Genomic DNA, 57671 nt, shown 5'->3' with positions numbered 1-57671 from the left:
CTGGTGTGAGTGATTCAACCGGAATTAAGGTGCTTGGCAGTTTATTTGTTGGTATTGCTATCCTGATCGTTTCAGTTTCTCAACTTAATTACAAAAACTTAGGAGGTTGTTCTTATGAAGACAACAAAGCTTATCTCTCTTACTACATTGGCAAGTGTCGCATTACTTGCTATCGCTCCAGCCGCAGGCGTTCACGCTGCTACAGCCGCTGATGGCAAGTCTGTGACATTGGATCAACAAGGTGTTTCTGGTATCTATGATTCAGGCAAAGGTGCTCAAGCTAATAAAAATGCCAATACAGCAGTAGCAACAGAAAGTTCATCAGCTGTTTCTGATGTATGGGCACATGTAACAAGTGGGTACTTAACACTTGATGCTGTTCCTGACTTATACTTCGGTACTGTCACTGCGGGTCTGCCTGCTGGTCTTTACAGCAACGATACCGTTCGGGACAACGATGGTAATCAAAAGGGTGTCTTACAGGTTACAGATTCACGTAGTCTTAGTGGGCAACAGGGCTTAGGCTACCTGTTGACTGCACAATTAGGTGCCTTCCATCAATATGCAACAAAGGAAGCAGCAGAAACTGGTACTGACTCAGCTGATAATTTAGCTAAAGGGACATGGGAATTGGATCTTAAGGGTGGCGTTAAGATGAACGACACAACTGGGAATCCATCCGATGTCGCTCTTAACAATGTTGATATCATTGCTGGGACCAACGCTGCTGGACAAACAGCTGGACAAGCTGGTGCTGCAGGTCAAGTTATCAAGGCAACTGCTGGCACAGGCTTTGGGACTGTTCAACACATCTATTCTGATCAAAAGGATGCTACTTTACATGTTCCTGAAGAAGCAACAGAAGGATACTATGTTGCACCTTTGACATGGACCCTTAAGGCGAGCGCTGATGCTACCGTTAACGATCCAGCACCAACAACACCACAACCATAAAATAATACACTGGCGAATCGCAAGATTTGAAAGCCGGGCGGTCGAATGCCCGGCTTTTTTAAGGATGAGGAATTGTGAAGCTACAAAATTTTAATTGGGTTAACGTTATTTCTAGGTAGCTGTTTTGGTCTTCAAGCTACTGGTTCCACAGTATATGCCGCTGATGGGCCGGACTACGTATTGTCTCCCGTCTCTGCCAATAAAGCTCAGAGTGTTGGTAATGGATATTATGTCATCCGTACGGAAAATGACCGTGTCCAGCAAATCAAGGTTAATATATTAAATAAGCGTTCCACGACTTTGAAGCTCTCATTGTCTGTCAATACGGGCTATACACAAGATAGTGGTGTTTATGCTTGGGATTCAGCAAAGATTCCTAATGATAGTTCATTAAAGTATAAGCTGCGTGATTATGTTCAGCCCAAGACAATGACCGTTTCAATTCCACCAAAGTCTACTAAAGAGGTGGGCTTTACGCTAAACGCGCCGGCTAGTTATTCCGGTGTTCTTATGGGCGGGATTACATCTGTTCCCGATGGTGGTAAAGAAACTGGTGTGAATGGGAATACAGCCCTCAAGATCAAATACGCGTATGGATTGCCTATCTTTTTAAAGATGGATAATGTCCGGGCTGTGCCCAATATGTCTGCCAATTCGGCTCGTGGTGGCTTGTATGCAAGCAAAACAGCGGTGTTAGCAAACATTGAAAACAACAAGCCAGCTTTACTGGCGAATGCGACTATGAAATTGTCTGTGACACGGCGTGGTGAAAAAACGTCTTGCATACGGCAAACGCTACTGGTCTGATGATTGCTCCCAACTCGAACTTCACTTATCCTATCAGCTGGGGTGGTCAAAGATTAGAGGCCGGTGACTATACCTTACACGGGACTGGATCGACTGGTGGTCAAAGTTGGAAATTCACACGTAACTTCACGATTAGTGCCGCTGAGGCGGACCAATTGAACCAGGAAGCTGGATTCAAACCTGATTACACTTGGTTATGGATTACCATCGCTATCCTTGTTCTCATCATACTCGGGCTCCTGATTTACTGGTTAGGGCGCCGGAGCAACAAAAAGAAAAATAGTGCCAATGAAGAGGAGGAGTAAGATTATGAAGACAAAAGTTTTATTAGCTAGTGTCGCTGTTTTAGCAGGTATTGGTGGTTTGGGTGCTGCGCAGGTTAATGCGGCGGATGATCCAATGACTAATCAAGTTGATGCAACGCCAGGTACAATTACAGAAACTCAGCCTACTGGGACTGGGACTTCAAACGCAACAATTACATTTGATGCCGGCTCGTTGAAATTGGTAGATGTGCCAAGTTTTGATTACGGACACCATGCACTGAAAACAGCAGAAACGTTTGATGCCTTTCCAGCTGAAGAGGATGGTGGCAATCGCACTATGACTCCTATCAGCGCTAATGCTTATTACGATGGTGCGGTGACTCCGGCTCCAGCAACGCCTGCTGCTAATAAGTTGGATCGTGCCACCACTTCTTTCTTGCATGTACAAGATCGTAGTGGCGCTAATGCTGGTTGGAATGTCACTGTTCAAGGTACTGTGCCTGTGAACGGGGCTACACAGCTCACAGACGCAACAATCACCTTCGCGCATAGTAACATTGCTAACTATTGGGTCGCACCTGGTAGCGCTGATGGTAAGTTGACTGCAACTGACGATGTTACCACGGCAGATAGTAAAGTTTTACTTCAAGGCACGGATGTATCGAAGAGCACTGCGGTGCCCGTGGCTTCACTGGACCCTTCAAAGGCTTCTGCTGCAGCTGGTGGGGATTTCTACACCGATTTCAGTAAAACAGGCAGTTCACAGATGTATGTACCTGCTAAAGTTCAGAAGAGCGGCACGTTTACTTCCACATTGCTTTGGACTTTGACTGCGGGCGTCAAGTAATCACAGTTTAATTTACAGGTGACTGGGGGTGAGCAATATTCGCAGGAAACTTTTACTTCTAACTGCAACTTTGGGGCTATTGTTCACAATCAGCCTACAGAGTAATCATGTACTTGCTGATGACACTTCAACATTTCAAGCGACTACAGGTGTGAATGTTGACGAGGGACAACCTGCTCAAAGTAATGCAAATCTCACGCTAGTTGATGGTGGCCTTCAGGTCACGGCGTCAAAAAACTTTAATTTTGCACCGCGCCCAATGAATTCTGCTCCATTCATGGTTTTTAGCGATGCGCTAAGTTTACAACCATCTTATGCTGATGCAGCCAGTGCGCCTGATCGTATGGTTACGGTCACCAATCGGACGACGAGCAGCGGTTGGACGTTATCGGCCCAGCTCTCTCAGTTCGAGTACCGTCCAGATGCCGATAGCAGTTGGAAGGCATTCAATGGGATTGATAGTTTGGATTTGAAGCAGGCCACAGTTTATCAAGGTGGGTTAGTTAATGTTAATTCAAATGGATCTCCCGGGGAATTTATTCCGATGAGTCAGGATTTGACGAATGGGCCTAATTCTCTCACCGCTGCATCGCTGGTTCCTGCGAAGGAAGGGAATCCACCGACGCAGCCAAGTGATTCTACTGAAACTGATTATCAGCCAACCTTTGGCCAAGAAACAAAAATTTGGCAGGCCGATCCTGGCAAGGGAGACAACGCTTGGTCCCTTGTATTTGATACGAATGATGCTATGCGGCTCGAATTCCCCACGGCTAATCAGCAGGTCGGTGATTACCATGCGCTGATTCGTTGGATTGCAACAGTTGGTGTTGATTAATAAATAAAAGACTTCCTATCTGTTTAAGGTGGGAAGTCTTTTTGGTTCTTTGTCAAACTCTGTTGGAAAACCTTTCTATTCATGATGCACTTTCCGTTCTGGAAACTGCTTTTTATGCGGTCAGTTGATGGATTCATTTGAGTGTGGGTCAGTCATGGCGATAAGACACCTCGTATGTGTTTCTTGATGGGGGAGATTGCTTGATTCAATGGTGTGCCGCCGCCCATGGTACGGCCGTAAAAGCGGATTTCGAGTTGCTCAGGGCTTCGATTCATGCATGAATGCGTGATGGCGTGATATATAGGTTTCATATGCCGTCTTGAGTTGTTCACTGGTTGTTTGCTGGGTGATGTATTTCATTCAACCCTCGCATATAGTGCGTTTAATCGCATCTGAGTTGGTTATATGAAACAGCCGTCAATTGTCTTCGTTACTTCCATATCTGTGTCTGGTATACCAGAAGAGATAGGTTAAGATTTAAATTGGACATTGAACTCTTGCCTTGCTTCTTGGGTTTAGACACTAAGTGGCACTGACTGGGAAGTCTTTTATCCCACAAGCAAAGCCCCGACAACCTTCAAGATTGTCGGGGGCTTTAATTTGTTATGCCGGTGTTGCTGAGAGTGTCCATGTGATGCCTGCCGTGTATTCCTCAGGTAGCACACGATCTGTTTGATTGAGCGAGAAGGTTGTCGCATCTGGGTCAAACGTGATTTGATTGACACCCTGACCAGTGGCTTTAATGGTTGTGCCTTTTGCTCTGGTATCCCAGAATGGCACGGTACTACCGGTATCCAGAGAAAAGATGCGCTGTTGAGAGTCATCGGTGAGCGGACCAGGCGTGAGTGGATTGCCGAAATCATGCTGCTTGTCGATAGGCAGCCAGGCGAGATGTAATGTTCCCGAGATGGGTTGGCCGCCTTCTGCTGTGGTCGTGAGGGTGCTGAGGGATGCGGATAGCAACCATCCGCTACCCGATCCGGTGTAATCTGTCACCGTGAGATCAGGATTAGTGATGGTGTCAATCGATGCAGTGAGATCATCGTTCATGAGGGCACCGGCGGATTGAGTTTTGAATGCGAAGACTGGATTGGCCGAGACAATCGGTTCTGCGTCACCATCAACAACCATGGCGAAGTCAGAAGGCTCATCGATGACGGCCGCATCCGCCGCTTCGACAGCCAATTTTGGCAGTGCAATGATACCGAGCGATAATGCCGTCGTGATAGTCAGTAATTTGAGCGAGAACATGAGAGAGCTCCTTTCGTGAAGTCGGTTAAGGGGCAACGGTTAAGGACCAAACGGCTGTTGATTGATAAGTACCGCGCTGGACTAGTGGCATTTTATCGTCAAAATGGAGAATCGCAAGGACTGAGCCCGCCCCAACATCGAACCCAGCTTTTGGCGTGGTGTTGGAGCTGATCAACTTCGCAGAGTCAGAGTTCATAATATCGGTACTCTGGTTGTTATCTGCCACACTTACCGGTGCTGTGTTGCTTGGCCAATATGAGACGGGTGAGTTATCTGCCGACGCACCAGTCGTGTTGAAAACGCGATATGGGCATGACTCGAGAAGGGGCCGGCGTCACTTGTGAATGGCGAGACCGAGACGGCGAGGCGCCACTTGCTGGTGGCTGAACTGTCAACGGTCAACTTAGCCTGTTCATTATCGGGCGATTGCATGGCTACCAGTTGGTCATCGACCGTTGCAAGGCCAGTTGTCGGGTCATTGAGATCATTAACATTTTGGAATTCAGGAAGATCTGTACTAGTGAACTTGCCCGTGCTGAGTTCAATCACAGATGGATTGGCACTGCCGCCACTGATCAGACTATGGAGATTGATGAATGCGAGCGAGGGCACCTGTGATAGGGTTGGTGAGGCGGGGACATAGGTTAATCCGGTATTAAATAAGGTGTAGCCAACACTGAATGGATCGGTCGCAGTTGTATCTGTGTTTTGCAAGTGAATCTGCGCGTTATCTCCAATAATGATTCCGGCATCATCACTGTAGGTGCGGCTCTGTGTGATTGGAAGATCAGTCTTATCAATTGGACCGACATTCATCGGAATCACAAATTTGATTGACCCCGACGTTCCTTTGGTAAAGCCTTTAATGCCGGACAAGATGATTGTCGCTGGGTCTTTGCGCGACGTTGCCAGGGTTGCGGTGCCAGTTGAGCCATCGCCATAGGTCACAGTGATATGGGTTGAAGTGGGGAGGAAATATTTGTTCTTGGTGAGTTTGATACTGAGCGATTGCCCATTTGCTGATGGCCAGTTGGCACTGCTACTGTTATCATAGGTGACATTATAGTTGTAGGCGAGTTGATCACTCGGACGCAATTGCGTGCTCGCTGTGACCGCAGTGGTGCCCTTGGTGAGTTTGACCGTGCCACTGGCATTGACTGTGCCTGGAATCGAGTGGAATGAGACAATCGCATCCTCATTCGCGGTTGTACTAGTCGAGCCAGTAAAGCCAACATAGACGTTATTGGTGCCGAAGATGGTGGTGATATCGCTATTGGTCCAGTGCACCGTATTGACACTGACGCCACTGGCTTGGTCCTTATCGGTATTGGAAACCCGGTAAGTCAATGTGCCACCACTGTTGTCGGCATCTCGATCCCAAACAACATCAAAGTTATGCCAAACTGGTTCGCTAGCGGGTGAGGCGAGGTAGACACCTGAGCTATACGGGATTTTCTTCATGCCGGTCTGGACATTATTGAAGTTGATTTGCCCGATATATTTGTCACTGGTGGAGGTGCTGTTTGTGTTACTAGCGAAATAATAGCTGTTGGCGAGGCCAGGATAGGCTAAACCGATATATTGGTTTGTCTTATTGCCAGGAAGTTTGCCATCGAGTGTTTTGTCGAAGTGCGTATCGAGTGTGACTATGGTGCTGGATGGTAAGGCAGCCTTCAGGTAGTCACTCGTATCTGCATTCGTGCTATTATATTCCCCGGCCCACACGCCTAGTTGTGCACCGGGAGTCAGTGGCGCACTTGGCTTCTTACCAGATAATGCTAAGGTCATCCCATCACCACTGGCAAGACTCGATTGTTGCAGCAGCACATTCATGCTGACGGATTGATGCTGTTGGTGAGATCGAAAATCGGACTTTTACTCCAGATAGCACCGTTTTGGTTGTTGGCCGCTTGGGTGACGGCCAAGCCAACATTCTGAGTTGTGCCGCCAGCCGTCTGTGTGATGAGTTTTGATGTGCCCAGCGTCGTAAAACTATCGCCAAAAGGCACATACCCAGCCGTTCCCGACGTGATATCTGGTGGTGCGGTATAAGTTGTGTTGTTGAGTGGATTCATCCAATCTGTAGCCGCATGTGCCGTTTGGGTTGAGGCACTCATGCCGATGATGAGACCACTGAATAGTAATAAGTGTCGCAGTGTCATAAACTGCCCTCCTGTTAGACTTAATAAAGTTCATGTCTGATACTAATATAGTCTAACACTAATGAAGGTTTAATTATGTTCATATTTCAATAGAATTTATATTATTATTTGGAAAATAATATGCAAAATTCGAATGGAATTATCTATAATAAAATTACACGGGTTATATAAAAGGAAAAAGGTGGCACACAATTGATTTCAATTGTGTGCCACCTTTTTTGATGAATAATTTTAAGATGTATATTGAATGGAAACGTCGTCACATACAAGCCGAGTTTCGTGGCTTCGTAAACGTGATCACATTACGCGTTTGATTACGGCATCAAACACCCGATTAGGCACCACGCGTGAGAAGAAGACAGATGGCTTGGCGCCAAAGCCAGTCAGGTAATGTGTGCGAGGCTTAGCAGCAGTGGCAGCCTTAGCCATCACGGCACCGATTTTGCTTGGGGTTGTGATGAAGTGACCGCTGTACATTCGCCGCAAGTTCTTTGCGGTGCGCTGGGCGGCTTTGGCGTAGGGGCCTGGGCCGAACTCTCGCTCAAGTGATCAGCCGCAATCATGCCCCAATCGGTCTTGATGGCACCCGGTTCAACCAGAACGACGTGGATGCCGAATGGTTCAAGCTCTAGTCGCATGGCGTTGGAGAAGCCTTCAACGGCGAACTTGGTTGCGTGGTACCACGCGCCAAATGGCGTCCAGACCTTGCCGGCCATCGATGACGTGTTGATGATGGTACCGGCGTGTTGCTTGCGCATCTGAGGCAGCACCAGCTTGGTCATCTGTGCTAGGCCAAAGAGATTGACGTCAAATTGGCGCTTGGCTTCATCGATACTGACTTCTTCGACGGCGCCATATGACCCGTAGCCAGCGTTGTTAATCAGCACATCGAGTCGATTTTCCTTGGCAATAATCTGATCGACCACGACTTTGGCGGCTGCGCCATCGGTCACATCCAGCGCAACGGGGGTGACGCCGTACTGTGTGAGTGATTGCAAGCGATCGATACGTCGAGCTGCACCATACACGGTGTGACCTTGTTGTGCGAGCTGCTTGGCTGCTTCAAACCCGATACCCGATGAAGCGCCGGTAATCAAAATAACACGTGACATAAGAAGACTCCTTTTCTCTATTAGATGAGTTGAGTGTAGAGCTAAAATCGGGGATGGTCAATTTAAAAGATTGTGAATATACAAAAGCAGCTGCCTCATGGTGAGACAGCTGCTTTTGATAATCCATTTAAGATGTTGGTGTTGTGGAGAGTGTCCAGGTCGCGGTAGAGGTGTAGTGGCCTACTTTCACAGTGGGCATCTTCCCATCAAAACCGAGAATTGAATAAATTGTTCCCGTTGGATTAGATGTTCCAGAGGTATCGCCAGACTCCATCGTGAAGCCACCATCCGTGGAAAAGTTGCTACCAAATGAACCACTATATTTCAAACTTGCAGCAGATTGTGCATTCATGAGAATGTACCCCGAGCCATCATCCTTGACCATTGCCTTTGGACTTGAGGTTTCAGTTGAACTGGCCAGATTGGTGCCTGGCCAGTAGTTGGCAGGACTATTTGAACCTCCGGTCGTACTGATAAAAGCAATTGTGGAACGTTGAGGCAAAGGTGTTTGCGGATCTCCGTTGGAGTCTGTAATCACTTTACCGGTTGAATCACTCAAGGCAAAGTTTGACAGTGATAATTGTAAATCCCATTGTTTAGCGTTATTACCGGTGATTTGAAGAAGACTATTTGTCGGCACGGCCTTATTATAGTTTGCCGTTGCCAACAAAAAGTATTGGTTATTATCCGCTGTTAACAATGGATTGAGATCATTTGTGGTAGCAACTTTTTGGTGATTGGTCCTTTACCGATCGCGTATAGGTTCCATTGATTAAATCTGAAACGTTTATAATTTGCGCATCAGTGTTTATCGCTACAAATGTAAGGCTTGGCACTGAATCGAGTGTAGGATCTGCTGGCGGATTATATGGTAGATTATTGTTTTGAATTTGGTAATGAATACTGTATGGATTGGTGGTTTGAGCTTGGTTCTCCAGATGAATTTGTGCGGTATCACCACTCACAGTTGCCGTATCGTCTGTGAATTCTTTGGTAGCGCCAGCCGCAATTTCGCTTGTTGGAATTTGATCGACATCAACGCGCATATTAAACGTAAGCTTTTGTGTCCCAGACGTCGAGGTCGATGGTAGCTTGAATGAGTTGATTCCAGTCACTTTGACATATCTGTTGTCTGGATGTGTACTGTCTTTAGGAAGGATGGTGGCATCAGCAGTTCCGGTTGTGCCATCAGGATAAGTGACGTCAATGGACTCACTCGAATTTTATTAGGAAAGACAAAGTATTTGTTTATTGGCACAACAGCGGTTAATGCACTTTGGGGATCGTCTGACCAGTTATGTAAACTATCATTATCAAAAGTGACAGTGAAGTTATATTTTAGCTGATCGTTTGTTTTTAGTACAGGTGGATTGGCTGCATTGGCTGGCGTTATTTCAGCCGGCGAATCATCTTTTGTGAGTGATGTATAGCCACCCGCGTTAACCCAACCAGGTAAGCTTCTAAAGGCAAATACATTGGCTTCGAACTGACTACCGGTGGATCCGGTAAAACCCACAGACAGCTGATGTGTGCCAAAGATTGTGTTGATTTGTGCATCCGTCCATCTAATTCGGCGAACAAGGGGCTTATCAGAACCATCGGCATTGGTTTGAACACCGGTCAACCGGTACGTGAGTGTTCCGCCACCAGCGGGATCACTAGCTAGGGCGTGATCCCATGTGACATCGAGAATATGCCATTTGTCGAGAGAATAATTATTATTTAAGGTAGAGGATTTGGATAATAAGCTGACACCAGTGTTGAAAGGTCGAGGGAGAGTAGTGGTTGAACTATTGGTTTGTGTGCCTGCATCATACATTAAGTGCACAGGCCAGTACCAGTTACTAGTATCAGTTCTATAATGATCTGCCCCGACGGTATAGGTGCCAGCTTGATCAGGGTAATTGAAACCAACGTAAGATGCATTAGTGGCTGTACTACCAGATGGGTAGGCATTATAGTCTAAGGTATTCAGATTTGCATAGGTATCAAATGTGATTACAGCACTTTTTTTGAGTTGATTGGTATCGGCTGGGAGCGTTGGTGTGGAACCAAATTTAGCGCCAGATATTTCTTCTTTGCGCCACACCCCCACAGAAGCACCTGTATTCATTTTACTACTGTCCGTTGGTATTGATGATCCAGTCAGTGCAAAAGCCATCCCATCTCCCGGGTCTGCTGGCGTGGCACCCGGAATGTATCCTGAATAGTTGAATCCTTGCTTGATTAGCATTGCCATACTGACAGAAAGGTGTTGTTTGTCGAGATTAAACACAGGACTATTACTCCAAAGTGCACCGACTTCGTTTTGACCTGCTGTTGTGACTGCTAAACCAGCATTGTGTGTTCCGTCTGGTGACTTAATAAGAACAGAGTTTGGTCCAACTTTGTGAAAATAGGCGTCATACGGAATGAATCCGGGGGAACCGTCAGCAAGGGTTGGTGGATCGCCAAACATTCCGGTATACGGAACACTTGAAGTAGACCAAGGAACTTCTGATATTGGTGCCATCCAAGCAGCATGAACATGCTGTGGAAGAATTGTCATGAAACTGATACTGCTCAATAAGACTGAAATCAAGACAGTAAGTCTACGGACTCTCATTTGTATGACCTCCGATAAATAACATAATTAAATTTATATAAATAATTTTATCACTAAGTCATCGGTTGTTTAATGCAGTAATTGCATATTTTGTTTATAATTTTTGGAAAAGACTTCTAACCTCTAAATTTCGTCGGTATGATGTTTTTATTCGTCGGATGAAATATCTTTCCAAGATATGAGGTAACGAAAGTAGAAAAAACAGTTTTCAAAGTCGAAAACTGTTTAAACATACCAACTTACTTGAAGAAGGCTCATAATCATTGAACTATTGTTATGGTGTTGTCGAGAGTGTCCACGTTGCCTGTGCGGTGTATGAACCTGCTTGGATAGTTGGAAGTGATTGGTCAAAGTACAGAAAACCCATCAATGCCCCAGATTTGAAGCCACCATCACCAGAAGTATTCGAACCCATACTCTTCATCGATTGTGCAGTACTATCGCTCATAATCGTTGTTGGTGCAGAGGCACCATCAGTCACAACGGCGGGATGTGTTGCGTCTGTTGGCTTTGGCAGATAGGAAGCGGGTAAGCCTTTGCCAATCCCGCTCAGACTGACAAATACGATTCGTGCCGGACGGGGAAGTGTCTTCTCTTTGGCATCTGTGGTCTTGAACTGCGACAGTTGTAAGCCTAGATTCCAGTTGCTCTGGGTTTTATTACCGTTAATTACGAGGCTTGAGTAAGTTTGCCCGGTCAAATCCTTGTAGGCAGCTGATAATAGCTGTGGGCCTGTGGGATCATAGACCGAAGGATTAATAATCTTATTCAAATTGTCACTGCTACTGATGTATGGCAATTTTGGGGATTCGATGTGCTAGTGTCATTCGCTGATTGTTGCACATCATCGCTTCGTGTATAAGCTCCGCGAATGAACTCAGAAACGGTTGGATTTGCTTTGGCTGGTCCCAAAGCTAAACCCCTGGCCGTATTTATGAAGTGTAGGTCAGGCACTGTTTCCAGATCAGGCAGTGCTGGTGGTACAAAAGGCTTGCCTGTGTTCTGAATCTGATACTTGATGGTGTAAGGGTCACTTGTTTGATCAGGGTTTGACACTTGAATCTGAGCATCATCACCAACCATCGTGGCGGTGTTATCGCTGAATGACTGTGTGGAACCGACTGGAATTGTATTGTTATCAACTGTGGCATCCACATTTACCGGGATATCAAAGGTAATTGTTTTGCTTGTCCCTTTTAGGAAATTGTCAAAGCCAGATAATTTGAATTGAGTAGCACTGCTAGAATCCAAATTAACAGTGGCACTGGAGCCATCTGAACCAGTAACGCTTATTGTTCTTTGAGAAGCGATTAAATACTTGCTTTTGGCAAGTACATGACTAACTTGTTAGCACTGTTTGCAGGCCATGACTGACTACTGCTGGCATCATAGGTTAGACTAACGTGATAGTTAAGTGCATCGTTAGTGTGTAGGACAGTCTTGTCTGTGACCGTTGTGCTATCTGCTGGCCGAGTCACTTTTACAGTACCGGCCGCATTGACAATACCAGGTAGCGAACGGAAGGCTAGGACATTATCCTGCACGGCATCCCCAGTGGTGCCGGTAAAGCCCACATATAGTTTTGGACTGTTTGACCCAAAAATTGTGTTGATATCGGCTTGTGACCACTGGATACTCTGCACAATGGCATTATGCTTTCCTGCTTCGTCGCATCGCTAATCTTATAAGTTAACGTTCCGCCATCTTTATAATTTCGTTGCCAGTTTACTTCAAGAATATGCCATTTGCTTGTGGTCAATTGTGCCAATGTGTTTGGCGCAGCTCCTGGGAAGGACAGGCCACTTGTCGTCGAGCCACTATTCTTATTTGTAAAACTTAAAGCTGGAGTGGATTTGCCGCCACTAGTGAATATTTGATACATATCTGGGAGACCGGGATAGCCGAATCCGACATACTGAGATGGGGCCGGAAAGACAGACGAATTGCCATATCCAGCGGTACCATCATAGGTGTCCGTGTCCGCATAAGTATCAAACGCTATTGCAGCACTGTGTTGGATTGCATTAGCCGCTATTTGAGCAGACGTTGGTTTTGTTGGCGAAGTATCTGGACCTCCCCAAACGCCTAGAGCACCACCGTCATAGCCCACTTTCGTCTGTTTGTCAGCAGTTAAAACAAATGCCATACCATCCCCGGGTTTACCTGTTGCGGGTGGTTGAAATAGAATATTGGCACTCATGGATTGTGATTGTTTTGACAAATCAAAAATTGGGCTTTGACTCCAAATGGCGCCAACTTGTTTATTTTTGGATTGAGTGACAATAAGTCCAACATCGGAACCAGAATTAGTCAAACGCACAGAGGGCCCCATAGGCGAGAATATATTCGTGTAGGGGACGTATCCGGCAATTCCTGGAGATAATTCATCTGGTGCTGGATAAGTAGGCAAATTACTGTTACTAGTTACACCACTCGAGTCCACAGTTCCATTGAACCAAGTCGAGTCAGCGTGAACTAAGGAAATGGTCGACAGTGCCAATCCAAGTGTTAAGCTCGCTAGTCCAACTACAAGAGTTCTACGAAGGCTCATTTCAGCCCCTCCTTACGCATATAAACTTTATTCAATTGTACCAATTAAAATTTAAAATATGTATCAATTTCACACAATTAATTTGTTCATATTTGAAATCTTTAATTTGCTACAGATTATTTCGAGCATTGTTAGGCTATTACTGCATTGGGAAATTTACAGTCATATCTATTTGCAACCTTGTGAGTTCAATAACAAAAATTGGTTGGAGTGAATTCGAAATCTATCCAAATTCACTTCAACCAATCGGAGATATATTGTTTAATTCATGGTTTAGGGGGGGAGCTTGCTATCTGTTATTTAGCTTTTCTAGTCTGCATTCTAGTTAGTGTGAGGTATCAGATAATCAAGAGGTTGGCGTAGTAGATAGCGTCCAAGTGGCAGTGGAGGTATAAGACCCCGCCTGAACAGTTGGTAGAGACTGACCGAAGTAGAGGACGCCCATGAGCGCGCCAGACCCAAAGCCACCATCGCCAGAAGAATTAGCGCTTAAGGCCTTGGCCGTACTGTTATTGAGCAAGGTGACAGGTGTTTGATCATCTTTTACCACTGCTGGCCGGTTTGTATCTGTAGTATTAGGTAAGTAAGCCGCGGGTGACCCTGAAGCAGTAGTCTTTTCACTGATAAATGCGATATGTGCATGTCGCGGCAAGTTGTGTGAATTGCTGGTGAATGGGCTTAATTTCAAATCCAAATTCCAATTCACCGTTGTGTTTTGCCCGGCGCCCGAAATCGATAATTTGGGATAGATGGGAACGCCGGGAGTTCCGGCGTATGTGGCACTTAACAGTTGTGGCTGTTCAGAAGTAGTGCCAGTCAAAGCTTGGGCGACGTCGTCAACGCTCTCGATATATGGCAATGCAGGGGGATTAGTCGTGTTGGTCGCGCCTTTTGGCTGAATCTCGTCACTGTGTGTGTAAACCCCATGGATACATTCTGAAACGGTTGGATTTGCTTTAGCTTGATCACCTGTTTGGTTAAATCTGAAGGTATTGATAAAGTTGAGATCAGGTACTGAATTGAGTTTGGGTTCTGCTGGTGGCGTGTAGGGGTCACCAGGATTTTGAATCTGATACTGAATGGTATAAATATCATCATCATTAGGATTTGTATTTGAAACGTGAATCTGGGCATTATCACCAGCGACTGTCCCTGTATTATCCCGAATAGAACCGGATCACCACCCTTAGGAAGGGTACCATCTACAGTAGCGTCAACAGCAATTGGAATGTTGAATTTGATTGTTGATGCAGTCCCCTTTGGAAATGAAGGTAGGTTGTCAATCACAAATTGTGTGGGGTCACTGGCATCAAGTGTTGCTGTCCCGATCATGGTGCCGGCGCTATTAGTTAAGGTGACTTGATCCGAGAGTGCCTTGAAGTATTTCTGCTTAGGAATAACCATGGATAATTTCTGTGACGTGTTCGATGGCCAGCTCTGGGTACTACTACTATCATAGTTAACACTGTAATGATAAGTGAGCTGGTCATTAGTCTTTAGAATACTGTTGGCATCAATGATTGTGGATGGTGAATCTGTCTTTGTGAGTGTTACTGTACCAGATGCATTGACGATACCGGGAATGGTTCGGAAGGCGAGAACGTTGGCTTCCGAGAATGTCCCCGTTGAACCGGTGAATCCGATGAAAGCAGTGCGGTTAGCTGCCGTGCCAAGGACCTTGTCAATCGCAGCATATGTTAGTGGCACTTGCCGAGTAACAGCCGGCGCGATACCATTGGCATCAGCGGGGCCAGTGTGATCCAGTTTATAAGTTAAGATACCACCACTATTGGAAGTGCGGTCCCAACTCACTTCAAACACATGCCAAAGATCTTGAGACGCCGTTGATGGTGAAACAAGCGTGATACCAGCATCGTAAGGCCGGTAATCAAGTGGTGCACTGAAAGTACTGTTAGCTGTATCATTGGTGAACCTTAAACTACGCGATGAATATGAACCGCTGTGCTTTAGTTGATAAGTATTGTCTTGATCAGGATAATTAAAGCCAAGATATTGTTGTGAACCAGTACCGTAATTAATAAGCGTGTCCAAATCATCGGTATTGTTTCCGGATTTAGTATTAGCATGGGTATCAAAGGTAATGGCGAGGCTGTTTTGTATTCTTGTTGGAGGATTATTTTCACCCGTGCCAGACAAATCCATATAACTACCTGTTCGCCAGACGCCAATAGAGCCGCCATCAGAAGCGAGGCTACCTGGATTTGTTCCGGCTAGAACAAATGCCATTCCGTCAGCAGGATTATTGTTTTTCGATTTAATGAGTAAGTCCATACTGACAGATTGATGTGATTGATTGAAGTTAAAGATAGGGCTGTTGCTCCAGATGGCCCCTCTCTGACTACCCATATCCTTAGTGACGACAAGTCCCACATTCTGTGTGCCGGCAGGATTAAGAATGGTCTCCGAACTAGTGCCTTTTATAGCTGTGAAGAAATCACCATATGGAACGTAACCTGGAACACCTGGTGCCAATTCGGGTGGCTCAGAGTACATGGTACCGTCGCCCAATGGTGCCATCCAAGCGGCATGGACTGCCGTTGATGGTACAATACCTAATCCGATAAAAATGATTGCAATAATTAAGACTGGCGAAAATGATTTCATGACGTGCCTCCAAAATATGCACTTTATTTTATATAAGGATTTAAGAATTTACTCATCCTCTATTTTAGCACTTGAGCCTGGCAGGATGCGTCAATAATATGTGATAAATTTTACAGAACGTGAAAAATACTTAAATTAAAGTAATGATTAAAATACTTTCTGGCTTATGCTTGAGTTTATAAAAAAGGCTCCTGACAAAATATTGGCAGGAGCCTTAAAAAGAAATATGCAATTAATGTTGCTTACGACGTTGTGATAACCACCAACCACCGCCTGCTAAGACGACAACAATGAGACCAATAACAACCGCTAAAGCCGTTGGAAATGAGTTAGGCTTGGTGACTGCCTTAACGACCTTACTGTGGGTCACTTCACCATTCTTGACGGTGATATCCCGCATGAAATGCCAAGTCTTCTTTTGCGTTGTGGCTGTTACGTTCATGCGATAGGTACCAGCGGGGAGGTTGCTGACGTTGGTCGGAATGAGGAAGCTCAAACGACTATTTGGTGCCATGCCGTACTTGGTCACATTCCGCTTGTAGGTATGCTTCTTGGATTTGACCGTCACATCGAGTTTGAGATCCTTGAAGTAATCAGACTGAAGGTTGTCGATATTGGCAACGAAATTCACCTTACCATCAACTGTTTTGACTGTTGCATTGTTCAGCGCCAAATTAGGCTTACTGCTCGTCTTGCTGCGCAGCTGAACACCGATGACCATGGCAAAGCGATTTTGAAGCGAGAATCCAGCGCTTTGACTGTCGGCATTTTTTTGCACATCACCTAAGACATAGAAAGCACCCAGAATACGGCCGGTGAACCCAGACTTTGGAATCGTGACCTTGAAGTGCACATCTTGGGTTGCCTTTGGTTTGAGCGTAATCGATTGCGCCTTAGTTGTCATCTTGGATAACACGGGTGCATCGGTGGGGTGTACATTCGTGTTAGGTGTGTAACCGATGACCCCGTTGTCCTGACTGAATGAGTCGGTGGGGGTCACGGTAACGTGCTGATTCGTGTTGCTAGTATTCTGCAATCGCAGAGATAATGTCTGGGTACTTCCGGCTTTGGGTTCGATATCAAAATAACCGGTTTGTTTGGGATTCTGGTTAGACGGCATAATCGGGGCTGCCGTAAAACCAGCACCTGCCGCATGTGTTGTGACTTGCGGCAGGAAGAGGAAACCCGCTAGTAAGCTGAATAAGAGTGCCAATTTCTTCATGCTTGAGTTCCTTTCTAGTTAGTTGGTGTATTGCTGAGGGTCCAAGTGATTGTTGCTTTGTAAGCCGTTGGCCGAACAGCAGAGTTTTGGGTGAGAGCAAGGGTGGTATTGTCAGCAAAAGTCAGTGTGTTGATACCTTGACCAAGTTTGACACCAATCTGATTGGGATCTGTGATTGTTGTATCCCAAAACTGCTTTGTATTGCCAGTAGTGGGCAGTGCAAAAGCGGAATCAGTACTCGAAGGTTTGCTGTCCGCAGCGGGTAATGCATAGGTCTTGGTGTCTGGATTATCCGTTGTAATTGCCGTTGGATCCCAGTGCAAGTTCAGGGTTCCGTCCAAAGCTTCACCTGTTTTGTTAGTATCACTAGCCTCGTAAAAAGGGTTCATGGCAGCTGTTAATTGCCAACCTTGGCCCGATCCAGAATAGTCAGTCACTGTTAAGGTGTGAGAATCCGTTGTACCAGTGGCCAGCGGGATATTGGGCAAACTCTGTGTTTTGAGATCGAAGGCTTTTTGCTGTGCAAAGGTAAAGGTTGGCACAGAAGTGATGATAATCGGAGTTGAATCCGCTGCGATATCCATACTAAATGTTGATTTTTGAGTGCCAGCAGTTGTGTCCGCCTTCACTGGCACGATGGGTGCACTCAGGACAGTGAGCAATATCAGACTAAGAATGATTTGCGCTCGTTTCATACGCATGGTCCTTTCTGTAGAGTCAAAAATAATAGTTTATCACTCTACAATTTCTACTTGTTATTTTAGCACGATTATACACTTAAAATAGCGCAGGATTGACATAATATGTTTTTGGATTTTGAAAAAACCGCCATCTTTTCGCGAGATGACGGTTGTTTAGTCAACACTAAGGCGCAGTGGTCAGCGTCCAGGTGGCAGTTGACGTATAGTCGCCAGCTTGGACGGTCGGCATAGGATGACTGAAGTACAGCACACCATAAAGATTGTTAGTACCGCTACCACTTGAGAAATCGGTCCCACCGGTACTGTTCGTCGCAGTATTTGAGACCGGCAAATTACTAGCAGACAATAAAGGCGTCGCTGTGTTGTTATCTTGAATAATTGCCGGCGCCGCGCTGCTAGGCCAGAGAGAAGCGGTACTTTGGTCTTTAAAGTTTGACAACAAGACATTCGCATTCTCAGGTAAGTGCACCGTTTTACCATCACGGGTAGCGGTGAATTGACTCAGAGCCAAGGACAATGACCATTTTGTCTTGTTTCCTGTCACCGTCAATCCTTGAGTCTTAGGCGTTCCCTGATTGTTGCGATCGGAGGTATCCGTTGTGGCCGTCAACTGTGTGTCTTTACTGTGCAATGTTGTATAGTAGTCAGCAGCAGTCGTAAAGACTGGTTTTGTGTCATACTGACCCGAGATGAGTTCCGAGATTTTTGGTTGGCCAGCAGTGAACGAATTACTGTTGTTGAGGTAACGTTTTAAATTAATAAAATCAAGTGTTGGAACGGCATCGAGTGATGGCGGTGGCGCATAAATCGCACCGGTGTTTTTATTGAGTACTGTATAGTGAAGGGATCGCTGTTATTATCCGGATTTTCTAGATGAACTTGGGCATTGTCACCGGCCACAACCCCGGTATCATCCGAATAAAGGCTTTGCGAATTACTTGGAATTTCTGAGTTGCTAATTGTATCTACAATCGTGTTGATACTGAATTTCAGTGTTTGTGAGCCGGTTTCAGATGAGCCTTTGATAAAACCCGGAATACCAGAAACAATCACCTTAGTTGGGTCATCGGCAAATCCGGCTTGAGAAGATGTTTTAGCAAGGGAAAGTTTTGCGTACGCTTGGGAACCATCTGCATTAGTCACGGGACTGCCATCAGCATGGGTGAGCGCCACCTGTGAGTTCATCAACTTGAAATACTTGTTTTTGGTAAATGTGAGCGTTAATGTCCCGTCAGCAGCCGTGGTCCAGCTTTCCTGGCTGTCGTTATCATAGTTGATATTGAAGTTATACTGCAGCTGATCATTTGTTGTGACTGCGGCGACACTATTGACTGGGCTGCCGTTTTTAGTCAAGGTTTCTGTTCCATTAGCATTGACGATTCCTGGAATCGTCCGGAAAGCCAGGACATTCGCCTCATACAGGTCGCCCGTTGTCCCGGTAAAGCCAACCCGAACTTTTTCCTGTGCAGGGGCGACATTGTTGAAGAAGATTTTATTAATATCCGCATCAGTCCAATGAACCTTCTCGACAATTGGACTTTTTCCGTTAGAGGTTGCATTGGAAAGGCGATAGGTTAAAGTGCCACCAGTACTGTCGCGATCCCAATTGACATCGAAAACATGCCATTGTTGTTGGCTGATATCGGTTACAAATGTAGCCGCATCAGCAGGCATGTAAGTTAAATCATCGCCACCTGTGATTTTTTGCTGAAGTTGATTTGGGATGATGCAGGAGCGGATTTCAGTGTGTATGTTTTGGTGTATGCGGGATAACCAAAACCGACATAGGAAGTGGCCCCACTGCTATCATCAAAAGGCGAATTCTTATGCGTATCAAATGTGATGACCGCACTATTTTGCAACGCTGTTTTAACGTAGGTATTAATATCCTGTGTGGCTGGTGTTACAGCAGCCCAGACGCCGATTGAACCGCCAATAAGGCCAGTGGTTGTTGGCATTGCGCCGCCCGCTAGTGCGAAAGCCATCCCATCGGCTTGGGCACTCCCAGTAGCCTGAATCAGTATATTCATACTGATAGATTGATGTTGCTTGCTCAGATTGAAGATGGGTTGATTGGTCCAAATGGCCCCACTCTGATTTGCCTTTGGTGGCGTCACCATCAGCCCGACGTTGGCTTAGTGGTGTTGCTAGAACTTGTAATTCGAATCGCATTCCCCAGAGATGTGAACATCGCATTATTCGGATCTGTTTGTGAGTCGGCAAATGGGATATATCCTGGCACACCAGGCGAAAGTTCTGGTGGCGCATTCGTATATAGTGTGGTTGAGCCATCAGGCAGTTTCACTGGATCCATCCAGTAGGTTGCGGCCTCGACTCGTTGTTGCGTACTACCCAGCAATGTGAAGCCACCTAGTAGCATCATGAGAATTGTTAAATAACGCCATTTCATGGCATACGTCTCCTTAGTAGAAAGAATTATAGACTGTGGTCTAACTGCGATTATTCTAACATTTATAGTGTATAATTACTAAAATTGTTATCTGGATTTAGACGATTTTAAGATTGGTCCATATAGCACATTGGTTCACATAAAATAAAAAGAGGTGCGACAAATTGAACGGTTTGTTGCACCTCTTTTTTTGAGACAGTCAATCAGTATATTTGTGAAGATTAATTGTTTCGGTTATCAATCGAAAAATAAAAAAGGAATCATCAGCAAGTGATAATTCCTTTTTTCGTTCGGATAGAAAATATTTGGTTCAACGTAAAGGCGTCACGCTAAACGTGCTCACGGTCAATTCGTGTGGCCTCGCGCTCTAAACGCGCTCCAAGCCCCAACAATCTCCGTCCAACTCACTTTTCGCTCATGGCACAAACCGCCATGTCACTCAAAGTCCGTTAGTACTCGATTGTTAAACGGGCCTTGTCGCGCTCTATTTCTTCATATCCACAATTTTCCAACTATCGGGTACCGTCAGCGTGACGGTGCGACTCACGAGTTGGCCATCTTGACCGGAACCCCAGAAGAGGAATTCACTCCAGTTATTCCGATATTGCAGGCGCGTGGTTGTGGTCTTGATTTGCGCCTGATTGCCACGCACCAATGGTTGTGGTGGTTAGACTTGGCTTAACCACTTGTGGCTTGTCCTGATCGGCAGTTTGATAGCGATAGACGAATGCTTCGTTTTGACCAATCGCCATCCGCCCAACAACAGGCTGATTTTGAATTGTGCCTAAGCGCTTGGTCTCACTGATCTGTGCCTCACGAAAACCGTAGTGATGCAAGTCGTTGGCGGCAATGCCAGCGATGCTCAAAATAATCAACAAGGCGAGCACTGCACTGAGAATGGCGCGCGTGCGACTCGGTTGCATCAGGACGAAGCTGAGGAAGAAGCCGATACCAGCGAGTGAAAGAATCACAAGAATCATGCTTGGTCACCTCCATTATCGATACGGTCACGTTTGAGGAATAAGCTGAGCACAAAGCCCAAGACAGCTAAGGTCAGTGAAACGACAAAGGCGGCACGATAACCATTGACGACCGCTGACTGCATGCTCTTGGCAAAGTGTAGCGGTGCTGTCGCTGCCATACCTTTGGCCGGTGTTTGGCCCTTAGTGACAACGGATAAGACGGAAACCAAGAGCGCGGTCCCGATAGACGCAGCGACTTGGCGCACCGTGTTATTGACGGCGGTCCCGTGGTTGATCAGGTTGTCAGGCAAGGCGTTCATGCCGGCCGTGGTGACGGGCATGGTGACCATGGTAATCCCAAACATCCGCAGCGTGTAGATGACCGTGATGAAGATGATAGGTGTGTTGACGTTGACCGTCATTAGTGGAATTGTGCCCAATACTAAGAGGAATAAGCCGGTATTGGCCAAGCGTTTGGCCCCGATGCGATCAAAAATCCGCCCGGTGATGGGACTCATAATCCCCATCATAATGGCACCGGGGAAGAGAATCAGACCAGAATTGAAGGCACTTTGACCATGTGAGGTCTGTAAGTACATCGGTAACACCATTTCGACCCCAACCATGGACATGAAGGCCACGGCCGTCAAAATCACGGAGAGGGTGAAGATTGGTGACTTGAAGACGCGCAATTCCAATAATGGGGTGTCCATATGCAACTGGCGATAAACGAATAAGGCCACGAAGATAATCCCAATCGCTAAGGTGATCATGACTTCTGGTGATGTCCAGCCGTTTTCACCGACGCTAGAGAAGCCATAGAGCAGAGAACCAAACCCAATGGTCGATTCGGCTACTGAGAGCAAGTCGATTTTTGGATTGGTGGTTGGCAGCACCTTGCGCATGGAATAGGATGCCAGCACGATCACGGCAAGCGCAATCGGCAGAATCACAGTGAACAGTGCCCGCCATGAATTGTTGAGCAGCACCCAACCGGACAGTGTTGGCCCGATGGCAGGTGCCAAGCCGATAACGATCCCGGCGAGGCCCATCGCGCTCCCACGCTTGTTGGCGGGGAAAATGGTGAACATGACAGTTTGGAAGGTTGGTGCGGAAATCCCAACCCCGACCGCTTCAATGAGACGACCAGCCAGTAACACACCAAATGTTGGTGCGAAGCGGGCCAAAAGTGTCCCGAAGAAGAAAATGGTCATGGCACTCAGATATAAGACCTTGACGTTGATTTTGCTGAGAAGCCACGCGGAGATGGGAATCATAATCCCCATGACCAGCATGAAACCAGTGGTCAGCCACTGCACCGCGCTGGCAGAGATGTTGAAGTCCTGCATCAGTGTCGGGAATGCGGTGGTGAGAATGGTTTGGGTTAAGAAGGTCGTGAACGTTCCGACTAAGAGCGTAATCACGAGTAAGAGTCGGTTATACGGTTTGCCGTTAACGTCGACAGGTTGTTGCGTCACAATGAGTCGCTTCCTTTCGAATCTCGAATTCGTCGCTAACAATAAATAAGCGCAACTAAATATTATACACCAATTTGCTGAAAATGACATATTGTCATAAGCGGTTTTCATATGAAGTGGTATAATAATGCAATCTAATGGTGCGGCGGGTCATTAAACGTTGATAGACCGGTATTAGTGCTGCACGTCTAAAGGATGGGAAAAAATGAAAAAGTTTTCGAAGGCGGAATGGAGCTGGATCTTCTACGATTGGGCTCAGGGTGGCTTTTCGATTGTGATTGTCACGGCAATCCTGCCAATCTATTTCAAAAGTGTGGCGCATCAAGCTGGACTTGCTAACTCCACAGCAACCGCATATTGGGGCTATGCCAATAGCTTGAGTACATTGCTCATCAGCTTGATGGCACCGCTCCTTGGGGCTTTAGCGGACTATCGCCCGAATAAGAAGCGGATGTTCGTCGGCTTCAGTGTCATTGGGATGTTGTTCACGCTGCTGATGAACTTCACCGGGACCGATCAGTGGTTCATGTTGCTGGTCTTGTATGCCTTGGGCTCAATTGGTTACGCGGGAGCGAATATTTTCTATGATGGCTTCTTAGTCGATGTTGCCGAACCGGACCGCATGGATCGGGTTTCGAGTTTTGGCTTTGGGATTGGTTACATTGGGATGGTGATTCCATTCTTGATTGTGATGATCTTGCAACTGACAAGTGGTTTTGGCATGTTGGACAGTCTAGGGATTGTTCACGTTGGTTTCTGGTTGACGGCCATCTGGTGGGTGGTTTTCTCGATTCCGTTCTATCGCAACGTGCATCAAGTACATAGCTTGCCACCAGTCAAACACCAATGGCGTGAGAGCTGGCAACGGGTGATTAAGACTATCGGGACCATCTGGCAGAACAAACCCATCATGTGGTTCTTGGTGGCGTATTTCTTCTATATTGATGGTGTGGATACGATTTTCAAAGTCGCCACCAGTTTCGGGGTCGATCTCGGATTGACCACAACGCAATTGATGTTAATGCTGTTGATGGTGCAATTGGTTGCCATTCCGTGCACGCTTGGGTATAGCTGGTTGGCACATCGCTTCGGCACCAACCGTGCGATTCTACTGGCCATCAGCGTATACATCGTGATTGCGATTTATGGACTGATGATGCACAGCGTGACGGATTTCTTCATTCTCGGGTTCTTAGTTGGAACCTCACAGGGTGGGATTCAGGCGTTATCGCGGTCATACTTCGCCAAATTAGTACCTGCGGAAGCGGCCAATGAGTATTTTGGTTTCTACAATATCTTCGGTCGTTTTTTCCGCCATCTTTGGCCCATTGTTATTCGGGATTGTGACCCAAGTTTTCCACAATTCACAATTGGGGATAGCGAGTCTGGCCATCCTGTTCATTATTGGTGGTGGCCTGTTTCTGCATGGGACATTCAAGGTCAGAGCGTAATAAAAAGAGCACGAACCCACACGGGTGGCTGTGAGCACGTCTAGAGCGTGACAACCTTCGGGTAGCAATCGAGCAATAACGTACTTTGAGTGACATGGCGAACTTGGCCATGTGCGAAAAGTGAGTTATGCGGAGATTGTTGAAGGTTGGAGCGCGTTTATGCTGTGACAAATCGCCCGACGGAGATCAAAACACGTTTATCAATGACACACAAATAGGCAGTGACAAACTCAACTGATGAGTGCGTCACTGCCTATTTTTAAAGATTATTGCTCCTTGTCTGCCAGTAATCGTTGCACAACGCGCGTCACGGTTTGGCTGGGTTCTCGGTCATACACCAGATAAAATTGGCGGGTGACATCGCTATTGTGATGCACGGGCACATTAGGTGGAATCGTGCTCTTTGAGATTAGCGACTGGCCAAAGCCCTGGGCGAGCAATTCGAGGAGGACGCTGCTGGCATCCACTTCAATCACGTTGTCCGGATTAAGATTGTGTTGCTCCCAATAGCGACGGGTGTAGTAGCCGACGCCAGATCCCGCTTCACGCACCAACCAGGGGGCATCGAGCTGGCCGACGTGGCTGAGCGTATCCCCACCAAACACGATGCGTTGCACGTCGGGCGCTACCAGTGGTTTCTCGATGATGCCCAGATCTAGTTGCTGGTGGCGGATGCCGTTCAGAATCGCCTCGGAGTTGGCGACATGAATGCGCCATTCGATGTTAGGCAGTGCTGTGGACAAGTCAGGTAACAACTGTGGCAAAAGAATAGTGGCGGTGGTTTGTGAGGTGCCAAAACGCAGCGGTGTGCGTTGCTGGTGGACAACTTGAATGTCCTGCTCTAATTGTTGCCACTGATGGAGCAGTTGTTGTGCATGCCGATAAAAGTAATCCCCAGCCGCTGTGGCTTGAATGGATTTGCGACCATCGCGGTCGAAGAGTTGCACCCCTAAACTGGCCTCTAGCTGTTGAATCTGCGCTGACACGGTGGGTTGGCTGATGTAGAGCTCGCGTGCGGCCAGCGAGAAGCTGCGTTGTTCATAAACGGCGATGAAGGTTGTGAGTAATTTGAACATAAGTCATCCTTTTCTATCAGAAAAACCAATTGAATTGATTGATATTCACTATTTTACCAATGAAAGACTTTCCCGTACACTGAAAGACATGCACAAGTTATTCACAAGGGGGACATTATGAACGAGAAGTTACGGGAAATATTGCCAGGGATTGGCGTCAGCTTAGCGGTTGCCATTGTGGCACAGCTGTTGGCACAGGTGATTCCAAGCCTTGGTGGCGCGACCATCGCGATTTTGTTAGGGATTGTTGTGGGGAACCTCTGGCTGCATCAACCGCAGCTGGGTAAGGGGACCAAGTACGCTGAGAGCAAGTTTCTTGAGGTGAGCGTGATGCTGCTGGGCTTGACGGTGACCTTCCAAACCATCGAGAAAATCGGTTGGGTGGGCGCCATTTATATCATCGTCCAAATGACGGTCACGATTCTGTGGGCGGTCTGGTTTGGCCGGCGTCTCAAGTTCAAACGCGAGGCAACACAGCTGATGGCTGGCGGGAACGCCGTGTGTGGTTCCAGTGCGATTGCGGCAATTGCGCCGGTGATTGAGGCGGACGATGAATCCGTGGGGACAACAATCACGCTCGTCAATCTGATGGGGACCTTCCTGATGCTGTTTTATCCACTGGTTGCGACCACGCTTGTGGGTAACAGTCAGATTCTTCAGGGCGCATTAATCGGTGGTACGCTCCAATCCGTTGGTCAGGTGATTGCCAGTGCCAGCATGATCAGTCCAACCGTTGTGACCTATGCGACGCTGTTCAAAATCATGCGAATCTTGATGCTGGTGCCGGTGGTTTTGATTTTTGGGGCAGACCACGAGAAGCACAGTGAACAGACTAATCACAGTAAAAAGCGAGTGCGGGTACCTTGGTATGTGCTCGGCTTCCTGATTTTCTGTGTCCTCAACAGTCTTATCCACATCAATCCCGTTGTCGGCAACAGTGCCCACTGGTTGAGTTCATGGCTCGAAATCATCGCGCTTGCTGCGATTGGGTTGCGACTCAATCTGCGTGCTTCTTAGCTGAAGGGAAGCAACTGATGTTTTACGGTATCGGTGTCTTGGCTGTTCAAATCGTGAGTGCAACAGGCTTGATTCATTTGTTCCTATAAACATAAAAATAGAAGTTGTGAAAAAAGACGCTTTGAGAATGAGGATTAACAAGGGGTGATGCTAAAGCCCGCACTTAGGCTTTGAATCAATCCTAGTTAACCGGAATTCTCAGTCTTTTTGAACACGATTAATCTGCTTTGTTCGAAAATTGAAATAGGGGGGTGTGACAAAACGTAGTTTTGTCACACCCCCCTATTTTTTCGGCTTACACGCGCTCCTTACTCACAGCATAAACGCGTTCCAACCTTCAACAATCTCCGCATAACTCACTTTTCGCACATGGCCAAGTTCGCCATGTCACTCAAAGTCCGTTAGTGCTCGATTGCTACCCGAGGTTGTCACGCTCTACTGTGCTGCACCATCAGTTGCAGGCGTTTGGTTTGTCGTGCTCTGATCATTTTGCCCAGTTGTCGTCTGACTCTGATCGGTCTGTTCGGTATTGGATTGTTGCGTCTGATCGGACTGACCTGAGTATTGATTGGCACTCGAATTATTACCGGCTGCCGGTGTTTGTGTCGTCGCCTGATTATTTTGCGTTTGATTCTGGTACTGATTTTGGGTCTGTGTATTGTTGGAATAGGTCGGCTGCGTCTGTGATTGTGTGTTGTCTGGTGTGGTTTGCACCTGAGTATCGCCCTGTGACTGCGTGGTGTCTGCCGTTGTATCTTGGCTGTCAGAAGTGGTGTCATCACTCGTGTTGTCTTGAATGAGTGGCGTATCAAACCCTTGTGAGGTGAGGGCATCTTCTGCCTTGTCCAAGTAGCGTTGATAGTGACGCTGAAAGGCATCTTCTTCCACATCATCAAAGGCGTTCGTGGCGGCCTTTAGCTGCGCATCCGTGAGATCGGTGCGCACAGTTTTCCAGTTATCAACATACAAGCCGCGCAACAGCTTGATGGTCTTCACTTGCCGCTGCACAGATGTCACGCGATCAGCAACTTTAGCCGCGAGTGTTGGCTTGACCTTCTTGAGTTGTTGATAACGATTGACCAAGCTGGTGGGATCATAGTTCTCAGGCACTAAGCCCTTGGTCTTGGTTAATAATTTGCTCAGTTCACTGCGGATAATGAGTGTAGACTGCGCGGCATCAATATCGACCTTATCCTGCTTCAACTCGTTTTTTGATTCTGAGTGAGATTATTGTATAAAGTCGTCGCGGTTTCGATGTCGCTTGTTGATACTTTACTTGCGAGCTGGGTGCGGTCGTGATTGGTGTACAAGTGATCGACTGCTTTTTCGATTTGTTAGTTTGCATTTCGTCGCCGATATAAATCTTGGTGTCGAGCTTATCGCCACACGCGCTGAGTGTCAGCAGCATGAGCAGGCTCATGAGGCCTAATAGCCATTTGGTTCGTGAATGTGTCATTATTTTCCCCCCGAGAGATGATTATACCGGATATTGATGAGAAGGCGAACCTTTTTCAGAATCCTAAAATTGTCCAATAAATCTTCATAAAATAGTTTAATCATTTCGTTAAGCTAAAAAGTATATGAGGAGGACACGTATGAAACGGATTCAATGGATTGATATCGCAAAAGCAATCGGCATTGTCGCCGTCGTTATTGGTCACTTCACAACCAAGGGCTCGACGTTCTATGAAAGCCTCTACTGGTGGACAATGCCGCTATTCTTTATGATCGGTGGCTTCTTTGTGCGTCCGCTACATATCAATGAGTTACCGCAGTTTTTAACGAAAAAAGTCTGGCCACAGCTCAAGCAATATTTCGGCTATGGCCTCTTACTGATTACAGTCAGTTTTATCATCGAACAACACGATATTCAGTTTACCCTGACGTACTTGTTGCGGCTACTTATGGCGGGACATTACTCAACGGCTATCTGTCTGTGTTTTGGTTTACTACCGTGTACCTGGGTAGCTTGTTGGTCGTGAGCCTGTTGCGTGGTTATCTGCCACTGCTAGGACAGGCGAGCGTCATGCTGTTTTATTTTGGCTCGGGACGCGCTACCAAGATGCGGAGGCCATCTTTGGCCATCCGCTCCCCGGTAATCTCGATCTGACATTGATTGCTGCGCCATACATGTTTGTGGGCTGGTTCTTGTTCCACTATCGGCAATACTGGCTGGGGTCCGTGTGGGTAATCGGACTTGCCGCCGCCATCTTTGGTTTTCTATTTGTGACCCAGGACGAGACCAAGCTGAATTTCTTTTTATTCATGAAGTCGCATCACATCACTCATCCCATGTTGAGCATGCTGGTACCGCCAATCCTTGTCATTGGTATTTTGAATATCGCCTTCGCTCTAGAAAATACGCGATTTGCGACGCTTTTGGCCTCAGTCGGGAAGAAAAGTTTACCGATCATGTATATGCATAAAGCGGTGGGGTACGCCTTGGGAACATTTATGGCCGAGAATCTCTTTATCTGGGTCGCTGCTGGTGTGCTGGTGCCATTATTGCTACTGACAATCGCGGAACGTGGCAAGCGGATGATGACGAGGCTAACTTATGATTAAGCGCTGGCGCCTGTGGCTGTTACTGTTATCTGGCTTGGTGTTGAGTTTTTTACCGGCTGCGACTAACCAGCGCGCGAGCACGATGGCACCGACTATTTTGTCCATGGCTATCGTGGCTCAGCTGAATCACTGGGTGAACTGATGCAGAGTGCGAGTAACGCCGGTCTAGCGAGTCACACGCTGACGGTCACCGTGCGCCCGGACGGTGAGCTGGTGTTCTCGCAGGAGATGACCAGTGATTTGCCGGCGATGATTCAGGTCGTCTTCCAGAACAATATCGCGGGTGAGCGCGCCTACACGCGATGGCTCCACCAAATCTATGCGGCACTGTATCAGCGATATGGCTATCGACAACTGAATGCTGTGGGCCACTCGATGGGGGCTTATGCGGTTGTGGCTGCAGCGATGCTGAATTCCCCAATCAAAACGAATAAAATGCTCGCAATTGCTGGTCCTTACAATGGTATTTTGCATTGGGATGATGAGGTCCATGAGGTGAGCTTGAACAAACAACAAAAGCCTGACGTTATGCGACCGGAGTACAAATGGTTATTGGCACATGCCAAGAATTTCAAGGCCAACAGTGTGCTCAATCTCTATGGTGATGTTGAGGATGGATCCGATTCGGATACGGTGGTTGCCGCAAACTCTGCGCTGTCGCTAGGGTATGTGTTACGCGATAGTCACGCGACCTATCGCACAGAACGTGTGCTTGGCCCTCATGCGCAACACAGCTTGTTACACATTCATAATCGACAAGTCACCGATATCATGTTGCACTATTTGTTCGGCTGGAAAGGTTGGCAACACAAATAAAGAAGCTGTGACAAAAGACGCTTTGAGAATGAGGATTAACAAGGATTGGTGATAAATCCTGTACTTAGGATTTGAAACAATCCAAGTTAACCGGAATTCTCAGCCTTTTGGAACGCGATTAGTCAATAATAATCGCAAAAAACAAGAGTCTGTGACACCCGAAGGGGTAATGTCACAGGCTCTTTTCGTCGTGTTGATTTTAATCGTGCCCACTCGCACTGCCTGTTCCGCCTAACAAAAACTAGCGCCAATTGCACAAATCGCAATTGTAGCGCTAGTCTCCGTTAGTGCTCACAGTCAACCCGTGTGGGCTCACAACATAAACGCGTTCCCAAGCCCCAGCAATCTCCGTCTAGCTACTTTTCACTCGTGCCACGAACTGGCACCACGTTCAAAGTTTGCTAGTACTCGATTGCTAAGCGGGCCTTGTATGCGCTCTAATCCTTTTCTTCCTCATCCGCTTTGACTTCAGGTGCCGGATGTTCCGTCACCTCAAACCAGTTGACGTAGCCGCGTTGATAATCAACAACGGTGAAGGTGTAGCGATCGATATCGATACTGTCGTGCAACTTGATATCGGGATAATCTTCCATGATATAGCCGGCAATCGTAATGATGTCGGACTGATCGAATCCGGAAACCTTAGTGCGGAAGTAGCGCTCAAAGTCATACAGCGTGGTCTTACCACTGACTCTGTAAGTATCTGGCTTATCGCCCTTAATAATATATTCATCGGAGACATCATCGATTTCATCTTTGACGGTCCCGAACAGTTCCTCGTAGATATCCTTATCGGTCACAATCCCGCTGGTCCCACCGTATTCATCGACAACCACCACGATTGGCGTTTGTTTCTGAATCATTTGGGTCAGGATGGTGTGAATTGGTGTCACTTCAGGCACGGTAATCATGGCCCGCAGTAACTTGGAGACACGGACTTGGTCATCCACTTGGGATTGCTTGACCAGATCGTAGACGTACACGTAACCCAGAATCTTATCCTTATCGCCATCAGCAACAACAGGGAAGCGGCTGTAGCCTTCTTGCAGATAGTCTCGCAAGACTTCCTTAACCGTCGCAGTGATGTCGACAACGACAAGGGACGTCCGGTCGACCATGATGTCGTGCGCGGTTTTATCGTTGAGATCAAACGCCCGTTGCATGTAAACCAGATCATTTTGATCCAATTCACCGGTCGTGACCGCATTCTTACTGAGACTCAAAATTTCGGCCTGCGTGAAGGCTTCATTACCTTCATCCGCGGGCTTAATCCCAATCAGGCGGACAATCCCGGTCGCACTAGAGTTCAGTAACCACACGAAGGGGTAGAAGACGATGTGGAAATAGTGCAGTGGGGTGACAATCAGTAGGAGCGTTTTGACTGGAAAATCAATCGCGACGTTCTTTGGCACAATTTCGGTTAAGACCACTTCGAGGTAGGTCAGAATGATCACCCCAAAAATGGCACCGATGATGTGTAAGCCACCGCTAGGCAGACTGAGGTGAGTCAGTTTCAGAAGGTCGACCAGTAAGAATTCTACGGTAGCTTCACCAATCCACCCTAACACAATCCCCGCAATGGATACCCCAACCTGTGTGGTCGAGAGGTATTCGTTCAGATTGTGGACCATTTTCAAGGCCCGGTTTAATTTCGTTTTATTACCGCCACCATTATTCAGTAGTTCTTCAAGCGCGCTGGGGCGACTCTGTACTAACGCAAATTCACTTGCCACAAAAAGGCGGCGAAGAAGAAGGTAACAACCATCACCAGCAAATTCGAGGCGACTTGGCCACTATCCATATGTGCATTCCTCATTTCACAATCTAGATTTAGCTCTATTCTAGCATTGATTCCCTTAAAAAGGGATAATTTGAACCAAGTAAGTGTGATAAACTTGGGATTAACATAGGAAGAGTAGGTAAATTAAACAATGAAAATTCATGTCATGCAACATACTGCACTGGAAGGACTGGGTGCGATTGCGGATTGGGGCGCCCAACACGAAATCGAATTTGTGATTCACCGCTTGGATGAAGAGGCGAATATTGCCGTGCTCAATCCTGCCGAAATGGACGCCATGATTATTTTGGGTGGCCCAATGAGCGTGAATGATGATGCACCATGGCTCGCAGCGGAGCGCATCTTGATTCGGAGCTTGGATAAGTTGGATCGTCCCGTGCTCGGCATTTGCTTAGGTGCGCAACAAATCGTGCGCGCATTCGGTGCCAGCGTCTACCAAAACACGGCACCAGAAGTCGGTTTTTGGCCGGTAAAAGAATTGGCGACGGGCAACGAGTTGAACGCTTTTCACTTACACGGTGAAGCGATGAGCACACTGCCTGGTAGTGACTTGCTGTATACCAGCGAACTCACGCCTAACCAGGGATTCATCTATCACGACAATATTGTCGGCCTGCAATTTCACTGGGAATTGACACCCGACATGATTGCGGCAATTGTGGATGAGGATTTGCTGGTTCAGGCATCCGGTGACTTTGTTCAACCCGTCGACGCGATTAAGGCGGCGCCAGCGTTGGATCGCGCGCCACTGTTTGCGATTCTGGATCAATTATTCGGATAAGATCGACTTTTGGCAGCACGTTTGTTGATTAGTCTACGTAATGTATAAGAGCTGTGACAAAAGATGCTTTGAGAATGAGGATTAACAGGGATTGATAATAAAGCCTGAACTTAGGCTTTGAATCAATCCAAGTTAACCGGAATTCTCAGTCTTTTGGAACGCGAATAATCTATTTTGGGCGGAAATTGGAAAGGGAGGCGTGATAAAACGTAGTTTTATCACACCTCCCTTTTTGTGTTTAATCAAGGTTGAGAATTCTCTTTTAACCATAACCACAGTATAATGAGTGCAACTTAGAAAAGTGGGTGGGTACTATGGGTGAACAATTACCGAAACAAATACAACGAATCTGGCGGCTGACAGCAACCATCTGGCTAGTCGTGCTGCTGGCACTGATTGGGGGACTCTTTGCCTTGCAGCACTTCTTCCACTGGCCGGCGTGGATGGGCATTACCGTACTAGTGATGGCGATTGTCGTGGGTGGTGGCTTATTTGCGATTGTGCCATACCGGTATCGCTTCTGGCGGTATCAGATTTCACCACTTGCACTGGAACTGCAATCAGGATTTTTGTGCGGAAGTTTGAGGCGATTCCAATTTCACGGATTCAAAATGTGACGTTGGAAGCCGGGCCACTACTGCAGTGGCAACACCTTCAAGCGGTGACTGTTGATACCGCTTCGACATCGCACACAATCGCGGGGGTCACACCAGAAGTGGCTGAGCAGCTGCAACAACGGCTGCTCGCACTCGCACAGGAGGCGCGCGATGAGTAGACTACATCTTCTGTCGATTCCTATTTTTATGGATCGTTTTTTGAGGCAAGTGGGGCTTGTTGCATTAATCGGCGTGGTTAATTCATTGATTCGCGGCGGCTGGCTTGTCGGTTTTCTGACGGTGGTCGGTGTTCTGGCTTTGGCAGCCATTGTGGCACTTTGGCGCTGGCTCTTTTTCCGCTACGGCATTGCTAACGGCGTGCTGACAATCCAAAATGGCCTGATTGCCAAAAAGGTGACGCACATTCCACTGGCAAACATTCAGACCATTCAGCAGAAGCAGTGGTTCTTTTTCAAACCATTCCATGTGGTCGAGCTGAGTATTGAAACTTCGGGTCACGATAGCGGGCGGCCTGAGGCAATGTTACCGGCCGTGGATGAGAGTGTGCTCGCAGCCCTCAAGCAAACTGACACAGTAGCGGCTGCGACACCCGAACTCGCTTACACGATCTCGAGTAGTGATCTCAATCAGTATGCTTGGACCAGTCTCGGTGTGATTCCTATTCTATTAGGGGCACTCTGGTTGTTTGGCCGGTTGGATGATCTATTGCCCAAGGCTTGGATTCGCCAGGCCCAGAATCAGCTGCTGACGTTGGGAATCTTTTTGATTGTCGGCCTAGTGATGCTGTTTCTTATTTTGGGATTAGTCGTGTCCTATCTGAATCAGTTGCAAAATACTATCGCTTCAGTCTGTCGGTGCAATCAGGAAAATTGGTCACGGAACGTGGCTTTTTCCAGCGCAATCAAGTCAGTGTGGCACCGGACCGCATTCAGGCACTGCGTTTCAATCAAAACATCATTCGACAATGGCTACACTTGTTCACGGTTCAAGCGCTCACGGCATCAAAAGCGGCGGATGATCAGGCCAACAGTAATCTGGTGATGATTCCGGTGCTCAAGGAGAACCGCTTATTGCAGACGGTGCAGCCATTTGTGAATTGGTCACCCGTTGCCTATCCTGAGGCAACCAAGGTGCCAAGCAGCACGTACTGGCGATACAGTCGCAATATGATGCTTGGGAATGGCATTTTTGTCGCTATCATCCTTTTCATTGTGCGACAATGGACATCGCCACTCTGGTGGAGCCTTGCAGTCATTTGGTTACTCGTCGTGGCGCTACAGGGCTTGTATGCGGCACGTCAGGGTGCAATCGGATTTAATCAACAATTGTTGGTCGCTCAAGTCGGACACGCATTTGGCCGCTCACGGTATGTGGTGCCACGCAACAAGGTGCAATCGCTAGTTTTGCAACAGCCAATTTTGTTGCGTCACACCTTAGTGCACGTCGTCATTAATGTCCGGCACGGCAATAGCAATCAAGAAATCACGATCAAATATCTGCCAAAATCAGTTGGTAAGCTGGTGTGGCAATGGTACGCGCCATCATTACCCAATCCAATGGTTGATTGAAGCAAAAAAAGGAACCGCGAGACATAAACTCGTGGTTCCTTTTTTGGTCTAAACGTGCTCCAAGCCCCAACAATCTCCGCCTAACTCACTTTTCGCTCATGGCATAAACCGCCATGTTGCTCAAAGTCCGTTAGTGCTCGATTTTTAAACGGGCCTTGTCGCAACATAAACGCGCTCAACCACACTGCCTGTTCCGCCTAACAAAAACAAGCGGTAATTGCATAAATCGCAATTTACCGCTTGTTCCGTTAGTGCTCACAACCAAACCGTGTGGGTTCGCGCTCTGTATCTATTTCAAATAGCTGCCGTCCATCCACTGATTACCACCCAAGTTGTACCAGGTGTGGTTATTGACAGTGACGGTCTTGAATGTCTTCCAACGCGTCCCCGTCTTGAGTGTTTTGCCGGTGGCCCGCTTATTGAAGTAAGGGCTGTTCCATACGGCAATCCCGTATCCAGGCGCGTAGTTGACGGTTTTGGCACCGGCTGCCGCAGCACTCCCTGTTTGGAGATAGGTGCCATCGATCCAGGTCCCATCACTCAGCTTGTACCAGTAAGTACCAGCGCTGTAGTTGCGTCCAACATATTTGACGGTACTGCCGGACTTCAACTTGCTGACCATTTTACGGCCGTTACCTGGTTGATTCCAAGTCGCGATGCTGTAGTTTGAGACATATTTGATTGTGCCACTACCACTTGTCCATGTATCGACTTGCTTGTTAGATGTTGTGGTCCCCGTGGTGTTGCCCTGGGTCACATTGAACAGCTTGAAGCTATAGGTATAACCATTTGGATACTGGCTGCCTAAGCCCTTGATAGTGACGGTGTATTGGTTGCCGGCAGTGAGCGTGACATTCTTTGGAATGAAGGTGATGACCGCATCATAGCCACCGAAGAACCCTTGATTGTAGTTGCCGACTTGGGCGCCGGACCCAACTTTACCGGTCGTGTCATTCTTAATTGTGACACTCAGGCCTGTTGTTGGAATGCTTTCACCAGAGGCAAAATAAGCAGACCACGGAATTGGATTGTTATAGGTCGCGCGCTGGGTGAGTTCTTCGATTGGAAAGACGCCGTTACCGGGGTAGGTCACGATGTTCTTGGTTGGGGTGCGGGTATAATCACTCGGATTGATAATTGATTGGTTGGCAAACCGCCAGCCGTTACTACCAATCGCCACCCCGATCCCAAAGGCAGATAAGCGTGATGACAGCATCCAAGCACGATGCCCAGTATCGTTACTCCCATTGAGATTGAAATTATCAGCGATTAACGCGCTGATTGTGTCGCTCGGGGAATCCTGTCCATAATGGAAGTAGAGATTACTTGAGCTAGTCGTGTCCTTTGCGGCGGACCAAGTCGAGGCAGGCACATAATAAGGCTTTGATGCGTTATTCAAACCGTGTTGATCCAAGTTTGGATTCACTTGTGCAGCCGCCATGGAGGCTGCGGCAATCTGAGACTTCTTATTGAGATAGTCAGTAGCCGGTACCGCGGTTAAACCCGCGATTTCACGGAAATAATTCATCCAATCCACTGATGCATCCACGTACTGAGGTTTGATTTTACCTGCGGAGAAGGGATAGTCAAAGCGTGGTGGTTCGGCGTACAGATCATCATAGGGATAAACGGTCTGATCCAACTGCGAATAAGTCTTTTTGATGGCAGCGATTTGAGCGAGATCCTTTTGTGAGAAAACCGTGGTTGCGGCATACACAGGCGTTGCTGTCGATGTATTGTTGACCACTGCAATCCCAGCAGATAGGCTCATTAAGACCAGGGCAGAAGCGGTAATAAATTTCTTCATAGTAAAATCCTCCTAAGCGTGAGAAGCGCGGATGCATCAGTCACTTCTTACGGATATTGTGGCACAGTGGAAAGGGAACTAGTGATAGCTGCGAATTCGACGTTGAGCACTTAATAAGAAGTGAAGCTGTTGATTTTGATTCAAGCGTGTATCGTGAATCTGATACCAGCGATTGATGACGAGCTGATCGCTGACGAGTTGTTGTAATTGTAGGCGTTCATCTGTTGCGGGTATCTCAGTCGATGTATTCACTGTCACCAGCATTTGACCGCTTGGGGTCAGTCGCTTACTGAGAGCCTCGGTTGCTTGATGAAACTCGGGGTTCAGCGCATCGAATGTGCCTAACACGTAATCATAAGTACCGGTGATCCGGTCTAGCGCGTGGTCGGGCATGATGCGATAGCGCAAACGATCAGAGCTCGCCGTCTTGCGGGAAGCGGTGATATTGCTAGGCAGATCATCAATGCCTAAGACAGCAATGGCACCATGATTCACAGCGTAGCGGCAGAACCAGCCATCGCCGGAATGAATCGCAAGGACGCGCCGACCATTGAAATCAGGGACCAACTTAGCGAGTGCTTGCCAAAGGGGCTGGGTGTTCCCAGTCGCTGTTGGTAAGCGCAAATCACCGGGCTGGTGCATTTTTGGATAAGGCTCATCCATAGTTTCCACAACCTTTCTATCATTCATTATAAGCTAACCAGGATAACAATGCATGGATTGACATTGGGTTTTTGATAACTCTTAGGATTGTGTGGCTGACGTAAAATAATTTGAATTAAATTAAAAAGGTGATTTTTGCTTGCAATGTTAATGGTTATATGAGAATATACTAACAACAAAACATTGCTCAGTAGTTCAGCGGTAGAATGTCTGACTGTTAATCAGAGGGTCGTTGGTTCGAATCCAACCTGAGCAGTTATCATAATCAAGTGAGGCAACAGGACGCGGGAATACGTGCTGTTGCCTCTTTTGTTGCTGGTAGAATGTTTTCGGAATCCTGCGCAAAAGTGACCTGTCCCCAAACCAATTGGTCTGGGGACAGGTCACTTTTTATTTGTTATTTCTATCAAATAATGATGAGAGTTGTTCAAGTTATGATGTTAATTAATATGCTTGAAGTTAACGTAGGCACTGTCAATCCATTGGTTGCCGCCGACGTTATAGAAGACGTGGCCGTTAGCACCTGTTGTTTTGGCGAACACTCGCCATGCTGAACCGGTCGTAAGGCGTTTGCCGTTGAAACGCGTGCCTTGAGGATTGTTCCAAACATTGATGCCGTAACCTTTGACATAGTTAATAGTCGCCACACCATGAATGGGTTGCACGTTTCCCAAAGTGATATCCGTGGCCTTAATCCATTGATTTGCGCCAACGTGATACCAGACTTGTCCGTCTGATGTGACGAGGGTTGAGCTGATTTTCCAAGCAGAACCGACCTTCAACACTTCGCCAGTTGTTTGACCGCCAATACCGGGCTTGGTGTAAACAGGAACACCAGCACCGCGAACAACTGTCCCGACGGTATTTAATGGGGTATTATGAACCGCCTTTGCATCCAAAATAACTGCGGCGGCCTTAATCCATTGGTTACCACCCAAGTTGTACCAGACAGTGCCATTGTTGTCCGTATAGACGCGATAGGCTTTCCAAGCAGAACCGGTTACTAATTGCTGGCTGCCTGGACGATCGTAAATTAGTGCATTACTGCCATTATTGTCAGTAGCGACAGTGGCCACGAGACCATGGAGCGGATTGCCGAGTTGGCTTGAATCTGATCCATCATTAGGATTGCTTGGCTTGTCGTTATGAGTGGGATTGCTTATGTTATTGTTGTTACCACCGGTACTTGGTAGATCTCCAGTGCTACCCCCGTCTCCGGTGTCAACGCCATTGCCCGTGTTGCCGCCATTATTACCATTGCCTGGATTGCTAGGCGTCGTCTTTTTAACGGTAATCTTGAGTGTTGAATCATTTGTGCCGAGATGAAGCGTTTGCCCGGGGACTAATTCGTAGCCGGCAGGAACATCGGCAGGTGTCACTGCGTCACCAAACTTGCCGGTGACATCTTTCCCAGCTTGAATCAGCGTGCCTTTGTTGTCCACGTACACAACTTTGTTAGTGACTGTGGCGGGCACAAGTTGGACGGATATGGTAGTGCCATCTGCACCGACTGTTAGGACTTGATTAGGCACCACCTTATAACCGATCGGAATATCGTCGGGGACGACCGAATCGCCGGGCTTGCCAGTGACATCTTTACCAGCAGCAATCACTTTGCCGGATGTTGCGTCGACATAGTTAATCTTATTTGTCACCTGTGCGATGATTTTTGTACTTCAACGGTCAGCACCGTGCCATCAGGGCCTAGTTTGAATGATTGGCCAGGCACGATAGTATAATCATCCGGTGCATCATTAGGGGTCACTGCTGTATCGTAAGTCCCTGAAATGTCCTTCCCAGTACCTACAATCTCACCAGATGCCACGTCCTCATAGTTGACCTTGTTAGTGACGGGAACAGGAATGACGGGAATCCAAACGAGCATCTGGCCGTATCTTTGTGTCACTTCGCCGTCGAGCGCATAACCAGGTGGCAGAAGTGGTTTTAGTTGTTCAGCATCGATAAGACTTGTTTGGATGCCCGTGACGTAAACTGGCTCACCAATCATTGTATTTGGGTGAATCGACTTCATATAAAACCCTATTTTGGTTTTGACGGGACCCCAATCTTGTGTTGACGTTGATGTTGTGGTGTCAGCGTGGACATTGTTTGCAGAAGCAGTTGCGAAAGAGAGTCCACTGGCCACAAGAGCCAAGGTCATCATGGATGTAGCCCAAAATTGACCCGATTTGTATTGCTTAAAGTGTTCCTTACTTTGGCTCGTGGCTCCATACTGTGCCATCTGATGCTTATTTTTTAACACTGGCAAGACCCCCCTAAAAATAATTGAAATCGGACATGCAGTCACTATGTTTTAGGTGGCTTGTCTGTGACGGTTTTCATTAATACGCTTCTCAGTATAAATAAAATGATTAGTGGTGCAAGAATTTGGTTTTAACAATCATTAAAACATCTCTTTGATGGTTAATAGCCTGTGATTTTAGAAATAGCATCAATATCGGGGATCAAACTTATTGGATGGTCATTTTGATACCTTTGCTAAATTGTTAGCAAACTGACATTAAGCAATCGTCATCCGGTGCTACAATGTGAGTATTCAGACAAAAAGGATGGGATATCATGACGTATCGGAGTGTCCTCGGAGCCGCTATCGGCGCGAGCATGCTGGTTGTGCCTGCGGTAACGACGCAAGCGGCAACTTTGGATTTTAACGTGGGTTATATTAACTATGTGGCGGGTTACGGGGTGGCGTTGTTCGACGCGCCCAATGGCAAGCCCATCGGTGATCGCAAACTCGCGCACGGCTCAAGCTGGAAGGTCACGGGACAAACCACAGTCAACGGCCAAACTTGGTACAACCTGGGCGGCAATCAGTGGGTGAGTGGCCAGTATTTGAAGTCGACACCGCCACTGCCAGAAACGCCGCTCAACACGGTGGGCACGGTTAATTATGTACCGGGATATAGTATTGCCATCTGGGACAGTTATCGGTCTGATCACCAGTTCACGGGTAAAAAGCTCGCGCACGGGACTTCTTGGCGGGTATACAAACAAGTGATCAATAACGGTGTGCCTTGGTACAATCTCGGTGGTAATCAGTGGATTGACGGTACCTATTTCCGTTTGCAAGCAGCGAACCAAATTGGCCAACGTGCGGACACTTTATTGAGTCAGGAAGGCTTCTCTGGGATGGCATTGGCGTACCAAAATGGCCAAATTGTTTTCCAACAAGCCTATGGACAAGCGAGTGCCAATACGGATAACACTCCAACCACATTGTATCCGGTGTATAGCATGCAAAAGCAATTCACTGCGGCCATCATTCAACAGCTCGTTGCTTCTGGTCAGTTGAGTTACGCACAGACGATGGATAAGTTTTATCCAGGTTTGCCGAACGCCAAGCAGGTGACGGTGCGTAATCTGATTACACACACATCAGGCTATGGCAACGGTGCCTCAAGTGGCAAAGTGCTAGACGAGACTAGTTCGATTCAATGGGTGACGAATCATATCAAATCGATTGGCAGTATCGGTACATATAACTATCAAGATGGTAATTACACGATTTTAGCGGGAATTATTGCGCAGATTACGAAATCGAGTTATGCCACACAGTTGAATCAACGCATCCTTCAACCACTGGGTCTGCATGGGGTAATCAGCAATACCTTGCCAAGTGGTGCGGCCAACCTGTACACTGGCAACTATCGACCGAACAAGTGCCATCAGTTTTACTCAGTGAACTTGTCGGGGCTGGTAATCTGTGGCTGGATGCCAATAGTATTTATCAGTTTGAAAAATCCTTGGATGGCACCTTATTGACGCATGCGCAATTTCTCGATATGAGTCAAACACCAGCCGGTTCGATTTACGCGGCTGGCATGTGGCACCCCACAGCGGGCGTTCGCCGGGTCCATGGCGCAGTCAGCCTGAGTGGTGGTAACAGTGACGCTTATTACTGGGGAAGCTTGAATGGCCAAAGCGGTGTGATTCTGGTCGGTAATAAGACGGACCAACTGAGTGGTGATCCGACTACGCAGGCGTTATATCAATATTTGAATTAGTGAGCTGCTGCACCTGATGGAGGGAAAATGATGCACACACGCGACTTAACACGAGCAGGACTGGGTCTTGCCTTACTCATCTGTTTAGCCTTTGTGCCACCAATTGCTGTTGGCTTTTTGGGTGTTCCCATTGTGCTACAAAATTTTGGCGTGATGCTACTCACGCGATTGTTAAAACCTAGACAGGCCACCGCCGTCATTGGGTTGCTTTTGGTTCTCGCGGCGCTCGGTCTACCATTTCTATCAGGCGGCCGCGGTGGGTTCGCCATTTTTGCCGGGCCGACTGCGGGTTTCATGTTTGGATGGTTATTGACGCCTGTGATGGTTTGGCTGTTTCAGCGGCTGTCACCAGCAAAAATTGGTGGCAGCGACTGTGGCCACTATTGATTGGTGGGGTGTTATTGCCTGAAATCATTGGCGGGGCTTGGCTGTCGCTTGTGACGCCGCTGACCCTGATGCCAGCGCTACTCAGCGTGGTGGTGTATCTGCCTGGTGATGCCATTAAGGCCGTACTGGCCAGCAGTATTGCTGATCAGCTGCAGCGTACCTCGCGTTTTAAATAATCGACACGCAAAAAGCTGTGATAAAACCACATCGGTTTTGTCACAGCTTTTTGAATTCTAGGATGAGTGGGACTAAACGCGCGCCAAGTCCCACCAATCTCCGTCTAGCCACTTTTCACTCGTGCCATGACTGGCACCACGCTCAAAGTTTGCTAGTACTCGATTGCTGAACGGGACTTGTCGCGCTCTAAACGCGTTCACCCACACTGCCTGTTCCGCCTAACAAAAACTAGCGGCAATTGCACAAATCGCAATTCACCGCCAGTTCCGTTAGTGCTCACAGCCAAACCGTGTGGATTCGCGCTCTGTCGCGCTCTCTAATCCACAAAAATCAGCTGATATTCATGCTTATCGAGATCGATGTTAATCGAAATGTGGCGATTAAGGTCGGCCACAATATTGCGCGCAAAGGCCATCTTATCTTCGAAGTCAGTCAATTTTGCGGTAAAGGCGACCTTGTCGAAGTCATAATTTTCCGCGATAAAAGCGGCATCGGTCACAAAGCGCAGATTGTTTTCATCATGACGTGAGCCCGCACGCAGCACTGTATCGATGTAATGATAGAGTTCCGATGGGGTGTAATGGAGTGGGGCGGTCAGTTGTGTTGTGATGGCATAGTTTGGTGAGTCATCCGCCATTTCGGTGTTGAGGGTAACTTGTGTCAGTCCTTGATATAATTTCACTGCAAAGCACATCCTTTCAAAATGCGGTTGATACTCAAAGTCTATAACCGAGATCAGTTCCTTGTAAAGCCAAACGCCTGCTACGCTTCGAGATATAAGCGCCGCAAGTCTTGCTGTTGCGAGTCGCTTAACTTGAGCTCGTCCTTCAGGTAGTTGGCCATGTTGCCGTATTCACTCGTGATTGTTTGCAAGGCACTATCGAGATAAGCTCCGTTGACGGTCCACAAATCAGTCATGCTCTGCGCCAAGTTGTCGTTACCACCGCTTTGCCGGACGTGTTTCAACATCTCTTCGAGTGGTTCTTGAATGTAGCGGTTAGCGGCCAGATAGTCCTGCCGAATGGTTGCGGGGTCAACATCGAGTGCGCTAAGCAGATAGACGGCGCCCATGCCGGTGCGATCCTTACCCGCTGAACAGTGGAACAACAAGGCATCGTGATCGGCTTCGTTTGCAAGCAATAGATCAAAGAAAGTGCGATAGGCTTTTTTGGAGCTATCCAAATTGACCAGATCGCGATAGGTTGTCACCATGTTCTCAAACCCAGCCTGTGGATCACTGGAGAACTTCTCTTGGAGATTCTCAGGCTTGGTACTATTCTTGGTTTCATCGGTTGGGAAGACTGGCACAAATGATAATCGACACCTGTTGGAACACGGTCTGGTTCTTTCAGTTGTTCTTCGGGTGACCGAAAATCAACATCTGTCTTCAACCCATAATTCACCAAGTAGGCCTGATCACGGTCGGACAGGAGATCGAGCTTGGCTGAGCGGATGACTTTGTGGGAGCGAATGGTTTGGCCGGCTTTAGTTTGATAGCCACCGAGATCGCGAAAATTGAAGCCGTGATGAATGTTCAAAAGTTTTGGTTCCAAAATGTAGCCCTGCTGCACAGCAAAGTCGTGTGCAGACTTCCTTTCTGAGTTTACTTATTTCCTTCTATAATCGTAACATTCGAGGTCATGAATTGCGACAGCCACTCGTTGGTCAGTGGTGTTTTTTGCGCAAACAAAAAAGCCACCAATCGGGGTGACTTTAAAGTTTATTCCGCACGGTTGACAATCATTCCGGAAATGAAAGCAGAAATCATTGCCTTGGCCGTCGCTGATAGAGGTTTATCGTTATATGATAAAACAGTATCGTTATCGAAGATGTCTTCGACGCGGATGGTCTTAATCTTCGCTTCTTCGAGCTTTTCGGCTTGGAGTGGTGCATATTTATCGGGGTATGCCAAGGCGAGAAGTTCGAGCGGATCAATATTGTAGTATTCAGCTAACTTGCGAATACTGCGTTCACTAGGAACGGTTTGGTCATTTTCCCACTTCGTGAAGCTAGCGGGTGAGGTATGTGTTGCTTTTGCGACGTCAACGATTGATTCGCCGCGGTTCTTGCGAATCTGGCGCATTGCGCTACCAACAGCTTGAGCCATTATTGTTCACCACATTTCTAATTATTCGTGTATCAAGAGAATTTTCGGCACACTGATACAAAGCTTAATTTAACCACATTCAGCATAAATTGCAACTGATAACAGGAAAAATGACTGATTTTTATCGATATAAAAAACTGCAGCCTTGAGAATGCCATTGCACGCCAACAAATCACGCAAAACATAGATAATAACTAGCGAGTAGTGGTATAAAGTGGTCTCATTTACTTGTCATTTAATTACCTTATCTTGCAAATTCAAAACTTGTTTGTTGCGCTGAGAGCCGTATGCTTAACATATATAGACAAGGGATGTGATTTCATGGATCAAGAATATGAACGCTTACTTATTCCAGTTGATGGCTCAAAAGAATCAGAACTAGCATTTGAAAAGGCAGTCAAGGTGGCGCTGGCTAACCACGCGCACCTAGATATTTTGAATGTGCTCGATACCAAGCAATTTATTGGTAGTTACGGTGGCATGATTTCTGGCGACGCTGTCTATCAACTCACAGAGGATGCACAAGATTACCTCACTGGGTTGCAAGACAAGGCTGCTTCAGAAGGATTAACTGACACTGCGATTCACGTTCGGTTCGGGAATCCTAAGACAGTTATCGCAACAGACTTCCCACATGATCACAAGAACGACTTGATCATGATTGGCGCAACAGGGCTGAATGCCGTTGAACGTGTCTTGGTGGGCTCCGTCACTGAATACGTTAACCGGACAGCACCTTGTGATGTGTTGATTGTGAAGACAAAGTAACAAGAGCGCGACAAGTCCCGGTCAGCAATCGAGTACTAGCAGACTTTGAGCGTGGTGCCAGTCATGGCACGAGTGAAAAGTGGCTAGACGGAGATTGCTGGGACTTGGAGCGCGTTTAGAGCGCGAACCCACACGGTTTGGCTGTGAGCACTAACGGAACTAGCGCTAAATTGCGAATTGTGCAATTGGCGCTAGTTTTTGTTAGGCGGAACAGACAGTGTGGGTGAACGCATTTATGTTGGGCCTTGGAGCGCGTTTATACAATTTCCAATATAAAAGTGCAGTGACACATATTAAGTGTCGTTGCGCTTTTTATTTGGCCTCTTGGTAAGAGAAGAGACAGATTGTCATCTTTTCTCACTAAGATGGCGTAATCTATAGGTAATAACGGAGGTGTCACCATGGCAGATGAAACTGAGAAGCTCACGGAAAACATCGAACATCACGAATCGAAGCAGGCTAAGTGGTGGGGGAACTTATCACCAGAGCTGAAAGACTATCACGATCATGAATGGGGCGTTCCCAAGCACGATGATCGCGAGTTGTTTGAATTGTTGAGCATGGAGACCTATCAAGCGGGGCTGAATTGGCGTACCGTTTTACAGAAACGCAATGCTTTCAATCAGGCGTTTTACAATTACAACGTGGCAAAGGTTGCAGCAATGATGCCAGATGACATCGACCGGTTGATGCAAAATCCGGCGCTGATTCGCAATTATCGCAAGTTAGCGGCAACCGTCACTAATGCACAGGCTGTGATTAAGGTCCAACAAGAATTCGGTAGTTTTGACCACTATCTGTGGCAATTCGTGGATTTTAAGCCGATTGTGAATCAGCCGGAATCACCTGATGCGATTCCAACCCAGACTGAATTGTCGGTGAAGCTGGCCGCAGATATGAAGAAACGCGGCTTCAAGTTTTGTGGGACCGGTGACCATCTACAGTTACTTGCAGGGAGCTGGGCTGATTGATGACCATCTCAAGGGTTGGCACAGAGAACAAGTTTAATTGCTATTGCAACAAAAATCAGCGATACAACATGATGTTGTATCGCTGATTTTTTGTGCTCACAGCCAAACCGTGTGGCTTCGCACTCTAAACGTGTTCCAAGTCCCAAAAATCTCCGTCTAACTCGCTTTTCGTACATGGCACAATCCGCCATGTACATCAAAGCCTGTTAGTACTCGACTGCTGACCGGGACTTGTCACACTCTGTTTTTTAGCTCGCTTTTTGAACGTTAAGAAGATTGGGTAACTTAACTTGGTGCTGTTGTGGCAGTAATGCGAGAATATAGCCATTCTTGACACGCAAGCGGTACGTTCGCTTGGTTTGAAGCTTCATTGGCTGACCGCGATAATCAAAAATCGGTAACATCGTCGTTGACATGACCATTCCCCCTTTGATTGTGATTCTGCGCGAGATAGTGGTTCGACCGCGGATGCGTCTCATCGGTTGCGGCTCCCATCTATCCAAAGACAATTATACACTTATTTTTGTAAGATAAAACAATGCGCTTCACGAATTAGACTGGTCGCACCACTATGAAAAATGCTACAATGGGGCGAAAAGTCATGAAACTGGAGGACATTTTGATATGGATCAGTTCGGAATCAGTCAATTAGCCGATTGGTTGGAAGAAAAAACCAGGCGATTTTAGATAAGCAGACCAAACTCGACTTGGCAACCGTTTTGGAAGCTATCGATTACTTAGCAGTATTAGATCAACCTGCAAAGCAATACTTAAATCAAACCCAAGCGACTTACTACAAGTCCGAATCGGACCACAAGCTGAACCTGCCTGACGATAAGGCGCCATTGATGGCAACCCAAGATCGTATTATGGTGAACCATGTTGATGGGCAAGTGAATGAAGATGAAATCAAGTTTACCTACAATCACGAACCTGTTTTTGAACCTAAGTATAGTGCCAAGAAGGACTTAAACTTGTTGAAGTACGGCTTGGAAGTGATTGGTGCTGCTGCTTCAACGGGTCACACAGACATCGTGAAGCAGGCATTATCTAAGGATGCTGTTCTGTCCTTATTGCTGGCTGCCAATCAATTGGTAGCTTGGCAAGCTTAACTTTCGACCGGCATGGTAGCCAGCCAGTCAGTGGCGACAAGTTGATGCCATTGTTTGGATACTGGAATCCACAACTGAGCTTTCAAAATCGCGCGCATTGATTCCCAAAAGAGGGGATCTTTGCGCTGTTTTTGATTGGTCTGAATCAAAATCTGGTGACCGGATTCCGTTTCGGCAGTGATGTTGGGATATTGAATGGCAGTAAGCTGTGCAGTAAGAATATCACTAGTATTGAGTAACATGAGGCATCAACCTTTCTTTATGATGATTCCATCTTATCCAGCAAATCGGATCATTGGCGGAAGAAAATGTGACGATACTCCGATGATTTGTTAATGAATTAATTAAGTCATGAAACCACTTTCACCACTGCGCTTATTGGTCTATACTAATAATAACGATGAATAGGAGGTCATTATGACAACTCGACAACTCACGGCACAAGACGAGGCTGAACTCTATGCACTCGCACGATATGCGTTCAATCTGCCCAGCACGCCGAATCGCGATCAGGCGTTTCAATCGCTCTATGATCACTCTGCGGCATTTGGGACAGGTGAGCCATTAGATAGTGGCTTTCTTTCGACCAAATTTGATGTGAACTTCCATGGCACCACCTATGCCATGCGCGGGATTGGGTATGTGGCAAGCTATCCAGAAGCTTCCGGTAAAGGCAGTATCGGGCAATTGATGACGGCGGCGTTTGATGAGATGCAACAACATAAGGTGACGGTATCCTACCTCGCACCATTTTCATCGACCTTTTATCGGCGCTTTGGCTATGAGGATGCGTTCACGATGACAACACATACGATTGCGGCTCGAGACTTTCCGCGGATTGCGAAGAGCCCAGCGACAGTTGTACGGACACCATTTGCGGATGCGATTCCCGCGATGAGTGCCATTTATGCGAATCAATCAGCAACCAAAAAGGCGGCGTGATTCGCGAAGACTGGTGGTGGGACAATATTCGCGTGCATCGGCCTCAGTATGAAGTGGCTTTGGCTTATTTGAATGATGCCGTAAGCGGCTATATCATCTATTCGCGCAACTATCCGACGCTGACGGTGCACGAGAGTTTCGCCAATGATGTGGCGAGTCTTCGGGCTTTGTGGCGCTTCATTGGTGCCCATCAAACGGCATTTGAGGATTTTAGTATCCAAACGGCTGACCCGGAACTGCAATATGATTTGTGCCCGAAGCGCGGCACCTCAAAACGACCATTGCACCTTATATGATGGCGCGCATTGTGGATGTTGCCGACTTCTTGAATCGCTATCCTTATCAAATCGATGCCTTGGCACCTGTGATTCTCGAGATTACGGATGATAATATCGTGGCTAACAATGGTAAGTGGCAGCTCGCTATTGCGGATGGCCAAGGCCAGATGGCGCGGGTGAGTGATGAAACGCCGAGCGATATTCAATTGCGCCAGGAACAACTGGTGCAAGCCAGTTTCGGTGTACGCTCGCTGCAACAATTGGCAGCACTGGAACGAGTTAGCGGTGAAGCTTCAGCAATCGCCCAACTGAGTGCAGCATTTAAACACGAACGCAGCCAGTTGTATGACTATTTCTAAACAGTAATCAAAAAATCCCTGACAAACACAATTGTTTGTCGGGGATTTTTTGCTATTACCAAGGAACGATGCCGTCGACATCTGAAAAAGTGCCATTGACTGTATTGTCTGGTTGAAGTGCGAGTTCGACGGTGCGGGCCACGCCTTCTTCAATTGTCTTAGGACCACCACCAACAGCTGAATCTGTGGCCACCCAGCCAGGATTGACGGCATTCACTGTAATGCGCGTATCCTTCAATTCATTAGCGAGATCGATCGTGAACATATTAACGGCCGCTTTGGAGGCTTGATAACCAAAAGAAGGGTGTTGATATACACTGCTGGTAGGGTCAGAAGCAATGGTGAGCGACCCCACAGCACTAGAGATATTCAGAATTTTGGCGCTAGTGGATTGCCGCAACAGTGGCAACATGTGTTGAGTAACGGAAACGAGGCCGAAGAAGTTGACATCAAAATCACCACGGATTTTGTCGAGTGCCAACGTGGATGGCTTTTCCCAATTGTCCAATGTGAGACCAGCGTTGTTAATCAAAATATCGAGGCTGCCAAACTTTGACGCGATTGTCTGTTGTGCGGCTACGATACTTGCGTCATCGGTGACATCAATCAAAATAAGATCAGCGTTAATCTTTTGTTCCCGCAAGGCGTCAACTGCGGCCATACCGCGTTCTTGATTACGCGCGCCGACCAAAACATGCTGGCCATTTTCACCCAATTCTTTGGCAAGCTCAAAGCCCATGCCGCGATCTGCGCCAGTAATTAAAGTTGTTGTCATTGTTTTTCTCTTTTCTTTTGTGGTTTTCTTGGAATCATGTGGGTTAGCAGCATAAACGCGCTCCAATCCCCAACAATCTCCGTCTAACTCGCTTTTCGCACATGGCGCAGACCACCATGTCCTTCAAAGCCTGTTAGTACTCGATTGCTAACCGGGGTTTGTCGCGCTCTATTCATATTCCTTCATCAATCGTTCGCGCAGTGTGGTCTTGTTGGCCTCATCGATGAAAGCTGCATCCACCGCGTTTAGATTGAAACGTAAGAAGTCCGCTTTGGTTGTCCCAAAGAGCTGCTGAAATTGCCAGTACTCACGAGTGAGAGTGGTGTGTGACACCGTGCGGTTATCTGTGTTGATGGTGATTTTTGCGCCCGCTTGTTTGAGGGCTTGGTAAGGAAACTCACTGAGATTGTGGGCCGCTTTGGTCTGCAGGTTGCTGGTCAGACAGAGCTCAACAGTTGTGCCCGTTTGGACAATCTGGTCAATCAATGCGGGTTGGTCGAAGCTCGCGGTGGCGTGGCCGATGCGGCGGATACCGAGCGCAATCGCATCGGCAATATTTTGTGCGCAGTGACATTCACCGGCGTGGAAGGTTAATGGAATATGTAGCTGTTGCGCGGTTTGAATCGCTTCGGTTACGGATGCCGTGGGGAAATCAATTTCATTTCCGGCAAAATCGGCCGATCCGACACCGCGCCCCACGAAGGGCTGTGTTTCTTTGAAAATTGCCTCAGTCACGGCCTGCGGTGATTGGCGCATGCCACATACCAAGATGTTTGCCTGAATATCGAATGCGTCCATGGCCCGTTTGGTGCCGGCCAAAACGGCTTCAATGGTGGCTGTTGCGGTCATGCCTTGGTCCATTGACAATTCAGGGGCGAAGCGCACTTCGATGTAACGTACATTTTCTTCAGCGGCTTGCACAATCACGTCATAAGCGGCTAATTCAAGTGCTTCCGGTGTTTGGAGGAGTGGGCGAATGAAATCAAACGTCTTGAGATAGTCACCAAGGGATTCAACGTCCGGTGGCGCCGTAACCAAGTGACGCAAGGCCTCATCGGTTTCTGGAATCGCGATGTCTGCGAGTGCGGCCAATCGGCGAACGGCAGACAGCGACAAGGAACCGTCGAGATGACAGTGGAGTTCGGTTTTGCTCAAGCGATGCAGTTCAGTTTCATTCAAAATGAAAGCCCCCTTTTCGATTGAGTTTAGCACAGAGTTGTTCATGATTGGTTAAGAATTTGGTGATGGTTTTTATGGGGATAGATGAGACCGTCACCTGATTTATTTTGCATTCACTCATTCAGGCCAGCAAACGGCTGAATTCAAGCCGGAATACTGTTACAATACAGATGTACAGGCTTTCTTTTACCACCACGAATATAATAATAAAAGGAAATTGAGGGTGATTTGATGCGAATGGTCGATTTGATTACCAAAAAGCGCGACGGACAAACACTGACACAGGAAGAAATCGAATGGATGATTGATAACTACGTCAGCGATGCCATTCCCGATTATCAGATGAGTGCCATGTTGATGGCCATCTATTTTAATGGCATGGAAGATACCGAACAGGCACAGTTGGCCTTTGCGATGTTGCACTCAGGGGATGTCTTGAACCTGGACCAGATTCCGGGGATTAAGGTCGACAAACACAGTACCGGTGGTGTTGGCGACAAGATTAGCATACCGCTGGCACCACTTGTCGCTAGTTTGGGCGTGCCCATTCCAATGATCAGCGGTCGTGGTTTGGGGCATACCGGTGGGACGCTCGATAAGTTGGAGAGTATTCCCGGCTTTAACGTCAACCTCAGCGAGAAAGAGTTTGTCGATCTGGTGCAAGAACACGGCGAGGCGATTGTTTCAGCCAGCGGTGATATGGCACCGGCAGACCGCCGCATCTATGCGCTACGGGATGTGACCGGCACGGTGGAATCCATTCCATTGATTGCGAGTTCCATCATGAGTAAGAAGATTGCATCGGGTACGAATGCATTGGTGTTTGACGTGAAGGTCGGTAATGGGGCGTTCATGAAGACCGAAGAAGATGCGACCAAGCTTGCCGAGGCGCTGGTTTCAATTGGTAAGCAGGCCAACGTTAATAGTGTGGCGCTATTGACGGATATGAGCCAACCGCTGGGTATCACAATTGGGAACAGTCTCGAAATCGCGGAATCCATCGCGATTTTGCGCAATCAGGGACCAAAAGATGTTCGCGACCTCACGATTAAACTCGCGGCCCAGATGCTGGTATTGGGGCAAAAAGCACCGAGTCTTGAAGTTGCGATCGGATTGGCCGAAGATGCCCTGCGCGATGGTCGCGCCCTGAAGAAGTTCAAACAACTGATTCAGGATCAGGGCGGTGATCCAGCTGTGGTCGATAATCCAAAATTGTTGCCACAAGCGCAGTATAAGATTGCGGTCAAAGCGCCACGTGCCGGCTATGTGGTTGGCATCGACACCAATGCACTGGGTGTGGCCGTGATGCAACTGGGCGGCGGCCGGGCCAAGAAGGATGCGGCGCTCGATTTGGCTGTGGGCTTAGTCTTACACAAGAAACTGGGGACACCGGTTTCTGAAGGGGACACCTTGGCAATGATTCACGCGAACCAAGAAGATGTGAGTGCCATCGCGGCTCAGGTGCAGCAAGCGTATACCATCGACAGCAATGTACCTGTGGTGCCGCCATTAATTCACAAAGTAATTCGTTGATTGAAGCCCTTTTCATTGGGACTGTGTGCGATTTAATCGTATACTATGGGGGTTAATAGATTTTGGAGGCGATATCATGATAATGGGAGCAATCGACGTCTTGTCACTCGCACGATTCCAATTCGCGATGACAACCGTCTTTCACTTCTTCTTCGTGCCGTTTTCAATCGGGATGGCGTTACTCACCGCGATTATGGAAACGATGTACGTTGTGAAGAAGGATGACCAGTATCTCAAAATGGCAAAGTTTTGGGGCAAGATCTTCTTGCTGAGCTTTGCTGTTGGGGTGGTTACGGGTCTTATTCAAGAATTCCAGTTCGGGATGAACTGGTCTAATTATTCACGATTCATGGGTGATATTTTCGGTGCGCCACTGGCCATCGAAGCGTTACTGGCATTCTTCATGGAGTCCACATTTATCGGTTTGTGGATGTTCACCTGGGATCGATTCAAGCCGGCATTGCACGCAGCAATGATCTGGTTGGTTTGGCTAGGGACAACCTTATCCGCCATCTGGATTCTTTCCGCGAATGCCTTCATGCAACATCCAACCGGGTTTGCGATTAATCAAACCACGGGGCGTGTGAAGTTGGTCGACTTTGGTGCCGTGATTGGTAATCCGCAGTTGTGGGTTGAATTTCCGCACGTGATTTTTGGTGCGTTCACCACGGCCGGCTTCGCATTAGCCGGGATGGCCGCATGGCGCTTACTGAAAAAAGACCACGTGGACTTCTACACTAAGTCACTACGCGTTGGCCTGATTGTTGGTTTGATTTCCGTTGTTGCTGCGATGGGGATGGGGGATTTACAGACCCAATTCATCATCAAGGACCAACCAATGAAGTTTGCGGCAACTGAAGGGATTTATAAAGATACCGGTGATCCGGCATCTTGGGCGGTTGTTGAATTGATCGACACCGACAAGCACGAGGTCAAAGACAATATCGAAATTCCTTATCTGCTGAGTTTGCTCTCTTATCACCGCCTGAACGGTAGTGTTAAGGGGATGAATACCGCCAACAAGGAACTGCATGCCAAGTATGATAAGCAGTTCGGTAAGGATATGAATTATTACGTGCCTGCCAAGACCTTGTTCTGGAGTTTCCGGGTCATGGCCGGTGGCGGGATGCTGCTCGCATTGATTGCGGTGCTCGGCCTGTGGTTCTCACGGCCAAAGAAGAACACCTTGCTCAAGCAGCGCTGGTTGCTCTACGTGATGGGTGTGGCGACCTTCTTGCCATTCATCATTAATTCAGCCGGTTGGTTTGTCACCGAGCTGGGTCGCTATCCTTGGACGGTCTACGGCTTGTACACCATTGCCGATGCGATTTCCCCAACGACGACGGCGGGTCAGTTGTGGTTCACTAATATCGTCTACTTCTTATTATTCAGCCTGCTGGGTGGCGTGATGGTCTACTACTCACGTCAAACACTGCGTAAGGGTCCCGATGCCGATCTTGAAACAGATTACGGCACCACCACGGATCCATTTGCAAAGGAGGCGTTTAGCAAATGACGTTCTTACAACTCTTATGGTTTATCATTTTGGCCGTGCTGTTCATCGGCTTCTTCTTCCTTGAAGGCTTTGACTTTGGGGTCGGTTTGGCCACACGCTTGTTGGCTAAAAATGAATCCGAACGCGACCAATTGATTGCAACAATCGGGCCACACTGGGACGGTAACGAGGTTTGGCTGGTAACAGCTGGCGGGGCCATGTTTGCCTCTTATGCGATCTGGTATGCGAGTCTGTTCTCAGGTTTTTACATCCTGTTCTTCTTGGTTCTGGTCGGCTTGATTCTGCGCGGTGTGTCATTTGAATTTTCTGCCAATGCCGAAACACCACGCGGTCGCTCAATCTGGCGTTGGGCACTCTTTATCGGTAGCTTGATGGCACCATTCATCTTAGGCATGATTTTTACCGCCATCATCCAACCACTGCCAATCGATAAAGCGGGCAACGTGTTCCCAACCTTGTATGACCAACTCAATCCATTGACGATTGTTGGGGGTGTGGCCGTTGTCTTGATGATGTACATCCACGGCTTGAACTTCATTCGGTTGAAGACGGTTGGCGCGCTGCGTGAACGGGCACGGCAACAGAATCAAAAGTTGATCTACCTGTTATACGCTGGGCTGGTTGTCTTTGCAGCATTAGTTGCATGGCGCACGGACTTCTTCAGCGCTCGGCCAATCTCAACCATTTTGATTGTGATTTTGCTGGTTGCAACAACTGCCGTGAGTCAATACGGCATCATTAAGGATCGCGAGTTGCTCTCCTTTATCGCTAGCGGCGTGGATTTGGCTTTGGTCATCGTTTTGATTTTTAATGGCCTGTTCCCACGCGTCATGATTGCGACAGATGCGAGTCACTCGATTTTGATTCAAAATGCATCCGCAAGTCCATTAACATTGACGATTATGACCGGCGTGACGGCTGTCTTATTGCCGATCGCGCTTGCATACTTCATTTGGAGCTACACAGTCTTTCATAAACGGGTCCAACCACGGGAAGGATAACTCATGCTTGATAAACAACTTTTCCGGTTGTCAGGTATCCGTCAAGTGATGATGATGCTTGCAGGGCTAACGCTTCTGCAAGCATTTGTTGTTTTAGGCCAAGGTTATTTTCTGGCCATTGCCATCACCAACTCTTGGCAGCGACAGCCCTTTAGCGCCATTGTGAGTCCGCTCATCGCGTTCATCATCTGTTACGCGTTGCGCCAGCTGCTCAACTGGAGCAAGGAGACGCTGGCCGATCATTTCGCTGCGAACCAGAGTCAGGCGTTGCAGCAACAATTGCTGGAGCGACTCTATTTACTGGGACCACGCGCGGTGGCGCAATCCGGTACCGGTAAAATGGTCACATTGGCACTTGATGGGATTCCTGAAACCAAAAACTATTTGCAATTAATTTTGATCAAAGCCCTCAACCTCAGTATTATTCCCTGGGTATTGGTGGTCTTTGTGTTGTTCTTGAATTTACGCGCCGGCATTATTTTGATTCTGATGTTTCCCATTATTATCTTATTCATGGTGATTCTGGGTCTCGCCGCCAAAACCACGGCGGAGACGCAGTACGCGGGCTTCGAGCAGATGAGCAATCACTTCATCGACTCATTGCGCGGGTTGCGCACGCTGCAACTGGTAGGGAAGAGCCGCCAGTACGCCAAGAATGTGTTTGCGGTGTCTGAAACCTATCGCAAGCAAACCATGGCTGTCTTGCGCATTGCCAATCTGTCGAGCTTTGCCTTGGATTTCTTCACGACGCTGTCGATTGCGGTGGTTGCTGTTTTCCTCGGGCTCGACTTATTGAACGGCAAGATTCTGTTACTGCCCGCGATGGCGACACTGATTCTAGCACCAGAATATTTCACCCCACTGCGAGAATTCGGGAGTGATTACCACGCGACACTTGATGGCAAAAATGCGATGAACGCGGTTTTTGAGGTGCTCGATCAGTCAGTAAATCAGGCACAAGAGGCACTCACATTGCCGGAGTGGCAGGCGGATAGTGATCTCACACTGACAGATGTCAATCTCGCTTACAATGAGCAAGCCGGCTTGTCGGTGGATCACATCGATCTGCACGGCTATCAAAAGGTGGCCATTGTTGGTCCAAGCGGCGCGGGTAAGTCTACATTGCTCAGTCTCATCGGCGGCTTTCTTGCACCTCAGAGTGGCACGATTGACGTGTTGGGTCACACACTGCCCCATCTCGGGCAACCCGCTTGGCAACAACAGGTCAGTTACATTCCGCAGCATCCCTATATTTTTGCGGCGAGTGTCGGCGATAATATCCGGTTCTATCAACCCAATGCGGATGACGCCGCCGTGCAAGCGGCCGTTAATGCGGCTGGATTGACTAGCTGGTTAGCCACGTTGCCAGATGGCCTGCAAACACGAATCGGTGAGGGGGGTCGCGGTATCAGTGGCGGCCAAGCGCAACGGATTGCGCTGGCGCGGACTTTGTTGGATTCCCAACGGCGCGTGTGGCTGTTCGATGAACCCACTGCGCACTTGGATATCGAAACCGAAGCGGAACTCAAGCAAACCATGGTGCCGCTGTTTGATCAGCACCTCGTGATCTTTGCGACGCACCGCCTGCACTGGCTCAATCAAATGGATTGGGTGATTGTGGTGGCGGATGGCCGCGTGACCATGCAGGGCAAGCCAGCAGAATTGGCACAAGATCCGGAGTATCAACAGTTGATGACCAAATTGCGAGGTGACTTTGATGTTTAAACACGATCAATGGGTGCGTCCCGATTTGGCGCGCTATAAGCGTTTGGTATGGACGTCACTGTCGCTGGGTATCTTGACCTTCATGTGTGCCGGCGCCTTGATGTTCACATCGGGCTACCTCATCAGTAAGAGTGCGACGATGCCCGTCTTTGCGGCCATCTACGTCCCGGTTGTTTTGACCCGTGGCTTTGGGATTGGCCGCCCAGTCTTTCAATATCTGGAGCGATTGACCAGCCATGACTGGGTGTTACGGATTACCAGTCATCTGCGCCAGAAACTCTATGCCGTGTTGGCAACCGATGCTGCTTTTGTTCAGGAACATCAGCAAACCGGTGCCGTACTCGGTGCACTATCAGATGACATTGGCCACTTACAAAATCTATACTTACGGACCATTTTTCCGACCATCGTGGCAGCCGGCGTGACCTTGATTTTCACGCTGATGGTCGGCTGGTTCGACTGGTTGTTTGCGCTTTGGGTGCTTTTCTTATTACTCTTACAGATGATTCTGGTGCCCGTGTGGAGCTACTTCGTCGAACGTTCCCGGCAAAAGCAGCAACAAGCCTTAAATAAAACCGCCTACGTCACATTGACGGACGGTGTGTTGGGTTTGAATGACTGGGTGATTGGCCAACAGCGCGATCGCTTCATGACCACGATGACCAAAGCCACCAGCGAATTGGCGGCATCGACCAGCAAGAGTGACCGCTTTAAGCGTGGCCGGAATCTGATTGGTCAACTCCTGTTCGGGCTCGTTGCGGTGAGTCTGATTGTCTGGACGAATGATTACTGGACGCAGACCGCTGGCATGGCCAACTGGGTGGCGGCCTTTGTTCTGGTCCTTTTCCCACTCAACCAAGCGTACAGTGGTTTGGGCCAGGCAGCGGGTGACTTGCCACGGTATTCGGCTAGTTTGGTGCATCTCAATAGCATGCACGAGGTGACACGCGACTTGCCTGAACAGCTGTCATTGCCGACATCATTTGAGACACTGCAGTTAAAACAAGTCAGTTTTCATTACGACGCGGATGATGCGCTGCGGCTCAACAATATCGATCTGACGCTGCACGCCCATGAGCACATCGCGTTGCTGGGGCCCAGTGGCATGGGCAAAACCACACTGCTGCAACTGTTGCTCGGTGACCTCGCGCCAACCAGTGGTGATGTCCTGGTCAATAATCAATCGGTGATGCACTATCAAGCCCACCGCGCGCAATTATTTGCGGTGATGGACCAGCAACCGTTCTTGTTCCAAACAACCATCGCAAACAATGTGCGGCTGGGGAATGAAGATGCAACGGATGAAGAGATTCGGCAGGCACTGGATGCGGTGCAATTGGGCCGCTTAATTGACCGGTTACCGCAAGGCATCAATACCTTAATGTCCGAAGCCGGATTTGGTTTCTCTGGTGGGGAACAACAGCGTTTGGCGTTAGCACGCATCCTGCTGCAAGATGCCCCTATTGTGTTGCTCGATGAGCCAACCGTGGGACTCGATCCAGAAACCGAGCAGGCGCTGATCGATACGATTTTCTCGGCATTAGCGGATCGAACTATTTTATGGATTACACATCACTTGCAGGGCGTCGGTAAAATGGATCGGGTGCTGTTCCTGGAAGATGGCGACATCACGATGGACGGCACACCGCAGCACTTAGCAGCTACTAACACACGTTACCAGCAGCTGTATGCGTTGGATCGCGGCGATATGTAAGGAGAGAAGAGTGTAACACCACACGTCTTGGCTGTGAGCACTAACGAAACTAGCGCAGTAATTGCGGTTTGTGCAATTGGCGCTAGTTGGGTTAGGCGGAACAGACAGTGTGGTGGCGCACGTTTAGGACGTAAAAGTCGCGTACGAGCAGA

Annotated in this window: 56 protein-coding genes, 1 tRNA gene and 10 pseudogenes (1 of these 67 running past the window's edge); 30 read left to right on the top strand and 37 right to left on the bottom strand. The window is 47.8% G+C overall.

Annotation, left to right across the window (positions count from 1 at the left end; genetic code table 11):
• From JCM17471_RS05760 to JCM17471_RS05735, 5 genes and pseudogenes are all read left to right on the top strand, one after another.
• Nucleotides 1–212 carry the final stretch of a hypothetical protein gene (locus JCM17471_RS05760; RefSeq protein ID WP_156321621.1) on the top strand. The gene continues 445 nt to the left of window position 1, outside the view, so the window shows 212 of its 657 coding nt (coding positions 446–657); its start codon lies beyond the left edge, outside the window; the stop codon is at nucleotides 210–212.
• Entirely contained in the window at nucleotides 115–954 is an 840-nt protein-coding gene (locus JCM17471_RS05755; RefSeq protein WP_056992788.1) for a WxL domain-containing protein, read from the top strand. Before JCM17471_RS05760 ends, JCM17471_RS05755 begins: the two co-directional genes overlap by 98 nt.
• A 180-nt stretch (nucleotides 955–1134) precedes the next feature.
• A pseudogene (locus JCM17471_RS05750) lies at nucleotides 1135–2066 on the top strand (DUF3324 domain-containing protein).
• 4 nt (nucleotides 2067–2070) lie between these two features.
• Nucleotides 2071–2874, top strand: coding sequence for a WxL domain-containing protein (locus JCM17471_RS05740; protein WP_054777162.1), 804 nt, complete (start codon nucleotides 2071–2073; stop codon nucleotides 2872–2874).
• A 28-nt stretch (nucleotides 2875–2902) separates the two neighbouring features.
• Nucleotides 2903–3709 (top strand): WxL domain-containing protein, encoded by an 807-nt coding sequence (locus tag JCM17471_RS05735; protein ID WP_162208365.1) that lies wholly within the window; start codon nucleotides 2903–2905, stop codon nucleotides 3707–3709.
• 603 nt (nucleotides 3710–4312) lie between these two features.
• Here the strand turns inward: JCM17471_RS05735 and JCM17471_RS05730 are convergent.
• The 23 genes and pseudogenes from JCM17471_RS05730 to JCM17471_RS05630 all read right to left on the bottom strand — a co-directional run bounded on the left by JCM17471_RS05730 (nucleotide 4313) and on the right by JCM17471_RS05630 (nucleotide 22791).
• A complete protein-coding gene (locus JCM17471_RS05730; protein ID WP_054777160.1) occupies nucleotides 4313–4960 on the bottom strand; it encodes a WxL domain-containing protein in 648 nt (215 codons plus the stop codon).
• Nucleotides 4961–4985: 25 nt separating this feature from the next.
• Nucleotides 4986–5186, bottom strand: coding sequence for a hypothetical protein (locus JCM17471_RS05725; protein WP_054777159.1), 201 nt, complete (start codon nucleotides 5184–5186; stop codon nucleotides 4986–4988).
• Nucleotides 5187–5188: 2 nt separating this feature from the next.
• The gene (locus JCM17471_RS05720) at nucleotides 5189–6793 is read right to left on the bottom strand and encodes a hypothetical protein (protein WP_054777158.1); all 1605 of its coding nucleotides are present in this window, start codon (nucleotides 6791–6793) and stop codon (nucleotides 5189–5191) included.
• Entirely contained in the window at nucleotides 6790–7122 is a 333-nt protein-coding gene (locus JCM17471_RS05715; RefSeq protein ID WP_054777157.1) for a hypothetical protein, read from the bottom strand. The genes JCM17471_RS05720 and JCM17471_RS05715 overlap by 4 nt, the downstream gene beginning before the upstream one ends.
• Before the next feature lie 297 nt (nucleotides 7123–7419).
• Nucleotides 7420–8234, bottom strand: a pseudogene (locus JCM17471_RS05710) (oxidoreductase).
• A gap of 127 nt (nucleotides 8235–8361) precedes the next feature.
• On the bottom strand, nucleotides 8362–8934 hold the full coding sequence (locus JCM17471_RS05705; protein WP_054777156.1) for a hypothetical protein: 573 nt from the start codon (nucleotides 8932–8934) through the stop codon (nucleotides 8362–8364).
• Nucleotides 8935–8944: 10 nt separating this feature from the next.
• Nucleotides 8945–9280, bottom strand: coding sequence for a hypothetical protein (locus tag JCM17471_RS05700; RefSeq protein ID WP_162208364.1), 336 nt, complete (start codon nucleotides 9278–9280; stop codon nucleotides 8945–8947).
• Nucleotides 9281–9345: 65 nt separating this feature from the next.
• Nucleotides 9346–10782: an L-type lectin family protein gene (locus tag JCM17471_RS05695; protein WP_156321620.1), complete on the bottom strand. Its 1437-nt coding sequence runs from the start codon at nucleotides 10780–10782 to the stop codon at nucleotides 9346–9348.
• Nucleotides 10783–11113: 331 nt separating this feature from the next.
• A complete protein-coding gene (locus tag JCM17471_RS05690; RefSeq protein WP_054777153.1) occupies nucleotides 11114–11611 on the bottom strand; it encodes a hypothetical protein in 498 nt (165 codons plus the stop codon).
• Complete coding sequence (locus JCM17471_RS05685) at nucleotides 11608–11994, bottom strand: hypothetical protein (RefSeq protein WP_156321619.1); 387 nt, start codon at nucleotides 11992–11994, stop codon at nucleotides 11608–11610. The genes JCM17471_RS05690 and JCM17471_RS05685 overlap by 4 nt, the downstream gene beginning before the upstream one ends.
• Nucleotides 11995–12149: 155 nt before the next feature.
• On the bottom strand, nucleotides 12150–12383 hold the full coding sequence (locus JCM17471_RS14010) for a hypothetical protein (protein WP_156321618.1): 234 nt from the start codon (nucleotides 12381–12383) through the stop codon (nucleotides 12150–12152).
• Nucleotides 12365–13390 carry a lectin-like domain-containing protein gene (locus JCM17471_RS05680; RefSeq protein ID WP_054777151.1) on the bottom strand — a complete coding sequence of 342 codons (1026 nt, stop codon included), beginning with the start codon at nucleotides 13388–13390 and terminating at the stop codon, nucleotides 12365–12367. Before JCM17471_RS05680 ends, JCM17471_RS14010 begins: the two co-directional genes overlap by 19 nt.
• A gap of 346 nt (nucleotides 13391–13736) precedes the next feature.
• The gene (locus JCM17471_RS05675) at nucleotides 13737–14210 is read right to left on the bottom strand and encodes a hypothetical protein (protein WP_054777150.1); all 474 of its coding nucleotides are present in this window, start codon (nucleotides 14208–14210) and stop codon (nucleotides 13737–13739) included.
• The gene (locus tag JCM17471_RS05670; RefSeq protein ID WP_054777149.1) at nucleotides 14207–16015 is read right to left on the bottom strand and encodes an L-type lectin family protein; all 1809 of its coding nucleotides are present in this window, start codon (nucleotides 16013–16015) and stop codon (nucleotides 14207–14209) included. Before JCM17471_RS05670 ends, JCM17471_RS05675 begins: the two co-directional genes overlap by 4 nt.
• A gap of 232 nt (nucleotides 16016–16247) precedes the next feature.
• Nucleotides 16248–17237 (bottom strand): WxLIP family cell surface protein, encoded by a 990-nt coding sequence (locus JCM17471_RS05665; RefSeq protein WP_054777148.1) that lies wholly within the window; start codon nucleotides 17235–17237, stop codon nucleotides 16248–16250.
• A gap of 14 nt (nucleotides 17238–17251) precedes the next feature.
• A complete protein-coding gene (locus JCM17471_RS05660; RefSeq protein WP_054777147.1) occupies nucleotides 17252–17932 on the bottom strand; it encodes a WxL domain-containing protein in 681 nt (226 codons plus the stop codon).
• A 169-nt stretch (nucleotides 17933–18101) separates the two neighbouring features.
• On the bottom strand, nucleotides 18102–18548 hold the full coding sequence (locus tag JCM17471_RS05655) for a hypothetical protein (RefSeq protein WP_225354154.1): 447 nt from the start codon (nucleotides 18546–18548) through the stop codon (nucleotides 18102–18104).
• Nucleotides 18549–18688: 140 nt separating this feature from the next.
• Entirely contained in the window at nucleotides 18689–19612 is a 924-nt protein-coding gene (locus tag JCM17471_RS05650) for a hypothetical protein (RefSeq protein ID WP_054777145.1), read from the bottom strand.
• Nucleotides 19613–19617: 5 nt separating this feature from the next.
• Complete coding sequence (locus JCM17471_RS05645; protein ID WP_054777144.1) at nucleotides 19618–20058, bottom strand: L-type lectin family protein; 441 nt, start codon at nucleotides 20056–20058, stop codon at nucleotides 19618–19620.
• On the bottom strand, nucleotides 20058–20348 hold the full coding sequence (locus tag JCM17471_RS05640) for a hypothetical protein (RefSeq protein ID WP_054777143.1): 291 nt from the start codon (nucleotides 20346–20348) through the stop codon (nucleotides 20058–20060). Before JCM17471_RS05640 ends, JCM17471_RS05645 begins: the two co-directional genes overlap by 1 nt.
• A 484-nt stretch (nucleotides 20349–20832) precedes the next feature.
• Nucleotides 20833–21000 carry a DUF4811 domain-containing protein gene (locus tag JCM17471_RS16460; RefSeq protein ID WP_162208363.1) on the bottom strand — a complete coding sequence of 56 codons (168 nt, stop codon included), beginning with the start codon at nucleotides 20998–21000 and terminating at the stop codon, nucleotides 20833–20835.
• Nucleotides 20942–21328, bottom strand: coding sequence for a DUF4811 domain-containing protein (locus tag JCM17471_RS15110; protein WP_054777142.1), 387 nt, complete (start codon nucleotides 21326–21328; stop codon nucleotides 20942–20944). The genes JCM17471_RS16460 and JCM17471_RS15110 overlap by 59 nt, the downstream gene beginning before the upstream one ends.
• The gene (locus JCM17471_RS05630; RefSeq protein WP_225354156.1) at nucleotides 21325–22791 is read right to left on the bottom strand and encodes an MDR family MFS transporter; all 1467 of its coding nucleotides are present in this window, start codon (nucleotides 22789–22791) and stop codon (nucleotides 21325–21327) included. The genes JCM17471_RS15110 and JCM17471_RS05630 overlap by 4 nt, the downstream gene beginning before the upstream one ends.
• A 202-nt stretch (nucleotides 22792–22993) precedes the next feature.
• Here JCM17471_RS05630 and JCM17471_RS05625 point away from each other — a divergent pair, with 202 nt between their 5' ends.
• Nucleotides 22994–24283, top strand: a complete 1290-nt coding sequence (locus JCM17471_RS05625; RefSeq protein ID WP_369395802.1) for an MFS transporter — start codon at nucleotides 22994–22996, stop codon at nucleotides 24281–24283.
• Nucleotides 24284–24505: 222 nt separating this feature from the next.
• Here JCM17471_RS05625 and JCM17471_RS05620 read toward each other — a convergent pair whose 3' ends face one another.
• Nucleotides 24506–25315, bottom strand: a complete 810-nt coding sequence (locus tag JCM17471_RS05620) for a LysR family transcriptional regulator (protein ID WP_054777140.1) — start codon at nucleotides 25313–25315, stop codon at nucleotides 24506–24508.
• A gap of 117 nt (nucleotides 25316–25432) precedes the next feature.
• Here JCM17471_RS05620 and JCM17471_RS05615 point away from each other — a divergent pair.
• Nucleotides 25433–26421: pseudogene (locus tag JCM17471_RS05615) on the top strand (YeiH family protein).
• A 346-nt stretch (nucleotides 26422–26767) separates the two neighbouring features.
• Here the strand turns inward: JCM17471_RS05615 and JCM17471_RS05610 are convergent.
• The gene (locus tag JCM17471_RS05610) at nucleotides 26768–27535 is read right to left on the bottom strand and encodes a hypothetical protein (RefSeq protein WP_054777139.1); all 768 of its coding nucleotides are present in this window, start codon (nucleotides 27533–27535) and stop codon (nucleotides 26768–26770) included.
• Nucleotides 27536–27927: 392 nt separating this feature from the next.
• Here JCM17471_RS05610 and JCM17471_RS13400 point away from each other — a divergent pair, with 392 nt between their 5' ends.
• The 4 genes from JCM17471_RS13400 (at nucleotide 27928) to JCM17471_RS05595 (ending at nucleotide 29713) form a co-directional block, all read left to right on the top strand.
• A complete protein-coding gene (locus JCM17471_RS13400; protein ID WP_082395231.1) occupies nucleotides 27928–28314 on the top strand; it encodes an acyltransferase family protein in 387 nt (128 codons plus the stop codon).
• 148 nt (nucleotides 28315–28462) lie between these two features.
• The gene (locus JCM17471_RS13395) at nucleotides 28463–28897 is read left to right on the top strand and encodes a hypothetical protein (RefSeq protein WP_082395230.1); all 435 of its coding nucleotides are present in this window, start codon (nucleotides 28463–28465) and stop codon (nucleotides 28895–28897) included.
• Nucleotides 28890–29039, top strand: coding sequence for a hypothetical protein (locus JCM17471_RS14000; RefSeq protein ID WP_156321613.1), 150 nt, complete (start codon nucleotides 28890–28892; stop codon nucleotides 29037–29039). The genes JCM17471_RS13395 and JCM17471_RS14000 overlap by 8 nt, the downstream gene beginning before the upstream one ends.
• The gene (locus JCM17471_RS05595; protein WP_054777137.1) at nucleotides 29039–29713 is read left to right on the top strand and encodes an alpha/beta hydrolase; all 675 of its coding nucleotides are present in this window, start codon (nucleotides 29039–29041) and stop codon (nucleotides 29711–29713) included. Before JCM17471_RS14000 ends, JCM17471_RS05595 begins: the two co-directional genes overlap by 1 nt.
• A gap of 437 nt (nucleotides 29714–30150) precedes the next feature.
• On the opposite strand, the pseudogene JCM17471_RS05590 reads toward JCM17471_RS05595, so the two are convergent.
• A pseudogene (locus JCM17471_RS05590) lies at nucleotides 30151–31514 on the bottom strand (hemolysin family protein).
• A gap of 130 nt (nucleotides 31515–31644) precedes the next feature.
• Here JCM17471_RS05590 and JCM17471_RS05585 point away from each other — a divergent pair.
• The 4 genes and pseudogenes from JCM17471_RS05585 (at nucleotide 31645) to JCM17471_RS13390 (ending at nucleotide 34480) form a co-directional block, all read left to right on the top strand.
• A complete protein-coding gene (locus JCM17471_RS05585; RefSeq protein WP_054777136.1) occupies nucleotides 31645–32295 on the top strand; it encodes a type 1 glutamine amidotransferase in 651 nt (216 codons plus the stop codon).
• Nucleotides 32296–32600: 305 nt separating this feature from the next.
• Nucleotides 32601–33070: pseudogene (locus JCM17471_RS16455) on the top strand (PH domain-containing protein).
• Nucleotides 33063–33461: pseudogene (locus JCM17471_RS15095) on the top strand (PH domain-containing protein); the annotation flags it as partial. The pseudogenes JCM17471_RS16455 and JCM17471_RS15095, both read left to right, overlap by 8 nt.
• Nucleotides 33462–33766: 305 nt before the next feature.
• Nucleotides 33767–34480 (top strand): PH domain-containing protein, encoded by a 714-nt coding sequence (locus JCM17471_RS13390; RefSeq protein ID WP_263849429.1) that lies wholly within the window; start codon nucleotides 33767–33769, stop codon nucleotides 34478–34480.
• Between the two features lie 289 nt (nucleotides 34481–34769).
• On the opposite strand, the gene JCM17471_RS05565 is transcribed toward JCM17471_RS13390, so the two are convergent.
• Together JCM17471_RS05565 and JCM17471_RS05560 are read right to left on the bottom strand one after the other, a co-directional pair.
• The gene (locus tag JCM17471_RS05565) at nucleotides 34770–36287 is read right to left on the bottom strand and encodes a CAP domain-containing protein (protein ID WP_054777133.1); all 1518 of its coding nucleotides are present in this window, start codon (nucleotides 36285–36287) and stop codon (nucleotides 34770–34772) included.
• Between the two features lie 78 nt (nucleotides 36288–36365).
• The gene (locus JCM17471_RS05560) at nucleotides 36366–36950 is read right to left on the bottom strand and encodes a class I SAM-dependent methyltransferase (RefSeq protein WP_054777132.1); all 585 of its coding nucleotides are present in this window, start codon (nucleotides 36948–36950) and stop codon (nucleotides 36366–36368) included.
• Nucleotides 36951–37134: 184 nt separating this feature from the next.
• Between JCM17471_RS05560 and JCM17471_RS05555 the strand changes: the two genes are divergently transcribed.
• Nucleotides 37135–37206, top strand: a tRNA-Asn gene (locus JCM17471_RS05555).
• Nucleotides 37207–37390: 184 nt separating this feature from the next.
• On the opposite strand, the gene JCM17471_RS05550 is transcribed toward JCM17471_RS05555, so the two are convergent.
• Nucleotides 37391–38605, bottom strand: coding sequence for an SLAP domain-containing protein (locus tag JCM17471_RS05550; RefSeq protein ID WP_054777131.1), 1215 nt, complete (start codon nucleotides 38603–38605; stop codon nucleotides 37391–37393).
• Nucleotides 38602–39213 carry a KxYKxGKxW signal peptide domain-containing protein gene (locus tag JCM17471_RS05545; RefSeq protein ID WP_054777130.1) on the bottom strand — a complete coding sequence of 204 codons (612 nt, stop codon included), beginning with the start codon at nucleotides 39211–39213 and terminating at the stop codon, nucleotides 38602–38604. Before JCM17471_RS05545 ends, JCM17471_RS05550 begins: the two co-directional genes overlap by 4 nt.
• A gap of 317 nt (nucleotides 39214–39530) precedes the next feature.
• Here JCM17471_RS05545 and JCM17471_RS05540 point away from each other — a divergent pair, with 317 nt between their 5' ends.
• The 3 genes and pseudogenes from JCM17471_RS05540 to JCM17471_RS05530 all read left to right on the top strand — a co-directional run bounded on the left by JCM17471_RS05540 (nucleotide 39531) and on the right by JCM17471_RS05530 (nucleotide 41538).
• Nucleotides 39531–40733 (top strand): serine hydrolase domain-containing protein, encoded by a 1203-nt coding sequence (locus tag JCM17471_RS05540; RefSeq protein WP_054777129.1) that lies wholly within the window; start codon nucleotides 39531–39533, stop codon nucleotides 40731–40733.
• Nucleotides 40730–40975, top strand: a complete 246-nt coding sequence (locus JCM17471_RS05535; RefSeq protein WP_054777128.1) for a hypothetical protein — start codon at nucleotides 40730–40732, stop codon at nucleotides 40973–40975. Before JCM17471_RS05540 ends, JCM17471_RS05535 begins: the two co-directional genes overlap by 4 nt.
• 27 nt (nucleotides 40976–41002) lie before the next feature.
• Nucleotides 41003–41538: pseudogene (locus JCM17471_RS05530) on the top strand (biotin transporter BioY).
• Nucleotides 41539–41855: 317 nt separating this feature from the next.
• Here JCM17471_RS05530 and JCM17471_RS05525 read toward each other — a convergent pair.
• The 3 genes and pseudogenes from JCM17471_RS05525 to JCM17471_RS05515 form a co-directional block, all read right to left on the bottom strand.
• Entirely contained in the window at nucleotides 41856–42221 is a 366-nt protein-coding gene (locus tag JCM17471_RS05525) for a hypothetical protein (RefSeq protein WP_054777127.1), read from the bottom strand.
• Between the two features lie 80 nt (nucleotides 42222–42301).
• Nucleotides 42302–43092 (bottom strand): annotated as a pseudogene (locus JCM17471_RS05520) (tyrosine-protein phosphatase).
• Nucleotides 43093–43259: 167 nt separating this feature from the next.
• Nucleotides 43260–43649 carry a helix-turn-helix domain-containing protein gene (locus JCM17471_RS05515; RefSeq protein ID WP_054777126.1) on the bottom strand — a complete coding sequence of 130 codons (390 nt, stop codon included), beginning with the start codon at nucleotides 43647–43649 and terminating at the stop codon, nucleotides 43260–43262.
• Between the two features lie 318 nt (nucleotides 43650–43967).
• On the opposite strand from JCM17471_RS05515, the gene JCM17471_RS05510 reads away from it, so the two are divergent.
• The gene (locus tag JCM17471_RS05510) at nucleotides 43968–44414 is read left to right on the top strand and encodes a universal stress protein (RefSeq protein ID WP_054777125.1); all 447 of its coding nucleotides are present in this window, start codon (nucleotides 43968–43970) and stop codon (nucleotides 44412–44414) included.
• 401 nt (nucleotides 44415–44815) lie between these two features.
• Nucleotides 44816–45422, top strand: a pseudogene (locus tag JCM17471_RS05505) (DNA-3-methyladenine glycosylase I).
• 211 nt (nucleotides 45423–45633) lie between these two features.
• On the opposite strand, the gene JCM17471_RS14440 reads toward JCM17471_RS05505, so the two are convergent.
• Nucleotides 45634–45801 (bottom strand): hypothetical protein, encoded by a 168-nt coding sequence (locus JCM17471_RS14440; RefSeq protein ID WP_162208360.1) that lies wholly within the window; start codon nucleotides 45799–45801, stop codon nucleotides 45634–45636.
• A gap of 208 nt (nucleotides 45802–46009) precedes the next feature.
• Between JCM17471_RS14440 and JCM17471_RS05500 the strand changes: the two are divergent.
• Nucleotides 46010–46497 (top strand): annotated as a pseudogene (locus JCM17471_RS05500) (hypothetical protein).
• Here JCM17471_RS05500 and JCM17471_RS05495 read toward each other — a convergent pair.
• Nucleotides 46494–46739, bottom strand: coding sequence for a hypothetical protein (locus tag JCM17471_RS05495; protein WP_054777124.1), 246 nt, complete (start codon nucleotides 46737–46739; stop codon nucleotides 46494–46496). The pseudogene JCM17471_RS05500 and the gene JCM17471_RS05495 overlap by 4 nt on opposite strands.
• 175 nt (nucleotides 46740–46914) lie before the next feature.
• On the opposite strand from JCM17471_RS05495, the gene JCM17471_RS05490 reads away from it, so the two are divergent.
• From JCM17471_RS05490 to JCM17471_RS05480, 3 genes are read left to right on the top strand one after another with little or no spacing between them, the layout of a single operon-like run.
• Nucleotides 46915–47439: a GNAT family N-acetyltransferase gene (locus JCM17471_RS05490; protein WP_054777123.1), complete on the top strand. Its 525-nt coding sequence runs from the start codon at nucleotides 46915–46917 to the stop codon at nucleotides 47437–47439.
• Entirely contained in the window at nucleotides 47436–47735 is a 300-nt protein-coding gene (locus JCM17471_RS05485) for a GNAT family N-acetyltransferase (RefSeq protein ID WP_054777122.1), read from the top strand. Before JCM17471_RS05490 ends, JCM17471_RS05485 begins: the two co-directional genes overlap by 4 nt.
• Entirely contained in the window at nucleotides 47690–48076 is a 387-nt protein-coding gene (locus JCM17471_RS05480) for a sterol carrier protein domain-containing protein (protein ID WP_162208361.1), read from the top strand. Before JCM17471_RS05485 ends, JCM17471_RS05480 begins: the two co-directional genes overlap by 46 nt.
• A gap of 55 nt (nucleotides 48077–48131) precedes the next feature.
• Here JCM17471_RS05480 and JCM17471_RS05475 read toward each other — a convergent pair whose 3' ends face one another.
• Nucleotides 48132–48851, bottom strand: coding sequence for an SDR family oxidoreductase (locus JCM17471_RS05475; protein ID WP_054777180.1), 720 nt, complete (start codon nucleotides 48849–48851; stop codon nucleotides 48132–48134).
• Between the two features lie 168 nt (nucleotides 48852–49019).
• Nucleotides 49020–50030: an adenosine deaminase gene (add, locus tag JCM17471_RS05470; RefSeq protein ID WP_054777120.1), complete on the bottom strand. Its 1011-nt coding sequence runs from the start codon at nucleotides 50028–50030 to the stop codon at nucleotides 49020–49022.
• A 231-nt stretch (nucleotides 50031–50261) separates the two neighbouring features.
• On the opposite strand from add, the gene JCM17471_RS05465 reads away from it, so the two are divergent.
• The 5 genes from JCM17471_RS05465 (at nucleotide 50262) to cydC (ending at nucleotide 57519) form a co-directional block, all read left to right on the top strand.
• A complete protein-coding gene (locus JCM17471_RS05465) occupies nucleotides 50262–51563 on the top strand; it encodes a pyrimidine-nucleoside phosphorylase (protein WP_054777119.1) in 1302 nt (433 codons plus the stop codon).
• Nucleotides 51564–51642: 79 nt separating this feature from the next.
• Nucleotides 51643–53079 (top strand): cytochrome ubiquinol oxidase subunit I, encoded by a 1437-nt coding sequence (locus JCM17471_RS05460; protein ID WP_147661017.1) that lies wholly within the window; start codon nucleotides 51643–51645, stop codon nucleotides 53077–53079.
• On the top strand, nucleotides 53076–54080 hold the full coding sequence (gene cydB / locus JCM17471_RS05455; protein ID WP_054777117.1) for a cytochrome d ubiquinol oxidase subunit II: 1005 nt from the start codon (nucleotides 53076–53078) through the stop codon (nucleotides 54078–54080). Before JCM17471_RS05460 ends, cydB begins: the two co-directional genes overlap by 4 nt.
• A 3-nt stretch (nucleotides 54081–54083) precedes the next feature.
• The gene (gene cydD / locus JCM17471_RS05450; protein ID WP_054777116.1) at nucleotides 54084–55805 is read left to right on the top strand and encodes a thiol reductant ABC exporter subunit CydD; all 1722 of its coding nucleotides are present in this window, start codon (nucleotides 54084–54086) and stop codon (nucleotides 55803–55805) included.
• Nucleotides 55798–57519 (top strand): thiol reductant ABC exporter subunit CydC, encoded by a 1722-nt coding sequence (gene cydC / locus JCM17471_RS05445; RefSeq protein WP_054777115.1) that lies wholly within the window; start codon nucleotides 55798–55800, stop codon nucleotides 57517–57519. Before cydD ends, cydC begins: the two co-directional genes overlap by 8 nt.
• The last annotated feature ends 152 nt before the right edge of the window (nucleotides 57520–57671 follow it).

The organism is Lacticaseibacillus saniviri JCM 17471 = DSM 24301 (assembly GCF_001311785.1).
GTDB lineage: Bacteria > Bacillota > Bacilli > Lactobacillales > Lactobacillaceae > Lacticaseibacillus > Lacticaseibacillus saniviri.
This window is presented reverse-complemented; position numbering and strand designations above follow the sequence as displayed.

Coding starts and splice junctions, on each gene's coding strand:
- JCM17471_RS05695 (WP_156321620.1), bottom strand. CDS start 10,782: ATGACAATTCTTCCACAGCATGTTCATGCTGCTTGGATGGCACCAATA.
- JCM17471_RS05640 (WP_054777143.1), bottom strand. CDS start 20,348: ATGAAATGGCGTTATTTAACAATTCTCATGATGCTACTAGGTGGCTTC.
- JCM17471_RS05475 (WP_054777180.1), bottom strand. CDS start 48,851: ATGACAACAACTTTAATTACTGGCGCAGATCGCGGCATGGGCTTTGAG.
- JCM17471_RS05625 (WP_369395802.1), top strand. CDS start 22,994: ATGAAAAAGTTTTCGAAGGCGGAATGGAGCTGGATCTTCTACGATTGG.
- JCM17471_RS05730 (WP_054777160.1), bottom strand. CDS start 4,960: ATGTTCTCGCTCAAATTACTGACTATCACGACGGCATTATCGCTCGGT.
- JCM17471_RS05540 (WP_054777129.1), top strand. CDS start 39,531: ATGACGTATCGGAGTGTCCTCGGAGCCGCTATCGGCGCGAGCATGCTG.
- JCM17471_RS05490 (WP_054777123.1), top strand. CDS start 46,915: ATGACAACTCGACAACTCACGGCACAAGACGAGGCTGAACTCTATGCA.
- JCM17471_RS05645 (WP_054777144.1), bottom strand. CDS start 20,058: ATGGTGACGCCACCAAAGGCAAATCAGAGTGGGGCCATTTGGACCAAT.
- JCM17471_RS05620 (WP_054777140.1), bottom strand. CDS start 25,315: ATGTTCAAATTACTCACAACCTTCATCGCCGTTTATGAACAACGCAGC.
- JCM17471_RS05510 (WP_054777125.1), top strand. CDS start 43,968: ATGGATCAAGAATATGAACGCTTACTTATTCCAGTTGATGGCTCAAAA.
- cydD (WP_054777116.1), top strand. CDS start 54,084: ATGCTTGATAAACAACTTTTCCGGTTGTCAGGTATCCGTCAAGTGATG.
- JCM17471_RS05740 (WP_054777162.1), top strand. CDS start 2,071: ATGAAGACAAAAGTTTTATTAGCTAGTGTCGCTGTTTTAGCAGGTATT.
- JCM17471_RS05465 (WP_054777119.1), top strand. CDS start 50,262: ATGCGAATGGTCGATTTGATTACCAAAAAGCGCGACGGACAAACACTG.
- JCM17471_RS05560 (WP_054777132.1), bottom strand. CDS start 36,950: ATGGATGAGCCTTATCCAAAAATGCACCAGCCCGGTGATTTGCGCTTA.
- JCM17471_RS13395 (WP_082395230.1), top strand. CDS start 28,463: ATGTTTGTGGGCTGGTTCTTGTTCCACTATCGGCAATACTGGCTGGGG.
- JCM17471_RS05755 (WP_056992788.1), top strand. CDS start 115: ATGAAGACAACAAAGCTTATCTCTCTTACTACATTGGCAAGTGTCGCA.
- JCM17471_RS05565 (WP_054777133.1), bottom strand. CDS start 36,287: ATGAAGAAATTTATTACCGCTTCTGCCCTGGTCTTAATGAGCCTATCT.
- JCM17471_RS05665 (WP_054777148.1), bottom strand. CDS start 17,237: ATGAAGAAATTGGCACTCTTATTCAGCTTACTAGCGGGTTTCCTCTTC.
- JCM17471_RS05700 (WP_162208364.1), bottom strand. CDS start 9,280: ATGCGCGTTGATGTCGATCAAATTCCAACAAGCGAAATTGCGGCTGGC.
- JCM17471_RS05715 (WP_054777157.1), bottom strand. CDS start 7,122: ATGACACTGCGACACTTATTACTATTCAGTGGTCTCATCATCGGCATG.
- JCM17471_RS13400 (WP_082395231.1), top strand. CDS start 27,928: ATGAAACGGATTCAATGGATTGATATCGCAAAAGCAATCGGCATTGTC.
- JCM17471_RS14440 (WP_162208360.1), bottom strand. CDS start 45,801: ATGTCAACGACGATGTTACCGATTTTTGATTATCGCGGTCAGCCAATG.
- JCM17471_RS05495 (WP_054777124.1), bottom strand. CDS start 46,739: ATGTTACTCAATACTAGTGATATTCTTACTGCACAGCTTACTGCCATT.
- JCM17471_RS05720 (WP_054777158.1), bottom strand. CDS start 6,793: ATGAATGTGCTGCTGCAACAATCGAGTCTTGCCAGTGGTGATGGGATG.
- JCM17471_RS05670 (WP_054777149.1), bottom strand. CDS start 16,015: ATGAAATCATTTTCGCCAGTCTTAATTATTGCAATCATTTTTATCGGA.
- JCM17471_RS05660 (WP_054777147.1), bottom strand. CDS start 17,932: ATGAAACGAGCGCAAATCATTCTTAGTCTGATATTGCTCACTGTCCTG.
- JCM17471_RS05585 (WP_054777136.1), top strand. CDS start 31,645: ATGAAAATTCATGTCATGCAACATACTGCACTGGAAGGACTGGGTGCG.
- cydB (WP_054777117.1), top strand. CDS start 53,076: ATGACGTTCTTACAACTCTTATGGTTTATCATTTTGGCCGTGCTGTTC.
- cydC (WP_054777115.1), top strand. CDS start 55,798: ATGTTTAAACACGATCAATGGGTGCGTCCCGATTTGGCGCGCTATAAG.
- JCM17471_RS05680 (WP_054777151.1), bottom strand. CDS start 13,390: ATGAGCCTTCGTAGAACTCTTGTAGTTGGACTAGCGAGCTTAACACTT.
- JCM17471_RS14000 (WP_156321613.1), top strand. CDS start 28,890: ATGATTAAGCGCTGGCGCCTGTGGCTGTTACTGTTATCTGGCTTGGTG.
- JCM17471_RS05650 (WP_054777145.1), bottom strand. CDS start 19,612: ATGCCTGCTGATGCGGCTACATTTGTAACCGATATCAGCCAACAACAA.
- JCM17471_RS05595 (WP_054777137.1), top strand. CDS start 29,039: ATGCAGAGTGCGAGTAACGCCGGTCTAGCGAGTCACACGCTGACGGTC.
- JCM17471_RS15110 (WP_054777142.1), bottom strand. CDS start 21,328: ATGATTCTTGTGATTCTTTCACTCGCTGGTATCGGCTTCTTCCTCAGC.